Origin of the sequence: Endozoicomonas sp. ALB115, assembly GCF_049310245.1 — a bacterium.
Lineage (GTDB): Bacteria > Pseudomonadota > Gammaproteobacteria > Pseudomonadales > Endozoicomonadaceae > Endozoicomonas.
Genome location: NZ_JBLYZG010000034.1, coordinates 1 through 57671 on the forward strand (window position 1 = coordinate 1; position 57671 = coordinate 57671).

56 protein-coding genes and 3 pseudogenes (1 of these 59 running past the window's edge) are annotated in these 57671 nt (G+C 49.2%); 30 read left to right on the forward strand and 29 right to left on the reverse strand.

All coding sequences use genetic code 11. From position 1 onward, the window contains the following. Window positions 1-79: 79 nt before the first annotated feature. Entirely contained in the window at window positions 80-343 is a 264-nt protein-coding gene (locus tag ACO6VE_RS15100) for a LysE family translocator (protein WP_422462107.1), read from the reverse strand. Window positions 344-508: 165 nt separating this feature from the next. Between ACO6VE_RS15100 and ACO6VE_RS15105 the strand changes: the two genes are divergently transcribed. Genes ACO6VE_RS15105 through ACO6VE_RS15115 form a run of 3 tightly spaced genes read left to right on the forward strand, consistent with a single transcriptional unit; the run spans window position 509 to window position 2114 of the window. Beyond that, window positions 509-1393, forward strand: a complete 885-nt coding sequence (locus ACO6VE_RS15105; protein ID WP_422462109.1) for a PLP-dependent aminotransferase family protein — start codon at window positions 509-511, stop codon at window positions 1391-1393. Window positions 1394-1410: 17 nt separating this feature from the next. Continuing rightward, entirely contained in the window at window positions 1411-1578 is a 168-nt protein-coding gene (locus ACO6VE_RS15110; protein ID WP_422446712.1) for a hypothetical protein, read from the forward strand. Window positions 1579-1580: 2 nt separating this feature from the next. Then, complete coding sequence (locus tag ACO6VE_RS15115) at window positions 1581-2114, forward strand: DUF2878 domain-containing protein (protein WP_422446714.1); 534 nt, start codon at window positions 1581-1583, stop codon at window positions 2112-2114. A 70-nt stretch (window positions 2115-2184) separates the two neighbouring features. Here the strand turns inward: ACO6VE_RS15115 and ACO6VE_RS15120 are convergent, their stop codons facing one another. Beyond that, the gene (locus ACO6VE_RS15120) at window positions 2185-2670 is read right to left on the reverse strand and encodes a hypothetical protein (RefSeq protein ID WP_422462111.1); all 486 of its coding nucleotides are present in this window, start codon (window positions 2668-2670) and stop codon (window positions 2185-2187) included. A 284-nt stretch (window positions 2671-2954) separates the two neighbouring features. On the opposite strand from ACO6VE_RS15120, the gene selD reads away from it, so the two are divergent. After that, window positions 2955-3989: a selenide, water dikinase SelD gene (gene selD, locus ACO6VE_RS15125; RefSeq protein ID WP_422462113.1), complete on the forward strand. Its 1035-nt coding sequence runs from the start codon at window positions 2955-2957 to the stop codon at window positions 3987-3989. Window positions 3990-4113: 124 nt separating this feature from the next. Here the strand turns inward: selD and ACO6VE_RS15130 are convergent, their stop codons facing one another. Further along, complete coding sequence (locus ACO6VE_RS15130) at window positions 4114-4359, reverse strand: hypothetical protein (RefSeq protein WP_209203471.1); 246 nt, start codon at window positions 4357-4359, stop codon at window positions 4114-4116. Between the two features lie 160 nt (window positions 4360-4519). Continuing rightward, window positions 4520-4948 (reverse strand): secondary thiamine-phosphate synthase enzyme YjbQ, encoded by a 429-nt coding sequence (locus ACO6VE_RS15135; RefSeq protein WP_422446720.1) that lies wholly within the window; start codon window positions 4946-4948, stop codon window positions 4520-4522. Window positions 4949-5372: 424 nt separating this feature from the next. Between ACO6VE_RS15135 and ACO6VE_RS15140 the strand changes: the two genes are divergently transcribed. Continuing rightward, window positions 5373-5750 carry a RidA family protein gene (locus ACO6VE_RS15140; RefSeq protein WP_422462116.1) on the forward strand — a complete coding sequence of 126 codons (378 nt, stop codon included), beginning with the start codon at window positions 5373-5375 and terminating at the stop codon, window positions 5748-5750. 250 nt (window positions 5751-6000) lie between these two features. Here the strand turns inward: ACO6VE_RS15140 and ACO6VE_RS15145 are convergent, their stop codons facing one another. The 7 genes from ACO6VE_RS15145 to ACO6VE_RS15175 form a co-directional block, all read right to left on the reverse strand. Further along, window positions 6001-6549, reverse strand: a complete 549-nt coding sequence (locus ACO6VE_RS15145) for a DUF2058 domain-containing protein (protein WP_422446724.1) — start codon at window positions 6547-6549, stop codon at window positions 6001-6003. Window positions 6550-6730: 181 nt separating this feature from the next. After that, entirely contained in the window at window positions 6731-7501 is a 771-nt protein-coding gene (locus tag ACO6VE_RS15150; protein WP_422462118.1) for a cytochrome c1, read from the reverse strand. Then, a complete protein-coding gene (locus tag ACO6VE_RS15155; protein WP_422446728.1) occupies window positions 7501-8736 on the reverse strand; it encodes a cytochrome b in 1236 nt (411 codons plus the stop codon). Before ACO6VE_RS15155 ends, ACO6VE_RS15150 begins: the two co-directional genes overlap by 1 nt. Next, window positions 8736-9329, reverse strand: a complete 594-nt coding sequence (petA, locus tag ACO6VE_RS15160) for a ubiquinol-cytochrome c reductase iron-sulfur subunit (RefSeq protein ID WP_101745149.1) — start codon at window positions 9327-9329, stop codon at window positions 8736-8738. Before petA ends, ACO6VE_RS15155 begins: the two co-directional genes overlap by 1 nt. Window positions 9330-9733: 404 nt before the next feature. Continuing rightward, window positions 9734-10126 carry a 30S ribosomal protein S9 gene (gene rpsI / locus ACO6VE_RS15165; protein ID WP_101745147.1) on the reverse strand — a complete coding sequence of 131 codons (393 nt, stop codon included), beginning with the start codon at window positions 10124-10126 and terminating at the stop codon, window positions 9734-9736. Window positions 10127-10138: 12 nt separating this feature from the next. Further along, entirely contained in the window at window positions 10139-10567 is a 429-nt protein-coding gene (gene rplM, locus ACO6VE_RS15170) for a 50S ribosomal protein L13 (RefSeq protein WP_101745146.1), read from the reverse strand. 250 nt (window positions 10568-10817) lie between these two features. After that, window positions 10818-11846: a hypothetical protein gene (locus ACO6VE_RS15175; protein ID WP_422462120.1), complete on the reverse strand. Its 1029-nt coding sequence runs from the start codon at window positions 11844-11846 to the stop codon at window positions 10818-10820. A gap of 344 nt (window positions 11847-12190) precedes the next feature. On the opposite strand from ACO6VE_RS15175, the gene rpe reads away from it, so the two are divergent. Next, a complete protein-coding gene (gene rpe / locus ACO6VE_RS15180) occupies window positions 12191-12868 on the forward strand; it encodes a ribulose-phosphate 3-epimerase (protein WP_422446733.1) in 678 nt (225 codons plus the stop codon). A 106-nt stretch (window positions 12869-12974) separates the two neighbouring features. On the opposite strand, the gene ACO6VE_RS15185 is transcribed toward rpe, so the two are convergent. After that, complete coding sequence (locus ACO6VE_RS15185; RefSeq protein ID WP_422446735.1) at window positions 12975-14348, reverse strand: hypothetical protein; 1374 nt, start codon at window positions 14346-14348, stop codon at window positions 12975-12977. A gap of 181 nt (window positions 14349-14529) precedes the next feature. On the opposite strand from ACO6VE_RS15185, the gene ACO6VE_RS15190 reads away from it, so the two are divergent. From ACO6VE_RS15190 to trpC, 6 genes are all read left to right on the forward strand, one after another. Continuing rightward, window positions 14530-14841, forward strand: a complete 312-nt coding sequence (locus tag ACO6VE_RS15190; RefSeq protein WP_422446737.1) for a hypothetical protein — start codon at window positions 14530-14532, stop codon at window positions 14839-14841. A gap of 28 nt (window positions 14842-14869) precedes the next feature. Further along, window positions 14870-15094 carry an AAA family ATPase gene (locus tag ACO6VE_RS15195; protein ID WP_422446739.1) on the forward strand — a complete coding sequence of 75 codons (225 nt, stop codon included), beginning with the start codon at window positions 14870-14872 and terminating at the stop codon, window positions 15092-15094. Between the two features lie 653 nt (window positions 15095-15747). After that, window positions 15748-17238: an anthranilate synthase component I gene (trpE, locus tag ACO6VE_RS15200; protein ID WP_422446741.1), complete on the forward strand. Its 1491-nt coding sequence runs from the start codon at window positions 15748-15750 to the stop codon at window positions 17236-17238. Next, entirely contained in the window at window positions 17238-17822 is a 585-nt protein-coding gene (locus ACO6VE_RS15205; RefSeq protein ID WP_422446743.1) for an anthranilate synthase component II, read from the forward strand. Before trpE ends, ACO6VE_RS15205 begins: the two co-directional genes overlap by 1 nt. 24 nt (window positions 17823-17846) lie before the next feature. Further along, window positions 17847-18902 carry an anthranilate phosphoribosyltransferase gene (gene trpD, locus ACO6VE_RS15210; protein WP_422446745.1) on the forward strand — a complete coding sequence of 352 codons (1056 nt, stop codon included), beginning with the start codon at window positions 17847-17849 and terminating at the stop codon, window positions 18900-18902. Window positions 18903-18913: 11 nt separating this feature from the next. After that, window positions 18914-19717: an indole-3-glycerol phosphate synthase TrpC gene (gene trpC / locus ACO6VE_RS15215; protein ID WP_422462122.1), complete on the forward strand. Its 804-nt coding sequence runs from the start codon at window positions 18914-18916 to the stop codon at window positions 19715-19717. Window positions 19718-19761: 44 nt separating this feature from the next. On the opposite strand, the gene sodC is transcribed toward trpC, so the two are convergent. Both sodC and crp read right to left on the reverse strand, forming a co-directional pair. Next, window positions 19762-20337 carry a superoxide dismutase [Cu-Zn] SodC gene (gene sodC, locus ACO6VE_RS15220; protein WP_422446749.1) on the reverse strand — a complete coding sequence of 192 codons (576 nt, stop codon included), beginning with the start codon at window positions 20335-20337 and terminating at the stop codon, window positions 19762-19764. Between the two features lie 81 nt (window positions 20338-20418). After that, the gene (crp, locus tag ACO6VE_RS15225) at window positions 20419-21072 is read right to left on the reverse strand and encodes a cAMP-activated global transcriptional regulator CRP (RefSeq protein WP_422462124.1); all 654 of its coding nucleotides are present in this window, start codon (window positions 21070-21072) and stop codon (window positions 20419-20421) included. Window positions 21073-21257: 185 nt separating this feature from the next. Between crp and ACO6VE_RS15230 the strand changes: the two genes are divergently transcribed. Beyond that, a complete protein-coding gene (locus ACO6VE_RS15230) occupies window positions 21258-21671 on the forward strand; it encodes an OsmC family protein (RefSeq protein WP_422462126.1) in 414 nt (137 codons plus the stop codon). A 90-nt stretch (window positions 21672-21761) separates the two neighbouring features. Here the strand turns inward: ACO6VE_RS15230 and ACO6VE_RS15235 are convergent, their stop codons facing one another. Both ACO6VE_RS15235 and cysZ read right to left on the reverse strand, forming a co-directional pair. Continuing rightward, window positions 21762-22103, reverse strand: a complete 342-nt coding sequence (locus ACO6VE_RS15235) for a histidine triad nucleotide-binding protein (RefSeq protein WP_422446755.1) — start codon at window positions 22101-22103, stop codon at window positions 21762-21764. 33 nt (window positions 22104-22136) lie between these two features. Continuing rightward, window positions 22137-22871 (reverse strand): sulfate transporter CysZ, encoded by a 735-nt coding sequence (cysZ, locus tag ACO6VE_RS15240; RefSeq protein ID WP_422462152.1) that lies wholly within the window; start codon window positions 22869-22871, stop codon window positions 22137-22139. 198 nt (window positions 22872-23069) lie between these two features. On the opposite strand from cysZ, the gene trxB reads away from it, so the two are divergent. Continuing rightward, window positions 23070-24023 carry a thioredoxin-disulfide reductase gene (gene trxB, locus ACO6VE_RS15245; RefSeq protein WP_422446759.1) on the forward strand — a complete coding sequence of 318 codons (954 nt, stop codon included), beginning with the start codon at window positions 23070-23072 and terminating at the stop codon, window positions 24021-24023. A 47-nt stretch (window positions 24024-24070) separates the two neighbouring features. On the opposite strand, the gene ACO6VE_RS15250 is transcribed toward trxB, so the two are convergent. Further along, window positions 24071-24547, reverse strand: a complete 477-nt coding sequence (locus ACO6VE_RS15250) for a YhcB family protein (protein ID WP_101745134.1) — start codon at window positions 24545-24547, stop codon at window positions 24071-24073. A gap of 362 nt (window positions 24548-24909) precedes the next feature. Here ACO6VE_RS15250 and zapE point away from each other — a divergent pair, with 362 nt between their 5' ends. Together zapE and ACO6VE_RS15260 are read left to right on the forward strand one after the other, a co-directional pair. Beyond that, complete coding sequence (zapE, locus tag ACO6VE_RS15255; RefSeq protein ID WP_422446761.1) at window positions 24910-26004, forward strand: cell division protein ZapE; 1095 nt, start codon at window positions 24910-24912, stop codon at window positions 26002-26004. An 11-nt stretch (window positions 26005-26015) separates the two neighbouring features. Then, entirely contained in the window at window positions 26016-26438 is a 423-nt protein-coding gene (locus tag ACO6VE_RS15260) for an SDR family NAD(P)-dependent oxidoreductase (RefSeq protein WP_422447917.1), read from the forward strand. Here ACO6VE_RS15260 and ACO6VE_RS15265 read toward each other — a convergent pair. The 4 genes from ACO6VE_RS15265 to ACO6VE_RS15280 all read right to left on the reverse strand — a co-directional run bounded on the left by ACO6VE_RS15265 (window position 26423) and on the right by ACO6VE_RS15280 (window position 31272). After that, window positions 26423-28102 (reverse strand): hypothetical protein, encoded by a 1680-nt coding sequence (locus ACO6VE_RS15265; protein WP_422462128.1) that lies wholly within the window; start codon window positions 28100-28102, stop codon window positions 26423-26425. The two genes, ACO6VE_RS15260 and ACO6VE_RS15265, sit on opposite strands and share 16 nt — an antisense overlap. A gap of 511 nt (window positions 28103-28613) precedes the next feature. Continuing rightward, window positions 28614-29435 carry a co-chaperone DjlA gene (djlA, locus tag ACO6VE_RS15270; RefSeq protein ID WP_422446765.1) on the reverse strand — a complete coding sequence of 274 codons (822 nt, stop codon included), beginning with the start codon at window positions 29433-29435 and terminating at the stop codon, window positions 28614-28616. After that, a complete protein-coding gene (murU, locus tag ACO6VE_RS15275; protein ID WP_422462130.1) occupies window positions 29432-30184 on the reverse strand; it encodes an N-acetylmuramate alpha-1-phosphate uridylyltransferase MurU in 753 nt (250 codons plus the stop codon). Before murU ends, djlA begins: the two co-directional genes overlap by 4 nt. Continuing rightward, complete coding sequence (locus ACO6VE_RS15280) at window positions 30181-31272, reverse strand: aminoglycoside phosphotransferase family protein (RefSeq protein ID WP_422462131.1); 1092 nt, start codon at window positions 31270-31272, stop codon at window positions 30181-30183. Before ACO6VE_RS15280 ends, murU begins: the two co-directional genes overlap by 4 nt. A gap of 257 nt (window positions 31273-31529) precedes the next feature. On the opposite strand from ACO6VE_RS15280, the gene ACO6VE_RS15285 reads away from it, so the two are divergent. From ACO6VE_RS15285 to pdxA, 3 genes are read left to right on the forward strand one after another with little or no spacing between them, the layout of a single operon-like run. Then, window positions 31530-34310 carry an LPS-assembly protein LptD gene (locus ACO6VE_RS15285; protein WP_422462133.1) on the forward strand — a complete coding sequence of 927 codons (2781 nt, stop codon included), beginning with the start codon at window positions 31530-31532 and terminating at the stop codon, window positions 34308-34310. Beyond that, window positions 34311-35648 (forward strand): peptidylprolyl isomerase, encoded by a 1338-nt coding sequence (locus ACO6VE_RS15290; RefSeq protein WP_422462135.1) that lies wholly within the window; start codon window positions 34311-34313, stop codon window positions 35646-35648. A 1-nt stretch (window position 35649) separates the two neighbouring features. Beyond that, window positions 35650-36663, forward strand: coding sequence for a 4-hydroxythreonine-4-phosphate dehydrogenase PdxA (pdxA, locus tag ACO6VE_RS15295; protein WP_422462154.1), 1014 nt, complete (start codon window positions 35650-35652; stop codon window positions 36661-36663). A gap of 79 nt (window positions 36664-36742) precedes the next feature. Here pdxA and gcvA read toward each other — a convergent pair whose 3' ends face one another. The 4 genes from gcvA to ACO6VE_RS15315 all read right to left on the reverse strand — a co-directional run bounded on the left by gcvA (window position 36743) and on the right by ACO6VE_RS15315 (window position 42178). Continuing rightward, on the reverse strand, window positions 36743-37690 hold the full coding sequence (gcvA, locus tag ACO6VE_RS15300) for a transcriptional regulator GcvA (RefSeq protein WP_422446775.1): 948 nt from the start codon (window positions 37688-37690) through the stop codon (window positions 36743-36745). A 119-nt stretch (window positions 37691-37809) separates the two neighbouring features. Further along, entirely contained in the window at window positions 37810-39306 is a 1497-nt protein-coding gene (locus tag ACO6VE_RS15305) for a CoA-acylating methylmalonate-semialdehyde dehydrogenase (protein WP_422462137.1), read from the reverse strand. Between the two features lie 61 nt (window positions 39307-39367). Then, window positions 39368-40528: an iron-containing alcohol dehydrogenase gene (locus ACO6VE_RS15310; RefSeq protein ID WP_422446779.1), complete on the reverse strand. Its 1161-nt coding sequence runs from the start codon at window positions 40526-40528 to the stop codon at window positions 39368-39370. 60 nt (window positions 40529-40588) lie between these two features. Next, window positions 40589-42178 (reverse strand): BCCT family transporter, encoded by a 1590-nt coding sequence (locus ACO6VE_RS15315; protein WP_422462138.1) that lies wholly within the window; start codon window positions 42176-42178, stop codon window positions 40589-40591. A 302-nt stretch (window positions 42179-42480) separates the two neighbouring features. On the opposite strand from ACO6VE_RS15315, the gene ACO6VE_RS15320 reads away from it, so the two are divergent. From ACO6VE_RS15320 to ACO6VE_RS15345, 6 genes are all read left to right on the forward strand, one after another. Continuing rightward, a complete protein-coding gene (locus ACO6VE_RS15320; protein WP_422462140.1) occupies window positions 42481-44991 on the forward strand; it encodes a CoA transferase in 2511 nt (836 codons plus the stop codon). A 129-nt stretch (window positions 44992-45120) separates the two neighbouring features. Further along, entirely contained in the window at window positions 45121-45246 is a 126-nt protein-coding gene (locus tag ACO6VE_RS15325; protein WP_422462142.1) for a hypothetical protein, read from the forward strand. Window positions 45247-45319: 73 nt separating this feature from the next. Beyond that, window positions 45320-46126 (forward strand): 16S rRNA (adenine(1518)-N(6)/adenine(1519)-N(6))-dimethyltransferase RsmA, encoded by an 807-nt coding sequence (gene rsmA, locus ACO6VE_RS15330; protein WP_422446785.1) that lies wholly within the window; start codon window positions 45320-45322, stop codon window positions 46124-46126. A gap of 17 nt (window positions 46127-46143) precedes the next feature. Further along, window positions 46144-46947: a symmetrical bis(5'-nucleosyl)-tetraphosphatase gene (locus tag ACO6VE_RS15335; protein WP_422446787.1), complete on the forward strand. Its 804-nt coding sequence runs from the start codon at window positions 46144-46146 to the stop codon at window positions 46945-46947. Window positions 46948-47272: 325 nt separating this feature from the next. After that, complete coding sequence (locus tag ACO6VE_RS15340) at window positions 47273-48493, forward strand: type II secretion system F family protein (protein WP_269673042.1); 1221 nt, start codon at window positions 47273-47275, stop codon at window positions 48491-48493. Window positions 48494-48677: 184 nt separating this feature from the next. Further along, the gene (locus ACO6VE_RS15345; RefSeq protein WP_422446789.1) at window positions 48678-48977 is read left to right on the forward strand and encodes a hypothetical protein; all 300 of its coding nucleotides are present in this window, start codon (window positions 48678-48680) and stop codon (window positions 48975-48977) included. 160 nt (window positions 48978-49137) lie between these two features. On the opposite strand, the pseudogene ACO6VE_RS15350 reads toward ACO6VE_RS15345, so the two are convergent. From ACO6VE_RS15350 to tnpA, 3 genes and pseudogenes are all read right to left on the reverse strand, one after another. Further along, window positions 49138-50416, reverse strand: a pseudogene (locus ACO6VE_RS15350) (IS66 family transposase). A 33-nt stretch (window positions 50417-50449) separates the two neighbouring features. Further along, window positions 50450-50500: pseudogene (locus ACO6VE_RS15355) on the reverse strand (hypothetical protein); the annotation flags it as partial. Window positions 50501-50586: 86 nt separating this feature from the next. Beyond that, window positions 50587-50928, reverse strand: a complete 342-nt coding sequence (gene tnpA, locus ACO6VE_RS15360; protein ID WP_422446791.1) for an IS66 family insertion sequence element accessory protein TnpA — start codon at window positions 50926-50928, stop codon at window positions 50587-50589. 205 nt (window positions 50929-51133) lie between these two features. Between tnpA and ACO6VE_RS15365 the strand changes: the two genes are divergently transcribed. Next, a complete protein-coding gene (locus ACO6VE_RS15365; RefSeq protein ID WP_422462144.1) occupies window positions 51134-51964 on the forward strand; it encodes an ion transporter in 831 nt (276 codons plus the stop codon). A 215-nt stretch (window positions 51965-52179) separates the two neighbouring features. Here the strand turns inward: ACO6VE_RS15365 and ACO6VE_RS15370 are convergent. Next, a pseudogene (locus ACO6VE_RS15370) lies at window positions 52180-53885 on the reverse strand (IS3 family transposase). Window positions 53886-54021: 136 nt separating this feature from the next. Between ACO6VE_RS15370 and ACO6VE_RS15375 the strand changes: the two are divergent. The 4 genes in view from ACO6VE_RS15375 to ACO6VE_RS15390 are tightly spaced (at most 50 nt apart) and all read left to right on the forward strand, a layout consistent with a single transcriptional unit that may run on beyond the window. After that, complete coding sequence (locus tag ACO6VE_RS15375; protein WP_422462146.1) at window positions 54022-55878, forward strand: hypothetical protein; 1857 nt, start codon at window positions 54022-54024, stop codon at window positions 55876-55878. Between the two features lie 50 nt (window positions 55879-55928). Then, window positions 55929-56333, forward strand: coding sequence for a TerB family tellurite resistance protein (locus ACO6VE_RS15380; protein ID WP_422446805.1), 405 nt, complete (start codon window positions 55929-55931; stop codon window positions 56331-56333). Window positions 56334-56335: 2 nt separating this feature from the next. Continuing rightward, window positions 56336-57250 (forward strand): hypothetical protein, encoded by a 915-nt coding sequence (locus ACO6VE_RS15385; protein ID WP_422462148.1) that lies wholly within the window; start codon window positions 56336-56338, stop codon window positions 57248-57250. Between the two features lie 18 nt (window positions 57251-57268). Further along, a protein-coding gene (locus ACO6VE_RS15390) for a hypothetical protein (RefSeq protein ID WP_422446809.1) crosses the window boundary here: on the forward strand, window positions 57269-57671 show its 5' portion. Its footprint extends 1406 nt past the window's final position; the window shows 403 of its 1809 coding nt (coding positions 1-403); its start codon is at window positions 57269-57271; the stop codon falls past the right edge of the window.

Sequence of the window (57671 nt, forward strand, 5' to 3'; positions counted from 1 at the left end):
GGAAATATTGATGATGATGACTTTTTATAGTCGCTTCTTTCCGAGTAAGCCTTGAATTATCAAGGGATTAGGCATTAAGTCAGTGCCATTGATACATGGACCCAATATATTTCAACCCCGTTTTCAGCTGTGGATACCTCTCAAAGACACTCCCCAGTCCAAATGCAACCCCAAGAAACAGAATAAAGAACCCAATAGACACACCCAGCATGTGGGGAATACTTCTGGCAAAGCCATAATTGACCCCGCTGGCTGCCAGCATAATATTATTGGGCCCCGGTGTAATACTGGAACTCAAGGCAAAGGCTACCAATGGTAACCAGAGTATCTCTATCTCATTCATTTTTCCCTCTGTAAATTTTAATAATGCCCTTGAAAATTGCCCCCATACAATCAAACAAACGACGATATAAAGGTTCCAATGCAGTATGATGCATGGACAAAAAAGCGTGCAATTAATAAATTGTCACCATGACAAAGATATCATTTCAAACATAATAAAAAGACAATGGATAAAGAAATAAGCTTCCCGGGCTGGCTGAAAAGCCTTTCCTTCAATTCCGGCCCCAAATATATGGCTCTCGCCGATGCCATCGAGCAGGCCGTTAAAAATGGATCATTACACTCAGGCGATAAACTGCCTACTCATCGCTGGCTTGCCGATGTTCTTAACGTAACCATTGGTACTATTACCCGGGGCTATGCTGAAGCAGAAAGACGACGGTTGATTACCGCCAGAGTGGGCAGTGGAACTTTTGTCACCGGTAAGGTCTGGCAGCAGGCCCAATTCAATGTACCTCAAAAACCAGAGTCTACGGTTATTGATATGAGCCTGCCCCTTCAGGTTCCGGCACCGAGAGAAGAGATACTGGCCGAGACGCTGCAAATGATTGCATCAGACCCTCTGCGCATGACTTCTCTGCTGGACTATCTACCTGAAACCGGACTTGAAAGGCATCGCAGTATCATTGCCGGATGGCTTGCAACGCTGTCGATCCATGTAAATCCAGACAATATTCTTATCACCAATGGGGGCCAGCATGGCAATATGATGGCTCTTCAGGCAGCCACCCGGCCAGGGGACACCATCGTTTCCGAGTCCCTTACCTATCCGGGGTTCATCAATGCGGCAAGGCAATGGCAAACTCACCATATAGGTTTGCCGATGGATGAGCATGGCCTGATTCCAGAAGCACTGGAACAGTGCTGCCTGCAACACCGCCCGAAACTGCTGTATCTAATGCCATCCCTGCAAAATCCGACAGCGCTTATTATGCCAATACAACGGCGAGAGCGAATCATTGAGATAGCACGCAGGCACAAACTTATAGTTTTCATGGCTGGATCAAGCTACCCGAACCCTGGCGGGCCGAGACTTTTGTACGACATCTGAACAATAAAGGAGTAAAAGTGCTCCAGTCAGAACTGTTTGCCGTTGGCAGCTACTCAGTTCCCCAGGCCGTTCGCCTTTGTATAAGCAGCCCTGATAGTGACAATAAAGTTCAGTTCGCTTTGGAAACCATTCGGGACATCCTGACCGTAGAACTGGACCCTATCTATCGACCACTGGTGTTCTAATAATGATGACAAACGACAAAATAAAACTGATTGCTAATTATCTGCTTTTCCAGCTTGGCTGGCTTGCCTGTGTTCTTGGGGGGGATCAAATTGCCCTGGCTGCAGCCGTAATAGTCCTTTTTATCCACTTGCTATGGATAGGTAACTGGCATAAGGAAAAACAAATACTGGCTCTTACCTTTTTACTGGGGTGCGCTATCGATAGCTTTCTTGGAAATCTGGAAATCCTGCAGTTTAGCTCTCAACTGGATGACGCTGGACGTATTTTACCACTCTGGCTGGCCTGTCTGTGGCTGATATTCGCCACCACTCTAAGGCACAGCCTTGACTGGTCCCGAACCCACAAACTCTACGGAGCCATACTGGGCTTCCTTGGGGGACCATTAAGCTATTTGGCCGGGTCAAAAATAAGTGATGTAACCCTAGCCCAGCCTTTATGGCAGACGCTGTTGATCCTGGCCATTATCTGGGCAGTTGTTATCCCAATGCTTCAGTCCTTTTCCCAGGCATGGCTGGATAAAGCAAAAAGTGGATAACGCCTTATGCTACTCAGCAGCTTTTTCAGTTTAAAAAGCTGCTGTCAGCTATAAAACCACCGGTAAACAGTCAATCAATTTCTGCCTCGTACTCTTTATAAGCGAAAATCCGATTAATGTGATGACTCCTGGTCAGCTTCTTAAACCAGTACGTACACCAATGCTCCGGCGTTATTGAATCCGCCGGGGCAGGAACACCTGCCTCAAAATAATCAATCAGAACACTCTGATCTTCATCATCCAGCACATTAAATAATATTCCGGGACCGGCGGTAGAGCCGTCATCCAACAGCCGCACCCTGGGATGAAAGATCATATCTATATTAACTCGCCAGATATCATATTTATTACACATCATCAGGCGAAAACGCGCAGTATCAAACTGGGCACCTGAACCTGCTTTAATAAATTGATAAGACTCCAGCCAGGCGGGAAATTTACGAACAACCAGACCTTCGATCTTGCGATCACCGCTGGAAAGCCACTGCTGCAACGCTGCCGACTGTTGCTGCAGCAAATCATCGATAGAAGAACAAGGCAAAGTTAGTGCTCCCATCCGATTCTCCTGATTCATCAATTATCGCTATTCTTCTTTCGCTTTGGATCAACCTGATCCAGGGGAGTAGCAATATGTAATCCAAAATGTATAGTTTTATACAGCTAGCTACTTACACTGACGTCTAAAATTACCTTTTATCACAGAGAAATGACATTAGAAACCTCTGTTTTCTATGGGTGCCCCGCAAATGTGTGCAACCTTCTCGCCCTTAAGGCATTTAATAAAAGGGTTCGCGGTGCTAAAGTACGCGCATTTCAAGCGTTAGCTCAGAGGCAGTATTAATGAAGGATCTGAAGCTCACAGAATACAGTCATGGTGCGGGATGTGGATGTAAAATTTCACCACAGATTCTTGACGGTATTTTGCAAACCAACCTTACTCTTCCAGAGTTTCCTAACCTGGTTGTAGGTAATGCCAGCAAAGATGATGCAGCCGTTGTTGACCTGGGCAATGGTGAAGGGATCATCAGCACGACTGATTTCTTTATGCCTATTGTTGATGATCCATTTGACTTTGGTCGCATCGCTGCGACAAATGCCATCAGCGATATTTACGCCATGGGTGGCACGCCCTTAATGGCCATAGCCATTCTTGGCTGGCCCGTTAACAAGCTACCGCCGGAAGTCGCAGCCCAGGTAGTAGACGGTGGTCGTCAGGCCTGTGCCGATGCAGGTATACCTCTGGCCGGAGGCCACAGTATCGACGCCCCTGAACCCATCTTCGGACTTGCCGTCACTGGTCGTGTATCCCTTGAGCATCTGAAAAGAAATGATCAGGCTCAGGCCGGTCACAAGCTTTATCTGACCAAGCCGCTTGGCGTTGGTATTCTCACAACAGCACAAAAGAAAAAGCTGTTGCAGGAGGAGCACCAGCATATTGCCCGTGACTCCATGTGCGTAATGAACACCATGGGGGCTGACCTGTCTCTGCTGAATGGCATCAGTGCCATCACCGATGTTACTGGCTTTGGTCTTCTTGGCCATCTTCTCGAGGTTTGTGAAGGCAGCAAGGTAAAAGCCAGGCTGTATAACGACAAGCTGCCACTTCTTCCTCATGTGGAAACCTATCGTCAACAGGGCTGCATTCCCGGCGGAACGGAAAGAAACTATGCCAGCTATGGCCACAAAGCCGCCAATATTACCGAGCAACAGAAACACATTCTCTGTGATCCCCAAACCAGTGGTGGACTGTTGGTCGCGGTAGATCCGGCGGCCGAAGAAGCTTTCCATAACGTCGCGGCAAGATTTGAATTGTCTCTGGAGCCAATTGGAAAACTATCGCCTTACGACGGTGGTAATTGGGTAGAAGTCGTTTGAATCTTCTGGAAGCGCTCACTGATCATTTTTCATGGGCAGTCTTGCATCCATGCTGTCGTGCGCTTCTGGTATAAAATATATATGCAAAAAAAAACCCGGCGAATACCGGGCTTTAACGGTTAAACTATATTGGTCTGTTACCATATTCACCGGAGGGCTTTTTCGGTGGGTCTGCGGTAATGTTCGATGGAACCTCCTCAATCTGGCCTCCTTTCTTCAAAAACTCTTCTACCTGGGCATCCAGACTTGCCCTGAGTTTTTTACGAGACTCAACGGTCCTCTCTTCAGCAGGTTCGTCGCGGCTCCCCAGAAACCCTATATCAGCGCCATCAAAACCAGCAGCAGCTTTAGTCGGCTTTTTCCGTGCCATAGCTATGTCCTCTAGGTACTGGTTTTCGGAATATCCATTCCGAAATATTGAGATTGACTTCTTGTACAATTTTTATAGTTATAGTCCAGCATTGTTAAAATGCCAGTTTGGTCTCACCCTCCTGTATAAAAAATACATTGTTGCTGCTTGTTTTTTATCATTACGTATAACTTTCACCGTGTAAAGTGATGATTAACTTACGACTTCCGCCACTGTCTCTGTGTTCCCCCAGCCATATCCCCTGCCAATTACCCAAAGCCAGCGAACCGTCCGTGATTGGAATGATTACATCGGCACCAAACAGGCTGGATTTAATGTGGGCCGGCATATCATCACTGCCTTCTATCACATGGAGAAAATACTCTTCATTTTCAGGGATATAATGATTACTGAAGGCTTCCATATCATGACGGACATTGGGGTCGGCATTCTCATTGAGTGTCAGTGAAGCAGAAGTATGCTGTAAAAAGATATGACAAATCCCTGTCTTATAATTCTCCAGCTCCGGTAACTGACCAATAATTTCGGCCGTAACCACATGAAACCCCCTCCGATAGGGACGCAGCTGAACCTGTTTCTGGAACCACATAATTTAACCCTCACTCAAAGGTGCCGATAACAATCCGTCAGTCATAAAAGATCCGTATCCATGATGTCACTTTACGATAAAAATGTGACAGTTTTGAAATCTGTCGTGATGTTCATAATCCGGAAACCGGGCTATCTACCCATGACAGTTTATATAAGTCCAGATTAAGCTTTCAGAATTCAAAAAACACTATATGGAGAGGAGTTTTGAGGACGAGGCTTTTCGGCTGAGTTTTCTCCTTGCCATCAAGTTCTACACAAAGCATACCTGCCAAAAAACGACACCTGAAGAATAAACATAACAGTCATGACCTTTGAGAAACCGGTCAAAAATAAACCCCTAAATTCACTTTGAACCGATGACAAACACACGCGACATCTCTAAAATCTCGCCCCTTTCCCTTAAACAAAGCGGCTTAATCATCATGGACAAAGTGATCGAAACCCCTGACGCTCCTCCGGCTATCGGCCCATATTCTCAGGGTATGCGCTTTGATAACCTGGTTTTCACATCTGGCCAGCTGCCAATCGATCCGGAAACCGGAGAAGTATCTGAAGACACCAAACAGCAGGCTCATCAGTGCCTGAAAAACCTGAAAGCGGTATTGGAAGCGGCCGGCAGCGGCATGAACCGGGTGAAAAAAGTCACCGTATTCGTTCGCGATATGGATGAGTTCAGCAATATAAACGAAGTCTACAAGCAGTACTTCAAAGTACCTTTCCCTGCCCGCAGCCTGGTTGAAGTTGCCCGTCTGCCAAAAGATGTGAAGGTAGAAATTGAAGCCCTGGCAACGGTTGACTAACCCGTTGGCAGAGCAGCCAACAATGGTTCTCATTCATTAAGTAACATTTCGAGAACCCATTAATTGAACGGGGGGGTTAAGTAGTTAACCAAATGAAATCATATATTTCTGACTAAGTTGTCAGTCACTCTGCGGCGTTGCAACTCCGGTCACATAGCTACGGCTATGCTCCCTACGTTGCGCCTTGCATAGCAACTGCCCACTTAGCCAGAAATATACGATTCCATTTGGCCAACTACTTAAGCCCCCGTTACCACATCAGGTCATCCGGAATCTGATAATCCGCATACCAGTCTTCTTCTTCCTCGGTCAGATCGCCAGACTTATCATTCTGTATGACAATCGCTTCTGGCTTACGCTCGGCAATCTTACTGGCCACCGGCGCAGGGATGACCAGAAAATCGTCGCCCAGTATCGCCAAGGCCAGCAACCCCCTTTCCAACTTGGTTAACTGTTCATCAGTCACATAAATTTTCTTGATTTTGTTTTCATAAACAAACTTATATTCTGCATCGCCCCCATTACGGGACAATGCATTAGTCTCAATCAGTTGACGAACCTGTGCGTCCAACGCCTTACGCTGACGTTCATCTTCAAGCTGTCGATTCAGCTCACGATCTTTCTCAGCCTGAGCCTGCCTCTCTTTCTCCAGCTCAATACGGCGTTTTTCCTGATCGGTCATATCACCAGAGCGGGCAGCCTGCTGTTTCTTTTTCTTATTACTGGTCTTGGCCTGTAATGCCTGTTGTTTTGTCGCAAGGCCAGCTTTCATCAGCTGGTCACGAAGTGATTTACTCATCGTCTTAAATACCAGAGGGGGATTCAAAAAACTGGAATCTTAGCAAGCCCTTCTACTGACAGCCAGAGATGAAATCCACCATTGTCTGCTTTTTGATAATCACAAAAAGCACAAAGCCCACAAAGAAGAGCCTTCCTTTGTGGGCTTGTTGGTTCAGAGAGCCGATAACGGCGACTAATGCCTAGTGGACATCCTTCCAGAATTCCCGTTTGAGCAGATAGGCAAACACGAAGAGCAGCGCCAGGAACAGGTATACATAAATACCCAGCTGCTTACGCTGTTCTTGCATTGGCTCCGCAGAGTAAGCCAGGAAGTTGGTCAAATCATAGGCCATTTGATCGTATTCGGTGGGCGTCATACTCCCCTTACGCTCCGGATCAACCGTCAGGCCACAGATCTTGTCTCCGGTCAGCGGGTCACGGGCCGTTGGGTCTGTATCACCGCAATTGTCGATCTGTACTCCCTGAAGCCCCAGAAGCACATGGGGCATACCAACATCCGGGAAGACCTTGTTATTTACCCCATAAGGACGGCTTGGGTCTTCGTAGAAGGTCCGAAGGTAGGTATATAGCCAGTCAGGCCCACCTTTAACGCGGGACACCAGTGTCAGGTCCGGAGGTGTAGCACCAAACCAGACCTTCGCTTCGTCCGGGTCCATGCTGTTATGCATCAGATCACCGATCTTGGCAGACTTATCGAACACCAGGTGCTCCATCATCAGGTCATGGGGAATGCCAAGGTCATCCGCTACCCGCTCATAGCGCTGATACTGGGTCGCATGACAACCTGCACAGTAGTTCTGGTAATACTTCGCCCCCCGCTGCAGCGAAGCTTTGTCAGAAGGGTCCACATTGGCCTCATCAAGCGGGTATCCCCCACCGGCTGCTGCCGCCAACGATGAAAACAGCACCGAAACCAGAAACAACTTAATGGTCAGTATTATTCTTTTCATTAGCCGGTCACCCTCTCAGGTACAGGTTTGGTCTTCTCCCATCGTGTGTAGAAAGGCATCAACAGGAAGAACGCAAAGTAAATCAGCGTACAGATCTGGGCAATGAGTGTATAAGTCTCAGTAGCCGGTTGCGTTCCGAGCCAGGTCAGCAAAATAAAGACAAAGGCAAAAACCACAATGCTGGTTCTGCTGATCATGCCCTTGTAACGCCATGACCTGACCGGGCTGCGATCCAGCCAGGGCAGAACAAAGAGAATGGCAATGGCACCACCCATGGCGACAACCCCACCCAGCTTGGAGTCGATTGGCCCGATATCAAAGGTAATCGCCCTGAGAATGGAGTAGAACGCCCCAAAGTACCAGACTGGTGCAATATGCTCGGGCGTCTTCAGGCCGTTGGCCGGTTCAAAGTTGGCATGCTCAAGGAAGAACCCGCCCATCTCCGGGAAGAAGAAAATAATGCCACAGAACACGAACAGGAAGACCACAACACCGACAATATCCTTAACGGTGTAATAGGGGTGAAAAGCGATACCATCCAGAGGCACACCATCCGGCCCTTTGTTCTTCTTGATATCTATACCGTCCGGATTGTTTGAGCCCACTTCATGCAATGCCAGGATGTGCAAAACCACCAGACCAAGAATAACGATCGGCAGCGCAATGACATGCAGTGCAAAGAAGCGGTTCAGGGTAATACCGGAAATCAGGAAGTCACCACGAATCCACTGCTGAAGATCCGGACCAATTACCGGAATAGCGCCAAACAGGGAAATAATTACCTGCGCCCCCCAATAGGACATCTGCCCCCAGGGCAACAGGTACCCCATAAAGGCCTCACCCATCAGCGCCAGGTATATGGCCATACCAAAGATCCAGATCAACTCCCGTGGTGCCTTGTAGGACCCGTAGAGAAGACCACGAAACATGTGGCAGTAAATCACCACAAAGAACATGGATGCGCCGGTAGAGTGCATGTAGCGGATCAACCAGCCATATTCCACATCCCGCATAATGTACTCAACAGAAGCAAAAGCAGCTTCAGCGCTGGGAACATAGCTCATGGTCAGCCAGATGCCCGTCAGGAGCTGGTTAACCAGAACCAGCAGGGCCAGAGAACCAAAGAAATACCAGAAGTTGAAGTTTTTGGGCGCATAATATTTGCTGAGATGCTTCTCCCACGCCTGGGTGACGGGAAGTCGGGCATCAACCCAGGCCATTATTTTATTTCCCATCACGCATTCTCCTCATCTTTACCGATAATCAGAATATCATCGCCTTCAAAGGAGTAAGGTGGCACGACCAGATTCGTTGGGGCAGGAACTCCTTTATACACCCGACCGGCCAGATCGAACCGCGAACCATGACAGGGGCAGAAATACCCCCCCTTCCAGTTGGCATCAAACTCCATGGGTTTGACTTCCGGCAGATATTTTGGAGAACACCCGAGGTGGGTACACAAACCGACCAGAACAAGAACATCTTCCGTCCGTGAACGGTACGGATTGGTGGCATACTCAGGCTGCTCTGAGCTTTCTGATTTCGGGTCGCGCAAACGCCCATCCTGTGATGGCAGTTCATTAAGCATATCTTTGGTACGTCGCAGCACAAAGACTGGTTTACCCCGCCATTCATAGACAACCTGTTGCCCGGGTTCCAGTTTGCTTAAATTGACTTTTACCGGTGCACCGGCAGCCTTAGCTTTTGCACTCGGGTTCCACGACTTCAGAAAAGGCGTAGCAACCCCTACAGCACCGGCAGCCCCCACCACCGAAGTCGCTGCCACGAGAAAGCGGCGCCGGCCTTTGTTTATGCCGTTGTCACTCATTAACCTACTCTCCCCATCCGGGCTGAACGCCCAATGACTTCTTTTTGTTCATGGGTGTGATAACAGATTTACTTCTGAAACAGGGCTTTTGTTAACCCGGAAAGGACAAAGACTCAAAAGCTCTCTCGCAGAACCACCCGCACCTCAAATAACAACCTGACAGCTGCAATCAACTCCCAACAATAAAGCCGCCTCGCATTATACTTACCCACATAAGCGGCAGTGCGTAATGATACTGGTTTTAACGCATAAAAAAAATGCCCAAAACAAGGCACAGGTTTTTTAATAAAAGTTTCAGGCATAAAAAAACTTCCCGATACGCTCTCCCGAAAGAGGCACAAAGGGAAGCTTTCCAGTAATCCAGGCAACCAGCCGGAAAACCGGCCGGTGGTCTGAGCACAATATCAGCGCTTGGAGAACTGTGGACGCTTACGGGCTTTACGCAGACCCACTTTCTTACGCTCAACTTCACGAGCGTCACGGGTAACGTAGCCAGCTTTACGCAGAGGAGAGCGCAGAGTCTCATCGTACTGCATCAGCGCGCGGGTGATACCATGACGGATAGCACCAGCCTGACCAGAACCGCCGCCACCAGATACAGTGATCTTGATGTCGAACTTTTCAGTCAGCTCAGTCAGTTCCAGAGGCTGACGAACTACCATTCGAGCAGTTTCACGGCCGAAGTATTCGTCCAGGGAACGGCCATTGACAGTGATACTGCCAGAACCAGCTCTCAGGAAAACACGTGCGGTTGAGGACTTACGACGTCCAGTTCCGTAGTATTGAGTTACAGACATAACCACCCCTGATTAAATTTCCAGTTGCTGAGGCTGCTGAGCAGCATGCGGATGCTCGCTTCCGGCATAAACCTTCAGCTTGCTGTACATGGCACGACCCAGAGAATTCTTGGGCAGCATCCCCTTAACAGCCGTCTCGATTACCAGCTCAGGCTTGTGGTCGATCAGCTTGTCAAAGCTGATGGACTTAAGGCCGCCGATGTAACCGGTGTGGCGGTGGTACATCTTGTCAGTAGACTTACGTCCGGTAACACGTACTTTCTCAGCGTTTACTACAACGATGTAGTCGCCAGTGTCCACATGAGGAGTGTACTCTGGCTTATGCTTGCCGCGCAGACGCAGAGCGATTTCTGTTGCCAGACGACCCAGGGTTTTGCCTTCGGCATCAACTACGAACCAGTCACGTTTTACGGTTTCTGGCTTAGCACTAAAAGTTTTCATTAAATTCGCCTCTATGATACCGCTGACGCGATACCTGTTCCTACATGGCCGTTCCCTGCTGGGCAAGAGCCAGGCTAATAGCCCCAGATCAGCAATACCGGCCTGTTCAAAACATTGGGCGCTCAATCGGGAAACGGGAGCGGTATTATACCGTTTGGCAAGAGGAAATAAAGCCCCCTGCGAACCGGATCTCTGTTAAAAACCCGGAACCACACTTTGCATCATTAATTTACATAGCACGGCGACATGACTAACGAGCAACCCGCAAATCGCTGTCAGAAGCCCTGAGGACTTTTAAAATATGCCGCCCCTGAAAGTCCGGGTTAAACTGAAGACCTTCCGGAAGCACCCTTCTGCCAAACCTCTCAAGCTCTGAGGAAGCAGCACTGGTTCGGACTTCAACGGCCAGTAACAGGGAGTTCAGCAGGAAGCCAATAATGCTTCGACTCCATAAACTCACACCAAAACCACCGGCAAGGGCAGCGTAAGTGACGATAAAAGAGACCCTGTTAACAAAACCGTTTTTCTGATCCCCGTGATACCCGGTCACCATTCTCACAGGAGGCTGCGTTCTGTCATTATCGGCAAAACTGAACCCGACACCTTCTGAGAGGCCGTTAATACTTAAAGGCCCGCCAAGATCGAGAAAAAGCTCATTATCCCTGGGAAATTTGTAATATCGATAACCATAAATACCTCCCCGCCCCGCGCTACTAATGTACAGTGACTTAAGATCCATCCACTCAAGGCTCATAATGTAAAGCGTTCTTTCCGGGGACAGCATCAAATCAAGGGCTGACTGATGGGTTGCCAGAATTAAAAAAAGTAATAACGGGTTTTTCTGCAAAGGGGCAGGCATTGTCCTTGAATCAATTTTTTTTACCAACCGCCTGACCTTACTTTCCGTGGTAAATCGCACCTTGTAACCCGAAACCTCTGATGCGGATTCAGTCAATATTGCCTCATAGTCCACCAACAACAATTGCCCGGTTCGTTTAAGGTAAGAGAGGTAATTGACATAACCAAAAACTCCATCCTCCACTTCCTCCATTTGATCAATCTCTTCCGCCTCTGACGGGACTGAAATCATTATTCGACAGGACTCGGCAACCCCCTGCTGGCACCCCCCGGTATATTTCAAATCCCCCTTAACACCGAAGATATCCCTCAATTCCACGGAGCCCACATAGTCTGAAGCCACAACGTCGTCAGACTGGCCCTGATAATTCGCCATTGCCTGGCCGGTGATAATCAGTGCGATACAACAATATCGCCTCATTCCCCACACCAAAGCGCTTGAAAAAATCGTCTTAATTTTTACCACAAGCCTCACCAACAATGCTGCCAACCAAATGAACTTTACCCTTTTTTCGAGGCGGTCCCTCCTCCAGTCGATAGACCGTTGACCAGAAGATAACGAGATGCTCAGTCAGCACAGTGCGTGACGTAAAAGCATAGACGATGTCAACCATTGTGACTAATTGTGCTGGCATTACGCTGCGGTCTCAGCCTGAAATGGTGGCCGGTCTATCCCTGCGATGTGTCAGAGCCGGTTGTACCTGACAGGGCCCTGACAACCCGCTACAATCGCCGGAAATCATACACAGGCAGATCAGGAAAACCATGCGCGACTATATTATTGCCCCGAGTATTCTTTCCGCAGATTTTGCCCGCCTGGGCGAAGAGGTCGATCATGTTCTGGTCGCCGGAGCGGACTGGATTCACTTTGATGTTATGGACAACCACTACGTCCCGAACCTCACCCTGGGCCCGATGGTCTGCAAGGCACTGAGAAAGCATGGCGTCACTGCCCCCATCGATGTTCACCTGATGGTGAGCCCTGTCGATCGTATCATCGGTGATTTTATTGAAGCCGGTGCCAGTATGATCACTTTCCATCCGGAAGCATCTGAACATATTGATCGTAGCTTACAACTGATTCGCGAAGGTGGCTGCCAGGCTGGGCTGGTACTCAATCCGACAACATCCCCCGATGCGCTTGAGTATGTGATGGACAAGCTGGATATGGTCCTGTTGATGTCGGTCAATCCCGGCTTTGGCGGTCAGAAGTTTATCCCCTCAACCCTGAAAAAACTGTGCAGGGTGCGCAAGCTGATTGATAATAGCGGGCTGAATATCCGTCTTCAGGTAGATGGTGGTGTGTCGGCCAGTAATATCCGCCAGATTGCCGAGGCCGGTGCGGATACCTTTGTTGCCGGCTCCGCCATTTTTGGTGCTGACAACTATCAGGATGTCGTGACGCAAATGCGCTCCGAGCTGGCTGAAGTCGTGGCTTTATAAACCATGACAACATCCAGCGGCCATCCATTTCTGAACAACCTGACCCTGGTCATGTACGACCTGGATGGCACGCTGGTAGAAAGCGTGCCTGAGTGCGGGAATGGTGTCATGCAGTCACTGCTATTCCATTTCCCCAAACAGTGGCCTTTGAAGTTACCTTAACCTTACGCTGGTAAAGACGTGAACAAACCCGATTGCTGTGCCCCCATGCCTGCCGGGCAACCCTTGGCAGGCTGGGTACCGGATTCGACTTCTCAGCTCTGAAAAACAGATAGTTAAGCGCTGTATATAACGCGTATGCCCTTCGCGATATATAGGCCCTGGGCTTATCCTGATAACCACTCACCGCCGGTATCAACAACTTACTCAGCAGTTCGGGTCGCTCATTGCTGGTAGCGCAAAACTGCATATTCCAGGTTGTATAGAGATCACTCCAATGCTTCGGCAGCGGATAATTAAACAGAGGTTCCTGCCCCTGCTCATCCAACTCAGAAGCACATTGGGTGTATTTACCCGGATAATGCTGGGCCAGGGTCAAGCCTGCACAGGCATTTTCGTGACGGCCACTGACTGCCTCCACGGCGGTCGCTTCAATAATATTAAAGGGCAAAATACAACGCCCCTGCGAATGGGGATAATTTCGTTGCTTTCGACCTTTCAACATCTTCACAATAGGCTGCTCAACGGAGATGAGCTTAATCGCTTTTATGAAACCCAGCCCTCTGATAGCTCCCCCCATTTCATTTCGCTTTTTTTTCCACAAATGAACACACGCTTCCAGCACTTCGGCATTTTGAATCTGGGCTTTGGTCAGTAAATTGAGCGCCAGAGCAAATGGCAATACCGATTCCAGTTCATGAATAATTTCATTTTTACCCTTTTCGAGCATGCCTTCGTTCGTTTCACTGACATTAATAATGTTATGAATAGCACGCATCAAATAATCATTGTCCTTGATATTCCTGAAAACCTCACTGACTGCCTTTTCTATTGCTTCCTGCGAAGTATCATCGGATAAGTTACCACTGATTATTTCGAATATTTCCTGAGTCCACTCACCTCTGCAATCCATCAGCTCAAGATCTATGAAAGACTGCTTAACCTTTTCCCTCACTTCGTTAACATCAAGCTTCTGTATCAGCTTGCTGGCACGAGTATGCAAGTCACTCAGGAAACCATTGACCTTTTCTGTCTCTGCCGAACTCAGTGATGTTTCTGAGCGATCAACTGCTCCTTTCATACATAGTGCAATTTTCAAATAGATTGACAATGCTTTATTGCAGATATAAACCAAAGGCCTGCTAATAAGGTAATCGGTGATCTTTTTCCTGATCGTTGACGACCCGTAACCTTTATGTGAACGCTGGCCAGATGTCGCTTTTGGATTATTGAAATTGCTCGGCATCAAGCCTTGAGTCTGCACCAGTCCCTGAACTTCAGCCTGCAACAGACCCTGAGTATCCCTGGAATTTCCTATCATGTGAATCACCCTGCATAGTTTTAGCCATATCAAGAACCTACCCTATTGATTAACCGGATAAACTGACAAATTGATCAGAATGGCTAACAAACAATAGCAGCCCTGCATCAATAAGATTCAGGAACCTTTTCAGAAACGGGGAGTCGAACGGCATGCACATTATCAATATGACGGTCATACCATGAATGCAAATTCGACGACATATGACGGATCACTCAGCGCTAAAACTCTCTGGTATTTGAACAAGATAAGATCTTCGCAAGAATCTTTATCTTCTTCAGTATCCGCCTTAAAAAGGCATGCTGAGCAATTAACTGATGAACAACGCCTTAATCTTGTCAAAAAGATCAAGTCAGATAAGCGTCCCGGCTGGTCGGTTGACTTAAAACTCAGTGAAAGACAGTTACAATTTCAGTCAATACTTTTGAAACCATTCATATTGAGTCTTAGTAAAATAGGCAAAGTTACCATTGCAGATATTGGTCAATATTAATCAGTAAGTGTGTAGGCACAATCATTCCGTGAAGAACAATGTTGACTGGCAAAAGGTTGCCGATATGTTTGAAAAAGCCTGTAAGGTAAAAGGGGCCATTATTATGATTGATGAAATTGACAGTATGCTTCCGAAACGAAACGATGCTTCGCAGTTCAATGTTAAACGGACTAACGAATTGTTAAGACATATAGAAGCAGCGAATGAGAATCGCATCATCGTGGCGGGAACCACTAAAACAGTTTATCAGTGAAAAAACGGATAAAATCATGTGTAGTACTCAAGAAAATCCTGACACCTCCCCACTCCCATCGAAGCCGGGAAAATATAATCTGAGGTCAAAAAAGAGTTTTCTTTCTATCTTAAGCACTGAAGGAGCGGCCTTTGGATAGATATCAAGCCTGGGGAAAACATCATCGGCTGTAGATTCATATCAAGCAGCCCTTTGACCACTGATTTCAGGAAAAGATCAATATCAAAGCCATACGCAACCCATGCTCAAATCCAGATACACTGATTGCCCCGCCCGATGCACTTTCATCTTCGGGCCCCCAACCGGGGCAGCATACTCGCTGATTTGCAATAGCCCCTGTAGTCATATACCCTTAGCGCAGATCATAATGACATAAAGCAGTACTAAAGAGTCTGGATAAATCCTGCCCTGGTACGGAGTTTGCTGTGAAGCCCTGTCAAAGCCAAGACCATTTTCACCAACATCGCTTTCGACTCAGATACAACGACCATAACGGCTGTTCCGATACTTCCTTGTCTTCAACTTCCCTCCACACTGCCTCCTGGCGCTGGCCATAGGCCTGCCAATTTCACTTAGCCCAACGGCAACATGGTTGTTGCCAAACATAGATAATTTCAATCAATAATCCTGTTAGCTTATTCGAGAGAGCTGCTATGACGCCTGAAGCGTTTACGCGTCTGACCAGAGAAGGATACAACCGCATCCCCGTTGTACGTGAGATTCTGGCAGACCTGGACACACCATTAACCACCTATCTCAAGCTCGCCAATGGCCGCTACTCCTACCTGCTGGAGTCCGTGGAGGGCGGTGAAAAGTGGGGCCGCTACTCGATGATTGGCCTGCCCTGTCGCACCTTGCTCCGGGTCAATGGCGATCGTATTCAGATCGAAACCGATGGCCAGATTGTCGAAGAACACACCACCAGCGACCCACTGGCGTTTATCAAGGCATTCCAGCAACGTTATCAAGTGCCGGAGTTGCCGGAACTGCCCAGATTCACCGGCGGCCTGGTGGGTTATTTTGGTTACGATACGATTCGCTACATTGAGCCCAAACTGGCACAAAGCGCCCCGAAGGACGAACTGCATACACCGGACATCCTGTTAATGGTGTCTGACGAACTGGTGGTATTCGACAACCTCAGTGGCAAACTGATCCTGATTACCCATGCGGACCCTGACCAGCCAGCCGCGCTGGAAAAAGCACAATCCCGCCTGGACAACCTTGTACGCCAGCTGCAAACCAGCCACATTCAACCTCCGGTCCAGGCCTCTCTGAACCCCGCCTGTGAAGGTGATTTTCAATCAGGCTTTGGCGAAGAAGCCTTCAAAGATTCCGTTGGCGCTATTCGGGATTACATTCTGGCAGGCGACGCAATGCAGGTGGTTCTCTCCCAGAGAATGTCGATCCCCTATGACAGTTCACCGCTGAATCTTTACCGGGCTCTGCGAAGCACCAACCCTTCCCCCTACATGTACTACATGGATCTGGGGGATTTTCATGTGGTGGGCTCTTCTCCTGAAATTCTGGCCCGGCTGGAAGATGGTGAGGTGACCGTAAGGCCCATTGCCGGCACCCGAAAACGCGGTGATACCGAAGAGAAAGATAAAGCGCTCGAACAGGAGCTGCTCAATGACCCCAAAGAGCTGGCAGAACACCTGATGCTGATCGACCTGGGAAGAAACGACGTTGGACGTGTAGCAACCACAGGCTCAGTAAAACTGACGGACAAGATGGTCATCGAGCGCTACTCCCACGTTATGCACATTGTCTCCCATGTGACGGGCGAACTGAAAAGTGGACTGGATGCCCTGGATGTACTAAAAGCTACGCTACCCGCAGGGACGTTAAGCGGGGCACCCAAAGTACGGGCCATGGAAATCATCGATGAAATGGAGCCGGTAAAACGGGGGGTCTATGGCGGCGCAGTGGGCTACCTGGCCTGGAACGGCAATATGGACACCGCTATTGCCATCAGAACAGCGGTTATCAAAGACCGGCAGCTCCATATTCAGGCCGGTGCCGGTATTGTTGCTGACTCCAGCCCTGACCTGGAATGGCAAGAAACCATGAATAAAGGGCGTGCAATGTTTCGTGCGGTAGCCATGGCCCAAACCGGATTCATTAAAGGGATGAAACACTGATGCTGTTAATGATCGACAACTACGACTCATTCACCTTTAACCTGGTTCAATACTTCTCGGAACTGGGGGCTACTGTCGATGTCCACAGGAACGATCACATCACCATTGATGACATCGAAACGCTAAAGCCAGACCATATCGTTATTTCTCCGGGCCCGTGCACGCCAAACGAAGCTGGCATATCCATGGATGTTATACGACATTTTCAGGGTAAGGTTCCGATCCTGGGAGTCTGTCTTGGCCATCAGAGCATTGGCCAGGTGTATGGCGGCAGGATTGTTCGTGCCCGACAGGTGATGCACGGGAAAGTTTCCCCGGTCTTCCATCAGGATTTCGGGGTGTTTCAGGGACTGGCCAACCCGGTCACCACAACCCGTTACCACTCACTGGTGATTGATAAAGAGAGTCTTCCTGATTGTCTTGAGGTCACCGCATGGACGCAATTTGCCGACGGCAGCAATGACGAGATCATGGGCGTTCGCCACAAAGAACTGCCCGTTGAGGGCGTGCAGTTTCATCCGGAGTCCATTATGACCGAACAGGGACATGACCTTCTGGCCAATTTTCTCAAACAGTCCATATAACCATTGAGCTAAGGGAATGAAGACATGCAGATAAAAGAAGCCATCAACCGGGTCGTACAACATCTTGACCTGAGCCGGGATGAAATGGTCGAGGTCATGCAACAGATCATGACAGGCCAGTGCAGTGACAGCCAGATTGCGGCTTTTCTGACGGGCATGCGGATGAAAAGTGAGAGCATTGAAGAGATCACCGGGGCGGCCATGGTTATGCGACAGCTGGCTACCCGGGTTGAGGTTAACACTGGGCACCTGGTGGATATTGTCGGTACCGGCGGGGATGGAGCCCACCTGTTCAACGTCTCGACAGCGTCGGCATTTGTCTGTGCGGCTGCCGGTGCCAAAGTGGCAAAACACGGCAACCGTGGGGTTTCCAGCTCAAGCGGTAGTGCCGATCTTCTGGAGCAGGCTGGTGTCAACTTGGATATCAGCCCTGATCAGGTGGCCCGCTGCATTACTGAGGTGGGGGTCGGCTTTATGTTTGCACCAGCCCACCACTCAGCCATGAAAAATGTGGTCGGTGTGCGCCGGGCGCTGGGTATTCGTACTCTGTTTAATATTCTTGGGCCGATGTCCAACCCGGCTAACGTAAAAAATCTGCTGATTGGTGTCTTTAACCGGGAGCTATGCCGCCCTATGGCTGAAGTACTGCGTGAACTGGGCAATGGGCATGTTATGGTGGTGCACTCCGTCGATGGACTGGATGAAATCAGTATTGCCAGTGCCACTCACGTTGCTGAGCTGAAGGATGGCAACATCCGCGAATACACCCTGACACCGGAAGATTTCAATATCAACTCCCAAAGCCTGATCGGGCTGGATGTAAAAGACAGTGATGAATCACTGGCGCTGATCAAAGACGCCCTCGGTAAACAGGAGGGAAAACACGCTGAAAAAGCTGCCAGCATGATCGCCCTGAATGCCGGTACCGCTATCTATCTTTCGGGGGTTGCCGGTGGCCTTGAGGAAGGTATTCTGATGGCCCGGGACGCTATCGATAGCGGCCTGGCGCTGGAGAAAATGAAAGAGCTGGCCAGCTTCACCCGCGTTTTTTCTGCAGAAGCAGCCACCTGGTCAGTGTGAGGATCCAATTCATGTCGCTACCGACGATTCTGAATAAAATCATTGCACGGAAGCATGAAGAAGTTTCTGAGCGCCGCAATATCAGGCCGCTTGATGAAGTGAAAACGCTGGCCGAACAAAACACCCCAACACGGGGCTTCGCCCGCAACCTGCTGTTACGGGTGGAAAAGCAACAGGCCGCCATCATTGCGGAAATCAAAAAAGCCTCTCCCAGTAAAGGTGTTATTCGGGAACACTTTGAGCCTGCTGACATCGCCAGAAGCTACGAACGCTCCGGAGCCTGCTGCCTGTCCGTGTTGACGGACCAGGATTTTTTTCAGGGGAGTGATCGCTTTTTACAGGCTGCTCGAGATGCCTGCTCTCTGCCTGTACTACGTAAAGACTTTATGGTCGACCCGTATCAGATATATGAAGCCCGGATGATTGGTGCTGACTGTATCCTGCTGATTGTCTCCGCACTGTCTGACCAACAGCTCAGAGAGTTTAATGAGCTGGCACAGTCCCTTGGAATGGACGTTCTGGTTGAGGTACACGGGGCCGATGAGCTGGCAAGAGCGTTGCCAATATCAGGCGCTATTCTCGGCATCAACAATCGCAATCTGCATACGTTTGAAGTCAGTCTGAATAACACGTTTGAGTTGCTGAACCGGATTCCTGATGGTCGGCTGGTGGTTACGGAAAGTGGTATACACACAAAGCAGGATGTGGAATCCATGGTCTCGCACAATGTGAAAAGCTTTCTGGTGGGTGAGGCTTTTATGCGCCAGGAAGATCCGGGAGAAGCGCTCAGCGGATTGTTTGGCAGTTACTTATGATTAAAGGCCGCCCTGAGAGGGGTGGCCAATCTTTATCACGTCAACTATTGAATAATCCCACAGGCTATTCTGGCACCACCGCCACCCAGGGGAGGGTTGTCAGAATAGTTATCGGAACCAGCATGAATCACCAGTGAACGCCCCTTCAGTTCAGAGAGTGAAAGTCGAGGTGCTACAACAGGGCTGACCGCGTTTCCATATTCATCAACCATTAATACCGGCAAATCCCCTGAATGCCCGTGACCTTCGGGCCCCTCGTGATGACCGGTGCTGTTTGGGTCATAGTGATCACCTGCGGCCAGGGCAGCAACGCTCTGGCCACCTTTTTCTCCTGGCTCACAGGAGGGGTTTTCATGAACATGAAAGCCATGCTTCCCGGGTGGCAGATCATGCAGTGCCGGCTGCAGTCTAATCCCTTTGGTGACATCATCATCGTCAGCATGATGTATAAATATGTTGCCTATTGTTGGCCCATTACCTGCCGGAGTCACCTGAAACATCGCAACTTCCAGCTTTTCCTCTACCTTGCCTTCACCCTGACCCGTATTATTTGAACACCCAGACAGCAAAGCAGATAGTGCGATCGGCAGAGCCAGGAACCTGATACCTTTATTAACCATGTTATGAAACCCCTGAGAAAACATATAAGCCTCAGTATAGGTTTCAATGACACTCAACAAGGGCTGATTGTTTCGGCTATTCTAACGGGTGCCAAACACAACCATGGTTTTTCCTTTTACCGAAACAAGCCCCTGGGTCTCAAGGCTTTTCAGAACCCGTCCAACCATTTCACGGGAGCAACCGACAATACGACCAATTTCCTGACGGGTTATTTTGATCTGCATCCCATCAGGGTGCGTCATGGCATCGGGTTGACGGCATAAATCCAGCAAGGTTCTGGCCACCCGGCCGGTAACATCGAGAAATGCCAGATCCCCCATCTTCCGGGTGGTATCCTTCAAACGGGCAGCCATCTGGCCAGACAGCATCATCAGAATCTCGGGTTCTTTCTGCACCAGATCCCGGAACTGCCGGTAACTGATTTCCGCTACCTCACAGGCGGTCTTGGCCTTAACCCAGGCGCTGCGTTCCTGCTGATCCTCGTCGAAAAGACCCATTTCTCCAAAAAAGTCCCCCTGATTCAGATAGGCGACGATCATCTCACGACCATCATCGTCTTCGATAACCACGGATACAGCACCCTTGACGATGTAATAAAGGGTCTCTGAAGTGTCACCGGCACAGAGTATGGTACTTCTGGCCGGATAGTTTTTCCGGGAGCACATGTCCAAAAAAACAGACAAAAAGTGTTTTACTCCGGAGGCTGGTCTGACAGGTAAATTCTTTGCCAACATCTTTTCACCACAACTGCCTTGTTTTGGTCACATCATACCGCAAACTTTTCTTGACTGTCTTGGCACTATTCGATGAATGGGTGCTGTTACGAAGAATACAGAATTCTGATTGAATGGCTGTTTTGACGCAAAGGCTTTAGAATTGCCCCCAAATAGAAACAGTCAAACGAGAACAGGAATTTCAAATGAAGGCACAAGTCAAGTGGGTTGATAACCAGCGTTTTCTGGGACTGACCGACAGTGGCAACTCCATCGTTATGGATGCCGATAAACACCATAAGAGCGCACCGAGCCCCATGGAGATGGTGCTGATGGGTTTAGGTGGCTGTTCTTCGGTGGACGTGGTTAATATCCTGGAAAAAGCGCGTCAGAAAGTGACCAGCTGCCATGTGGACATTGAATCCGAACGTGCTGATGCCATTCCCGCCGTATTTACCAGAATACATCTGTCTTTTGTGGTGAAAGGCAGCAAGATCAAAGCATCCCAGGTGGAACGTGCCGTAAACTTATCCGCCGAAAAATACTGCTCGGTTGCCCATATGCTAGGCAAAGGTGGTGTTGAAATCACCCACAGTTACGAGATTATCGAAACCGAGTAGAGGATTTAAACCACAAAGACACGAAGGAAGCCTTTTTTGTTTGCTGAACCTGGATCAAAACAACTTTGTGTCTTTGTGGCCCTCTTCTGTTTAACCCGGCGGCCACTGCATTTGACGTCCCGCCAGCAAATGCAGGTGTATATGGTAGACCGACTGCCCACCTTGGCTGTTGGTATTCACGGCCAGGCGAAAGCCATCCTCACTTACCCCTTCGCTGGCCGCGATGTCTTTTGCCACCAGCATCATCTTGCCCAGCAGTGACTGGTCTTCTGCTACAGCGTCATTCATGGTCGCAATATGCTTTTTGGGAATGACCAGAATATGGGTTGGAGCCGCCGGGTTAATATCCCTGAAGGCCACTACCTGATCATCTTCAAATACTTTATCTGCGGGAATATCGCCCTCAGCAATTTTACAGAAAAGACAACTCATTAAACCCACTCCTTGCCTATATAAAAAATCCAGTCACCCTGCAGTAACAGGCTGCTCTATTTCCCGTTCCCACAACAGCGTTGCACCAACGACCGCAGCAGGAATAATCAGCAAATTGATCAACGGTATCAACATGGCCAGGTTAACAACCGCACCAAAAGGCCACGACGTTGATAGCTTTGGTTTCAATCGTGATAACATGTCGGAAAATGAGACACCCCGGTTATCCGCTGCATAGTCACAGTACTGGATAGCCATCATCCAGCCATTGAATAAAAACCACAACACCAATCCCAGCACCGGAACAAAAGACAGTATCAGCAGCACGATTGCCCGGGGCAGGAAATACAACAGTTTGCGCAACTCCCGGCCAATACTTCTCGGCACAATTGTCAGCCAGTCAGACAATTTAAGATCAGGCAGCTCAGCGCCTTCCATTCGCTGCACTTTTTCCGCCAACAGTGCATTAAACGGGGCCGCAATAAAATTCCCGATAATGGTAAAGGTAAAAAACATCACGGCCGCCAGGGCCAGAAAAAACAGCGGCCATAGCAGATACTCCAGAAACGCCAGCCACTCTGGCATCCAGCCGGTGAGTTGCTCCATCCACAGAGAGAAATGGCCCGATGCCCAATAAATAATCCCGGAAAACACCAGGATATTAATGACCAGCGGAATCAAAACAAACCATCGCAATTGTGGCAGTAAAATCATTTTCAGTCCCTGGATAAAGTAACCGGGGCCTGATGCAGGGGTATTATGTATCATCACTTTATTGTTAATGCTTGCCAGAAACCGAAATATTACACCAGCATCAGCTATTTCTCTTGTTTTCTTCTCTTGTGCTTTTCTCTTGAGCAATAGGGACAGACAATAAGACCCATAATTTTTGCCAATTGCCATGGCTCAAAGGCTATAGCTATTATAAGGCCATTTAATCATTACCCCTTATTAATGGAGTACATAATGAGCATAACCAGACACTCCCGCCTGTTAATTCTTGGTTCCGGGCCTGCGGGCTATACCGCCGCTGTCTATGCCGCCAGGGCCAATCTCAATCCGGTCATGATTACCGGCATGCAACAGGGGGGCCAGCTGACCACCACAACGGATGTCGATAACTGGCCAGGTGGACAGGAAGGGCTTCAGGGCCCCGGCCTGATGATGGAGATGGAAGCCCACGCCAAACGCTTTGGTACTGAAATTATTTTTGATCATATCGAAGAAGTGGATTTCAGCCAAAAGCCCTACACCCTGAAAGGCAGCCACACGTATACCTGCGACGCCCTGATTATCGCCACCGGAGCCAGCGCACGCTATCTGGGCCTGGACAGTGAAGAAGCCTTCAAGGGTAAAGGGGTGTCTGCCTGCGCAACCTGTGATGGATTCTTTTATAAAAATAAAGATGTGGTCGTGGTCGGTGGCGGCAACACGGCGGTGGAAGAAGCACTCTATCTCTCTAACATTGCCAGAACCGTTACCGTGATTCATCGACGCCAGCAATTTCGCTCAGAAAAGATCCTTCAGGACAAATTGATGGATCGCGTGCAGAACGGCAATATCAAACTGGTTCTTGACTCTGTTCTGGATGAAGTTCTGGGCGACGACATGGGGGTCACCGGCGTCCGGGTTAAAAATGTGCTAAGTGGTGAATCTGAAGAAATATCCGCAATGGGCTGCTTTATCGCCATTGGCCATACGCCAAATACCGGTATTTTTGCCGGTCAGCTGGACATGAAAGATGGCTATATACGGGTGAATAGCGGTCTGGCAGGCAATGCCACACTGACGTCAAAAGAGGGAGTTTTTGCCGCCGGGGATGTTATGGATCATATCTATCGCCAGGCGATTACCTCTGCCGGTACTGGCTGCATGGCAGCATTGGATGCCGAGAAGTATCTGGATGCCCTGGAAGCTTAAATAGAGTGGCTACAGGCTTCTTCGCCAGGAAGCCTGTAAGTCACCGTTTATTTATCGGTGGTGGTTCCTTCTTTCGCTGACTCACCGTAACCGTACTCTTCAGCCAACGCTCCCTGTTCATCAGGGCTGGATTTAGGCGCATAGTCCTTGGGCTGCTCCAGGGGGGGCGTGCGTTCATTACGACGCTTATGAATCTTCCCGGACAGCAGTGCGTTACTGCTTAACAGGGAGTCGCCAAGCCGGTTGCGGACTTCTTCATCCTTACAGAGCGCTTCCGCACCATTGGCCAGATGCTCATGGACATCCCGGTAGGTATCGGTCAGTTTATTGATCAGGTGGGCTGATGTGGTGAAGTGATCTCCCACACGCTCCTGGTACTCTTTGAATTCCTGCTGAAGTTCATCCAGCTGACTCTCCAGCCTGCCGTTACGGGATTTTGCACCGGACAGTAAATGGTAAACGAGCGCACCACACAGAATCCCCGTCAGAAACGCCAGACTACCGATAAACCAAAGTACGTTCATGTTTTCCACAGTATCGCCTCACTCAGTGGGGCCCGCGCCCTTGTCATTAAATCACAACGCCATGTGCTTTAGCGCCTGCCTATAAACAGATTGTATAGATTCCATTGAAGTTGGCCTAGCCCATACCGGCAAAAGCCAGATTCGATCAAAACTCGCAGACTTTGTCCACCACTTACTTTGTATAGTTGCTTTCGTCAAAGAGTGATAAAAGAACATCAAAGCCTATAATGACCGAACCCGGCCTGAAAAGGTTCAGTTCAGCAAGCCTTGCCACCTGACCGGAGTCCAGTTACATTGACAGCTTTTGCCCCGTTGGCAAATATGAAAACAATAAGCAGCGCTCCTTTATCCAGTATTTGATTATGACCCCGCAAGCTTGTTATCACAGGGATATCACCCAAAAAGGTTTTAGCAGGGACCCGGCCCAGGCTGAGGCGGTAAAACACTTGCAAAACCTCTATGAACAGCTGATCCAACCACCCGGGGGATCACTCCTCAAGAAGATCAAAGGTGCCCTCGGCAAGCCCCGTGAGCCATTACGTGGCCTCTATTTCTGGGGGGGCGTTGGCCGGGGTAAAACCTGGCTTATGGACACCTTTTATCACTGCCTGCCCTTTCAGGATAAGCTGCGCATGCACTTCCACCACTTTATGCGCCGGGTGCATGCCGAGCTTAAGACACTGGAGGGGCAGAAAAACCCGCTATCAAGCGTCGCTGAACGTCTTTCCAAAGAAGCAAGGATCATCTGCTTTGATGAGTTCTTTGTTTCCGACATCACGGACGCCATGATTCTGGCCGGTTTGATGGATCAGCTGTTTCAGCGGGGCGTCACCCTGGTCGCCACATCGAATGTGGACCCCGACCTTCTCTACAGCGATGGACTGCAAAGGGCCCGCTTCCTTCCGGCCATCGACCTGATTAAAAAGCACACCCTGGTGGTGAATGTTGATGGCAATATTGACTATCGCCTGCGTCTTCTGGAAAAAGCTGAAACCTACTATTGCCCCCTCAATAAAGCCAACCATGAAAAGCTGGAGCGGATATTTTCAGAGCTGGCTGCTGACCCGGAACATATTGAGTCGGGCCAGAGCATCGAAATATCAGGACGCCCGATTAACACCGTAAAGTCAGGCAGAGATGTGGCCTGGTTTACCTTTACGGATCTGTGCGATGGCCCCCGCAGCCAGAATGACTATATCGAGCTTGCCTGCCTGTACCATTCAGTCATTGTTCAGGATGTCCCTCAGTTTGATGCCAACCGGAATGATCAGGCCCGTCGTTTCATCAATCTGATTGACGAGTTCTATGACCGTGGCGTAAAACTTATTTTATCCTGTGAAGTTCATCTTGAAGCACTCTATGCCAGTGGTACTCTGTCGTTTGAGTTCAAGAGAACGCGCAGTCGTCTGCAGGAGATGCAGTCTACAGAGTATCTTGCCCGGCCTCATAAGCCATAAGTGCGTCGAAAATAAATACAGGAGTTTCATCGTATGGATCTTGGTATTCAAAACAAAGTTTTCATATCGATGGGCTGGTCATCAATGCCGGAGGCCCGGCACCGGGATTCTTTGAAGAGTTTGATGATCAAGCCTGGCAGGCTGCTTTTGAATTGACGCTGATGAGCGCCATACGACTGATCAGGGCAACGCTGCCTGCGCTTAAAGTAAACGGCGGCAGCATTCTTACCCTGACCTCCTCCGCCGTAAAGGAACCCATCGATATTCTGGTGATGAGTAATGTCATGCGTTCAGGCGTCAACAGCCTGGTAAAAACACTCGCAACCGATCTGGCGCAATACAATATCCTTATTCAAAGCAATACTTCTCTGCAAGCCCTCAACAGCTTGATATTTTCACTGTGCAGAGTGACCAGAAATCAGGGTGGTAAATGACGGTGAAGGACGTGGTTCGCATCAGTCAACCAGCCGGTTATGCAGCAGTTGGGCAGTCGAAAAGCATTTTTTGTTTTTCCCCGGGCAATAGATGTTTGACCACTAGCAAGGGATGCCGGTTTGAGCCAATCGGGTACAATCTCACCTAACAGGGGGCTTTGCAAAGTTTGAGCAGGATTGCCTGAATCAACAGAAACATTGCTTTTACAGGCCTCCAGGTAGATTGTTAACAGCTCTTCGACCTTTTCGTGAACCGCATTTATGCTTTTCAAAAGTTCACTTCGGGAAGCCGTTATATCAACAATTAATTTATTGTCGTCTGATCTGTTCCAGAAAAGGTGCTGAAATTTAGCAAATAAATCGTCAAAATCCGAAGTGTTGATAACCCTGTTAAAAAAACCATCCTGAAAAAAATGTTCGGAATAAGTTTCGCTCAATTTAACCAGCTCTTGCTCGACAATATCGAGACCAGGCATACCATCAATATTACCCACACGCTTTAGATATGCAGGGTATTTAGTCATAACTGACAAAAAGTTTGCCTTTTCATAATCAGTGATTGCCTCAATAATTTTGCCCATTTCTTTTTTAATGCCATCCACTTTCAGAGCTTCAGCAATCTCATCTGTTTTTTTTCTGATCGTATCCTTGTCATCTTTATCTGCCAACTGCAATTGAACCCGATTCATCAGCATGATCAATCGCTCTGTAGCCAGCTGAAGTTTCCCGAATAAGGGGATAAAATGTTCAAGGTATATCAACTGCTGAGCCTGTTGGGTGAAGTCCGGAATACCGATATTACTTTTCTCAACCCTGTTCCTGATCTTTTTCTTCAGTGTGTCAATGATTACCAGCAACACTTCGTGCTGTGCGGTTTCTCTATCCATTACCGGTAACTCATGATTTTTGTTAGTCACCAGCATTGCTGCGTTACAACCGACTTTTGGGTGCCCGCCAACACCACCAGGAATAAGCATCCGGTAAGTTGCTCCAGTGGCATCTTCACCAGACTCAGTGGTCAAAATCGGAAACTGGCATTTTTTAAGCTCGATACAAGGTGGGCTATTAAACAACTCTTGATGCCTGAGCGTTGGTGAAGTCTGACAGCCATGCCACTCTGAAGAAATATTCGTATAGTGTTTATGACGTCCAATGTAGCCATGATAGCAACATACGACCCCATCCCTGACGAATACGAATCCCGCTTCAGCCATGTTTTCCGGAGACAGATTATCTGTAAATGTAGTGTCCTCTAACTCACCGTCATCGGTGTAATAACTTTTTTCAATCATTAGTTTTACGGCATTAACATCATGTCGTTGAACTTCAGTCAAGGCGTAAATACTTTTCTCACTTAATCTCCTGACAATCCCTTGAAAATCAGTGCCACGCCAGGCATCGCCAACCACCATATAACGGCTGGATAAATCCATTTCTACAAGGCAACTGCCTACCCTGCACGGATCGACCAGGATAGGATGATCGCAGGATACCGCCCTTACAATCCGGCCACTGTAGACACGGTGGGATTTCTTTTTTTCGTCCTTTTTTTCGTCTGAATATATATTTAGCTTTGTTACATCCCCAAACCCATCGTAAGGTTTATCTACACGATAAAAATCTCTTAGGTCCCAATGATATTTGACTTTAAGTGTTACATTCATCGAACTTTCACCACCCCGTGATTTCACCCATTTGAGATGACTTGCTGACAATGAAAGATCAGACCTTCATTAACCGATTTAGTTCTATCGAGTCATTTCAGGAATTATGATTATTTCCACAAAATGACAGAACACCCAAAGAATCTATAGAAAGAATTAAACAGAAGGTTGAACTTCCCTCTCAACGATAGAGGTGGAGAATTCATTAATTTCTTTGAAAATGAGATACTTCTTTTTTCTTCTCAGTGCTGATCTCACCTTTCGCGGCAACTCTGAAAAGCAATAGATCACTGAACGATTGGAATCAAGGTCAATCCTTGTAGTGGCTGGAACATACCAGTACATATACTGCTTACGTTTTGAATAAATCACAGCCCCGGCCTCCAGATGATTAAGTTAAAGAATTTGCCTGTTGATCATTTAGTCAACTTAACCCTGAAAAAGTTCCCCTGAAGGCTGTATAAAAGTAGCAACCATCCAAAATCTTCATAAAGACAGCTGCTTATTCTAACTATCCTGCGGCCTTCCTGGCTGCCCGAACCTGATCATAAGCGCCCTGAATTTCCTGGGTTTTTTCTTTGGCAACCGCCATCATTTCCTCAGGCAACCCCTTTGCCACCAGTTTATCCGGATGGTGTTCGCTCATCAGCTTACGATAAGCCTTCTTGACTTCAGCATCTGAGGCACTGTCTGACACGCCCAGAACATCATAGGCCCGCTTCAGATCCATTCCTGAAGATGATCGGTTGCCACCGGCTCCGGAATGATAGCCACCTTGCTGGTAATACTCTCTCTGGGCAATAAACCGTTTGTGAATTTGCTCAAAAGCAAAGTTGCCCACCCCCAGAATACTGCAAACCTGCTTGAATACCGCTTTTTCTGAAGGGCTCAACCCACCGTCGGCATAGGCTGCCGACAGCTGAATCTCCAGAAACATGGGAATCAGTGTGCTGGCACCGGCCACCTCACGAAATGACCGAAGCGCACCTTCAATATCGGAAGACGGCTTCTTGCCCTCATTAAACAGCTCTATTGCCATCCTGCGCTGCTCTTCTGAGAGGCGCATGTTGTCCATAATGGCTCGTGCTGTCTCTATTTCGTACTCACTTACCCGGCCGTCCGCTTTTGCCACACGGCCCATCACCAGAAACGTTGCCCTGAAAAAGGCGGTCTGGGCTTTTTGACGATAAGCGGCAGAAGTCCCGAAGCCAGCAGCTCCCTGCCCACCTAAATAGGTCCGGTTAATCCAGGAACCCACAAATGCGCCCAAAATAGCGCCAAAGGGTCCACCGGTCATGAATCCAACCAACGCGCCAATTACTATTGCGGTCATGAAGTCCTGCTCTGATCTTGAAGATTGTTTTGGCTTTGCGGCCGGTCCTGCTGCTGTTTTTGAAGATAGCCTTCCAGTGCCTGTAGCCGTTCAACAGAACCCACATCCGTCCAGAAACCATGGTGGTACTGGCCACTGACCCGGCCCTGTTGCATGGCCTCAATCAATAACGGAGCCAGGGCAAAGGCTGTGCCACGCTGACAGCCGTCAAATAATCGCGGGGATAGTATGCTGACGCCACTGAATGTCAGTCCGGCTTTTTCCGGCATTGCTGCTTTCTCAAAAAGAATCCCATCGTCGAGACAAAAATCCCCTGCAGGATGGAAGTCCGGATTATCGACCATCACCAGATGCGCCAGCATGCCTTGCGGGAGCTGCAGATTTTTCAGGCAGATATCCGTATATACATCCCCATTCACCACCACAAACGGTGCATCACTTTCGCCCGCCTGACCTTGAGCCAGCAGCGGCAGGGCTCGACAAATCCCACCGCCGGTTTCCAGAGGCTCACCTTCAGGAGAATACTGAATAGTTACCCCCCAGCCGGAACCTGAGCCAAGTGCCTCCTCAATCTTTTCTCCCAACCAGCCATGATTAATGACCAGCTCCCTGAAACCAGCCTGCGCCAGCCGCTCGATATGATAGGTAATCAGGGGTTTTCCTGCCACTGGTACCAGCGGTTTGGGAATGGACAGGGTAATGGGTCTGAGTCTTTTGCCATAACCAGCAGCAAGTATCATGGCCTTCATACGCCAGCTTCCTCCATTACCTGTTTGAGCCGCCCTTTAACCAGAGGTTCAACGCCCTTTTGCAGCCACTCAGCATGGGCTTTGAATTGAGGGTATCGCTGGCAGATGGACACCACATACCCCAGGGTTCTTGGAATATCGTTCAGGTAGCCGGATTTGCTATCACGCAGCCATAACCTGGAAAAGATCCCCAGACATTTCAGATGACGCTGTAAACCCGTGAGATCAAACCAGATTTTCAGCTGTTCCCGGTCATAATCTGCCAGCACCGGATGACGGGCAATAAAGGAGGATAACCAGCAGTCTATCTTTTCTTCAGGCCAGGCTATGTAGCAGTCCCTCAATAAAGACACGACGTCATAAAGCAATGGCCCATGCAGCGCTCCCTGAAAATCAATAACCCCGACAGTGCCATCCGGTGCCAGCATCAGGTTTCGGGAATGGTAATCACGATGAACCGTTCCCTTTGGCTGCTCAAGAAACGTTGTTACCAGCGAGGAGAACAGCCCCGTCAGCGGCTGCATAATGTGAGGATCTTCAGCATCAAATCCCATAAGTGCCCCAAGAAACCACTGGGGATAAAGAGACAGCTCAAGGCGGATCAGCTTTTCATCGTAGGGAGGCAGGTTATCAGGCAACTGTTGCTGCACGGTGAGTAAGGTGTCCAGAAGCTGCGGATAGTGCTGGTTGGCGGCAGAACCTTGCAGTAAAACCTGCATTGGCGTATCCCCCAGATCCTCCTGAAGCATAAAGCCATGCTCATAATCAACCGCAAACACCTCAGGAACGTGAACCCCGCCTGCCCGCCAGTGAGTGGCTATCTCAACAAAGGTGCGGGTATCTTCCGTTGCCGGAGGAGCATCTACGGCAACCAGCGTCCGCTGAGGGGTTTTAACCCGATAATATTTTCGAAAACCGGCGTCACTGCCAATGGCCTGTAAAGGCATTGAAGCACCTGCATCAAGGTCCCCATGATCAAAGGCAGGGCTTTGTCCGCCAGATAACACTGTGACAACCCATTGTGCCAGTTGTTCCCGACGACAAGATGCTTCAGAAACGTTCTGAAGCTCTGAAATTGTTGTGGCCAACGCTTTTGCTTCCCATTAGCAATGTCAGATCAATACCCAAGACTATCACAGAGAGCTATTCTGGCCTATTGGCGCTTAGGCTCTATTGACATAAGGTTCCCGGCCCGGGAGAAAATGAAAAGCCTGTGGCCATTTGACATTTCAGGCTCTCGTGTCCAAAGTTCCCAATGGATTTAACACTGCATTTCCTGTGCAAATGCATATAGAATATTGCGACTCAAATGCAGTAAGAATGTTGCCCCAGGATTGCTGAGCTTATGGATATGCACCCATTACCCTTTACCCCAAAAGCACTGACACTGGTCATTGCAACCAGCATTATTGCCAGCCAGCCAGCAGCCAGAGTTATTGCCGCTGAACCCTCGGGTGGTCAACAGAGCGAATGGCACTGCCAGACACTGGCTAATGGTCATTGGAGTTGTCATCCTGCCACCGGCAAATCCAAACCGGTGCAACCGAAGCCCGGGGCCAAACAGCAGGTCAGAAACCCGAAAAAACCGGCGACGCCGATAAAGCCTGCCACCAACGGTCAAAACGCCGCCCTCAAACAACAACTGGACTGGCAACCTATCCGGAACCTCTCTGCACAGAGAAGATCAACTGAGCCTTTCTATAGCTGCGGCGCTTATATCGAGCCGCCCAGACCTGGCAAAGACTATAGCGGGGACAGCAATAATGCACCCATTGTCGCCGAGTCCAATGAGTCAAGTTATGACAAAGACTCAGTTGCCACCTTCAAGGGTGATGTTACGGTCCGTCAGGGCAGTCGGCAGTTTGAAAGTGACCACGCCACGCTGGACAAAAGTCGGAACCATGGCCAGTTCGAAGGCAACGTTCGCTTTCGGGACAGTGGCGTCCTGCTGGTCGGTGACAAAGGTGATCTAAAGCTCGACAGTGGCCGTGCAACCCTTGAGAATACCGCTTATGTGATGCATGAGCAGAAAGCCCGCGGCAGCGCTAAACGCATCGTCCGCAATGAAGACACTACACTTGAGTTGTCTGACGCCACCTACACCACCTGCCCTCCGGGTGACAAAGGCTGGCAGCTGTCCGGGCAACAGGTAACCCTTGATATGGGTAGTGGTCAGGGTCTGGCCAAAAATGCCGTCGTTCGTGTGCAAGGGCTGCCAATCCTCTACACGCCATATTTGTCTTTCCCTATTGATGACCGCAGAAAGTCCGGTTTCCTTTACCCTACGCTATCCCAAAGCAGTGATAACGGTTTGGACTTTGCCATTCCTTATTACCTGAATATTGCACCCAACTATGATGCCACCCTGACACCCAGATATATGAGCAAACGGGGATTAATGCTGGAGAACGAATTCCGCTATCTGGTGGGTAACACCCGGGGTGAACTGGGGCTTTCCGGATTGCTGGACAAAGATCAGCTGAAAAAAGAGAACCCTTATTACAATGACCACCGCTGGTTGCTCAACTATCGTCAGCAGACCAACCTGACCAGCCGCTGGACGGCAGAAGTCGACTACGCCAAAGCCAGTGATAAAAACTATCTGGATGATTTCAGCACCAGCCTTAACCTGTCTGCCAACGCACCGCTGAACCAGCGGATAGGTACCCGCTACCTGGGAGGGGATACCAACCACAGCTGGCAGTTTAGTGTGGATGCTCACCAATACCAGAATATGAACCAGACGGCCGATGACCCTTATAACAAACTGCCGCAAATCAAACTGTCTGGTAACTGGCTGGCCAGTAGCCGCCTGAACCTGAATTATGTGGCCGACTACACGAAGTTCTCCCGTGATGATAATTGGCATTATGTTAAGGCAGAATCGAAAACAACACCGAATAACGAATACTTCGAGAGCGTATACGACGAAGGTTATGGTATTAAAAGCGCCAATGGTGAACGGCTCTACCTGGAAACCGGGGCAGGTTACTCTTTTGACTGGAGCTATGCATTTATCCGCCCGGCGGTGAAGGTGCAACATGTTGAATACCGGCTGACGGACCTGAGTGCAACTGAGGTAGAGACTGACCTGAATAGGGCCTACGGCAACTTCGCCGCTGCTGACTACACCGAGTCACCCAAGACAACAGTACCCACATTCAGCATTGACAGCGGCCTTTACTTTGACCGATTCACCAATATCGGTGGCACCGAATTCACCCACACTCTTGAGCCCAGGATGAAGTATCTCTACTCCCCTCATAAAGAAGGGCAGGAGATGAACCCGGTGTTTGATACCGCACTGATGAACTTCAACTACAACTCACTCTGGCGTGACAGCCGCTTCTCCGGCCACGACCGGTTAGGTGATGCCAACCACCTCTCCCTGGGCCTGACAACCCGGCTGATAGAAGATGATGGCTTTGAGCGGGTGCGCTTTGGCATTGGTCAGATCATCTATTTTGAAGATCGTCAACTCTGGATCAGCCCTATCGCCGGTATTGACCAGGGTGTTACTGACCAGGACCTGGATACCAACCCGGGCGATGAGACCAAGCGTCTGCTGGAAGAAATGCAGGATTCAGTGTCACCACTGGCATCGGAACTGGTCTATAACATTAATCGCAGTATGAACATCCATCAGGATCTGATGTGGGATACCAGTAACAACAAACTGGACAGCTACGGTCTTTACTACCAGTACAAGCCGGATGATCGCCGTGTCATGAACGCTGGCTATCGTTTCCTGCGTCAGGCTGATCGTTTTGTTAAAAACGAGCTGGATCAAAATACCGGCCTGACCACCGACAACAACCTGAGCCAGACCGACCTCTCTATCGCATGGCCTGTGACCAACAACTGGTCAGCCATGGGCCGCTGGCAGTACGATTTAACCAACAGGCGGAACCTTGAGATATTATCCGGAGTCGAATATAACAGTTGCTGTTATCAGGTACGTGTACTGTGGCGCAAGTGGGTTGAGGATGATGACAACATTGATCACCCTGACAGCAAAAACGGCGTATTTCTCCAGTTTGTCCTGAGAGGACTTGGCGATCTGACCGGTGGCACCACAAAACAGTACATCAAAGGTATTAAAGGTTACGCAGGGGATGAGAAGTAAATGATGAAGGGATTAAAAAGCATGGCACTGGCTTCCCTGTGCCTGCTGTCTTTCAGCAGTGGTGGCGTTTACGCACAGTCAAATGACGCGGCGCAAACCCCACAGAAAGGCACCATCCGAAACCAGCTGGCACTGGATCGAATCGTTGCCAAAATTGATCAGGACGTGATCATGCAGAGTGAGCTGGATGCCCGTGTTGAGGCTGTGCATCGCCAGCTGGCATCCAGAAATATCGACCTGCCGCCGGAAGATGTGCTTAAAAACCAGGTACTGGAACAGCTGATACTGGAAAACATTCAGATCCAGATGGGCAAGCGCGGAGGCATCCGCATTGATGACTGGGCTCTTAATGACGCCATTGCCCGAATCGCCCAGCGCAACCAGATGACCCTGGAAGCGTTCCGGCAAAACCTGGAAGCGGATGGCCTGTCGTTCAGCCAGGCCCGTGAAGAAATCCGCCGGGAAATGATTCTAAACCGTGTTCGCCAGCGCCAGGTTGCCCAGCGGGTCCAGGTCAGCGAACAGGAAATTGATAACTTCCTGAGCTCTCCTGAAGGGCTGGCGCAAGTGCAGACGGAATATCGTCTGGGTCATATTCTGATTGCCACACCGGACAATGCCACGCCCGACCAGGTCCAGAGTGCAGAGCGCCTTGCTGATGACCTGTCCGGACAACTGCGCCAGGGGGCAGACTTTCAGGCCCTGGCCATTGCCAACTCCAGGGGGCAGAATGCCCTGGAAGGTGGCGACCTCGGCTGGCGAAAAGCCGACCAGCTCCCCACACTTTTTGCGGAACAGGCCATTAACATGACCCCGGGGCAGACCTCCGACGCTATCCGCAGCCCTGCCGGTTTCCATATCATCAAACTTATGGATACCAGGGGGAATAAAAAAGTGGTTCAGAGTCAGGTTCATGTTCGCCATATCCTGATCAAGCCCAATGAAATTCGCAGTAACCTTGAGTCCCAGATGCAGGCGAAGAAACTGTATCAGCGGGTTCAGGCAGGGGAAGCGTTCAGCGAGCTTGCCAAAGCGTATTCTGACGATACCGCTTCCGCGCTCAATGGTGGTGATATGGGATGGATCTCTCCAGAAACACTGGTTCCGGAATTCCAGACCGTGATGAACATCATTCCGGAAAAAGTAGTCAGCGAGCCATTTCGCACCACCTACGGCTGGCATATTCTTGAAGTGCTGGGCAAACGGCAGTCTGACATCAGCACCCAGGTTCGCCGCAACCAGGTAAGAGAACTGCTCAGTAATCGCAAGTTTGAAGAAGAACTGCAAGTCTGGCTGCGGGAAATCCGCGATCAGGCCTACGTTGAGATCCAGCTCTGATATGACCGGTTTCACCACCCAACCCATTCCCCGGCTGGTGGTTACCGCCGGGGAGCCTGCAGGCATCGGTCCCGACCTTTGCCTGATGCTGGCAACCCAGGGCCACGAGCTTTCCAAACCGGTGCAACTGGTGATCGCAGCTGATCCGGAGCTATTGGCACAACGGGCAATACAGCTGGGCCTTTCCGTTGACCTGCAACTCTTTAGCCCGGATATCAGAGAACCTTCCCGGGCAAACACCCTGGTGGTTGCCCCGGTCTCCATGGCCACCCCGGCAACAGCGGGTGCCGTTAACCCCGCTAACGGTCAATATGTTCTCGATACCCTGAAGTTAGCCCTGGATGGGTGCATGAACGGCCTTTTTGATGGAATGGTGACCGGCCCTGTTCATAAAGAAGTGATCAATAACGCTGGTATTCCCTTTAGTGGCCACACTGAGTTTCTTGCAGATCAGACCCACACCGGGAAAGTTGTGATGATGCTGGCGACAGAGGGCTTAAGAGTCGCCCTGGCCACCACCCATTTGCCGCTTTCAGAAGTTTCTTCAGCGATTACCCATGACTCCCTGACCCAGGTTATTCACATTCTTCATCGGGAGTTACAGGACAAGTTTGCGATCCGAACGCCTCATATTCTTGTCTGTGGACTGAACCCCCATGCCGGCGAGGGTGGCCACCTGGGAATGGAAGAGATTGAAACCATTATTCCCGTTCTGCAGAATTGCAGGGCTCAGGGGATGAACCTGACCGGCCCCTTACCCGCTGACACCCTGTTTAACCCAAAACTGCTGCAACAGGCTGATGCCGTACTGGCCATGTACCATGACCAGGGATTACCGGTACTCAAATACAAAGGCTTTGGGCAAGCCGTCAATATCACCCTGGGGCTGCCGATTGTCCGCACCTCGGTGGATCATGGCACCGCCCTGGATCTTGCTGGCACCGGGAACATTGACTCAGGCAGTTTATACACCGCCATCGAAACGGCACTGGAGATGCTTTCCTTCCCTGATTGACATCCTCCCCATTGATTCTGAGAAATCAGTGTGGGGTCTATAGGATTAGTCCTTTAATAAAATAAGTTTCCTGTATCAATCAGTATGCAATATCCGCTACTTTTATATCTTCACTAAGCTGACTTTTTGATGACGAGGCTTTGCTTTTCCGGCTCTCTTCCAGAATCCAGCTTCTGAATACTTTCGCCTTGGGATGCAAGTACTGACGGGCAGGAGAAGTAAGATAGAATCCCTCAGAAGCCCTGACTCTTTGCCGCAATGGTGCCACCAGCTCACCACTGGTCAACATTCCTGCGACAAGGGATGTCCGGCCCAGCGCAAAACCCTGACCATACTTCGCCATTTCCAGTGCTGTAATCAGGGTATCAAACTGCAGGCCTGGAGAGTTTTCGCGGAATTCACAATCCAGCTGATTGAACCAGTACCCCCAGCCTTCTTCATAGCCAATAACATGCAACAGGGTATGTTCTGATAGCTGTTCGGGACACTCGGGCAGTGGCAGACCATTGGCCAGCTCTGGACTGCAAACGGGGAAGAGCTCGTCCTCAGTGAGACAATCAGCCTTCAGATCTGGCCAGTCACCCCGGCCATAACGTATTTCAAGGTCTGCTTCCCTGTCCTTGTCCTCTGCCCAGATATTACTGGTAAAACGTATGCCGATCTCAGGAAACTCTTCCCTGAAACGGCCCATTCTGGGAGTCAGCCAGGTCGTGAAGAATACCAGATTCACCCTGACAGTTAACAATCTGTCCCTGCCCTGACCAAACAGCTCTTCCGTCGCCACAACCAGCGAGCTGACTGCTTCATGAACAGCAGGAAGATAAGCCATGCCGGCTTCCGTCATTTCCAGCCCACGGGGAAGCCTCTTGAACAGGGCTACTCCAAGCTGAGACTCAAGACCTTTAACCTGTTGGCTGACCGCAGCCTGGGTAAGATTCAATTCATTGGCTGCATGGGTAAAGCTGAGCAGGCGGGCAGATGCCTCAAAGGAGCGCAGCCAGTTCAGAGGAGGTAGTCGCTTTTTCATTATAATAATCACTACATGGCTAGACCATGCAGTATTAACCCCAGACAACCGAAAGACTGTTCATTTTTTGTAACAAAACGACAATCAAACTGTTTCCGGGGCTATTACCTGGGCTCCGCTTACTTCATGGTGGGCATGGAAAACTGGACATTTTCCCGGACGCCCGCAGAGGGCCAGCGCTGAGTAATGGTCTTGCGACGTGTATAAAAACGAACCGCATCCGGACCATAAGCATGGAGATCACCAAACAGTGAGCGCTTCCAGCCACCAAAGCTATGATAAGCCACTGGCACTGGCAAAGGCACATTGATGCCAACCATTCCTACCCGGATGTGTGCGGAGAAATAGCGAGCGGCTTCCCCATCCCGGGTAAAGATGCAGGTACCATTACCGTATTCATGACGATCAATCAGGTCCATGGCTTCCTGCATACTGTTGACTCGGACAACCTGCAGAACGGGGCCAAAGATTTCGTTCTGATAGCTGGTCATTTCTGGCGTTACTCTGTCAATAAGGGTACCACCGACAAAGTAACCTTCCTGATAACCGGCGACCTCGGGCTGGCGACCATCAACCACGATCTCGGCTCCCTGCTCTTCGGCACTGTCAATAAAACCGACCACTTTTTCCTGGTGCTGTCGGGTAATGACCGGTCCAAAATCATTGGAGCTGTCGCTGTAAGCACCCACTTTCAGGGACTGCATGGCTTCTTTCAGCTTGCCTACCAACTGGTCGGCCGCTGCATCACCCACGGCAACGGCTACAGACAATGCCATACAACGCTCGCCGGAGGAACCAAAAGCTGCGCCCAGCAGCTGATTAACAGCATTATCCATCTCGGCATCAGGCATTACGATCGCGTGGTTCTTAGCACCACCCAATGCCTGGCATCTTTTGCCATTGGCTGTCGCTGTCGTGTAGATATACTCAGCGATGGGGGTAGATCCAACAAAGCTGATAGCCTCGACTCTTTTATCATGGAGTAGAGCATCCACAGCTTCCTTGTCACCATTGACAACATTCATGACACCTGCTGGCAGACCGGCTTCGTGCAGCAGTTGAGCCACGAACAGTGTTGAACTTGGCACCCGCTCGGAAGGCTTCAGAACAAAGGTATTGCCACAGACAATGGCCATCGGGTACATCCAGAGTGGCACCATGACCGGGAAGTTAAAGGGAGTGATCCCGGCAACAACCCCCACAGACTGGAACTCGCTCCAGGAATCAATGCCTGGTCCGGCATTACTGCTGTGTTCTCCCTTTAACAGCTCTGGCGCACCGCAGGCATATTCAACGTTTTCAATACCACGCTGCAGCTCCCCCATGGCATCGTGGGAAATCTTGCCATGCTCCTGGCCAATCAATTCGCAGATACGCTCAGCATTCTGCTCAAGCAGCTCCTTGAATCGGAACATGATACGGGCACGTTTGATGGAAGGCGTGTTTCTCCACGCAGGGAAAGCTGCTTCTGCAGCAGCAACAGCTTCCTCTACTGTAGCTTTGGAAGCCAAAGCAACCTGCTTTTCAGCCTGACCGGTTGCCGGGTTATAAACCGCCTGATGACGTATATCATCATTGACTGCTCTACCATTGATCAGATGGCCAATTGTGTTCATGATTCACTCTATGGTTTTGTTAGAAATGTTTTTCTTAACTCTCTGACTGACTTGTGTTGAATTAGTCCCAGAGCTGCTGGTAAATGGCTTTAATTTCTTCTGCGTCAGGCACCCTGGGATTATTAGCAGGTGACCCGGATGCCAGAGCCTGCAATGCCATGGTGTCCAGCACTTCAAAAAATGCAACTTTATCAATGCCAAATTCCTGTGGACCCGGAACTGAAAGCTCATCATTCAGAGCTTTCAGTTCGGTCAGCAGCTTATGGTTTGCCACTTCATCACTGTCTCTCTGTTCGGCAACACCCATAGCCCGCGCACAGTCGGCATAACGATCAGGCGCAGCGGGAATTGAATACTCAGTAACAGCCGGCAACAGCATGGCATTAGACAAGCCATGGGGAACATGGAAAAAAGCTCCAATAGGTCTGCTCATACCATGGACCAGAGCTACCGAGGCATTGGAAAAGGCGACACCCGCGAGGGTTGAGCCCAGCATCATGGCTTCACGGGCTTTTTCATCCTTGCCATTGTGATAGGCGGTACGCAGATTCGGTGCAATCAGGCGCATGGCTTCCAGAGCCTGACTGTCACTGTACAAGCTGGCTTTTTTACTGACATATGCCTCCATAGCATGGGTCAGTGCATCAATACCTGTGTCTGCTGTCGTACGGGGAGGCACACTCAATGTCAGGTTATAGTCCACCAGAGCTGCTGACGGCATATAAGCAGCCCCGACACAGAGCATTTTTTCGTCACAGGATTCATCTGTGATAATGGTGACTCGAGTGGCCTCAGAACCCGTACCGGCCGTAGTGGGTATAGCAATCACCGGCAGTCCGGGCTGATCCATGATCCTTGGGAACTTATAATCCCGCATTTCACCACCAAGGCATGAGAGAACAGCTATTGCCTTTGCACTGTCGATAGGGCTGCCTCCACCGAGAGCAACAACACAGTCGTAGCTTCCCTGCCTGGCCATTTCAACACCCGCCTGAATGGAGCCGACGGTGGGTTCCGGAACGGTATCTGCAAAAACACTGGAATCAATGTCGTTTTTTGTCAGACAGTCCTGCAGTGCCTGGACATAACCTAGCTGAACCATCATGGCATCAGTAATAATGAGAGGCTTCGCACAGCTCAGACTAGTCAGAACATCAGGAAGAGCCAGGCTGGCCCCCGCCCCCACCTGCATGATGCGGGGCAAAATCACTCGCGTAGACATAACAAACCTCGTCTAATCTACTGAAATGGCTGTGTACCTCTTGCGCACAGCCAATATCTATCAGGAACGTCCATTTCTTGCCATGGACACCTTGTAAGCCTCTTCACCTGGTAAAGCCTCCTCGCGCAGGGCCTTGATAAGACCATAAGTGGCAAGAAACAGAATGATCGAGAATGGCAGGGCCGCGACAATAGAAGCTGTTTGCAGAGCCTTAAGACCACCGGCATACAGCAAAACGGCTGCCGAGGCACCAATCACCAGTCCCCAAAACACTCTGTACCGGGCAGGCGGATTATCACTCCCCATGGACACCAGGGTACAGATCACCAGGGTCGCCGAGTCCCCGGAGGTAACAAAATAAGTCACCAGCAAAATGGTGCAGATGCCCGCCATCAGCGCGGACATCAACTCACTCTCAATCAGCAGCTGCACAGTGGTAAACAGAGCAGTAGTGATATCCTTGTTCACAGCCTCTGTAACACCGCCGTCACCGTAAAGTTCCAGATAGAAGGCACTGTTACCAAATATAGTGATCCAGAAAGCTGCCAGTGTCGTAGGTGCAACGAGAACACCAAGGACAAATTCACGAATGGTCCGGCCCTTGGAGATACGGGCAATGAACATGCTGACAAAAGGAGCCCAGGCAATCCACCAGCCCCAATAGAAGATAGTCCACCATCCCTGCCATTGAGCGCCTGGCTCTGGATCAACCCATAACCCCAGGGAAACGGCATTCAACAGATAGTCACCGGTATTGGTAAAGAATGCACCCAGCAGATAGGCAGTAGGCCCAAAGATGACGAACAGACCCAGAATGACTATGGTCAGATGCATATTGAAAACACTAAGGATACGAATGCCTTTGTTCAAACCGGTCAGTACCGAAAGCGTTGCCACAACCGAAATAACTGCGATCAGGATCACTTGATTGGTGGTCGACACTTCTATGCCCAATAGATAGCCCAGCCCGGCATTCATCTGTTGTGCACCCAGTCCCAGCGAAGTAGCTATGCCGAATACGGTTCCGAATACTGCCAGCAAGTCAGCTGCATGGCCGATAGGCCCATAAATCCTGTCACCGAAGATGGGGTAGAGGCTTGAGCGGATAGTGATGGGAAGCCCTTTGCGATAGGCAAAATAGGCCAGAATCAGACCAGTAACAGAAAACAACCCCCAACCATGCAAACCCCAGTGAAAAATCGAGATTCTCATGGCAACCTGGGCCGCTTCTGCCGTCATGGCCTCGTCATCACTGATGAACGGATTGCTTTGAAAGTGGTAAATCGGTTCGGCAATACTCCAGAACAGGATTCCAATTCCGATGCCAGCACCAAACAACATGGAAAACCAGGCGAAATTACTGAACTCCGGTCTGTCATCATCACTGCCCAGACGAATATCACCGTAGCGGCTGAACACCAGCCAGACAGAAAAAAACAGGAAAAACGACATTATCCCTATGTAATACCAGCCCAGATCCGTAGCAATAAAGTTTTTTGCCGCCGTATAAACGCTATCGGCGTATTCAGGATCGGCAACGGTAAAAACAATAAATGCCAGAACCAGTAAAGCGGAACCAACGACCATCGCTGGGTTGGCTCCCGCAAGCAAGCCAGCATACGGCGACGTATTATTTTTATTATTATTCATTTTTAACCCTTCTTTTTGAGGTATTGATCCTCAGGGACATCATCAAATGCGATTTGCACATCAGAGCACGCCATCATTATCAGTGGCTGGAAAAAAAATGAGAAACAATAAAATAGACACCTGAGACCAAATTATTTTTATAACAAACCCTTTTCCAGCAATAAAAAAAATCAGGTCTCAGGGGTATTTTTTTTTGCTGGTCGATCGGGCAATCCATTCATAACATTTTCCTTGCATAAACGCGTGCAATGAACGCACCGTATTTTAATAAAGCTCTGCCTCTTTATTAGCAGGATTACCAGATGCACAATAAGAATAAATTGCCATTGAATGGTGTCAGGGTTGTTGATTTTGGCCAGCAGATTGCCGGTCCGGCTGTTGCCATGGCGCTGGCCGATCTGGGAGCAACCGTTGTCCATATTGATCCACCCGAAGGTCCTCAATGGGACCATCCCGCCAATGCCGTTCTAAATAGAAACAAACTCTGCCTGAAGCTTGATCTTAAAACTGAGTCTGGCTTGCTCCAGGCACTGTCATTGATTGAAAAAGCCGATATCGTCATCGAGAGCTTCAGACCCGACGTAATGAAACGTCTGGGCATCGATTTTCAGCAATTGAGAGAATCACGCCCCGACCTTATCTCATTGTCGATTCCCGGCTTTGCCAGTAATGACCAGTTGAGAAGGGAGTGGAAAGCCACTGAAGCGGTTGTTGCTGCTACTGCTGGTGCCTTCACGGACATGGGATTCAACCGAATTTTGATGGGTTTGAACCCAAGTTTTTCCCCTCTGCCTCTGGCCTCTTCCTACGCCACATCCCTGGCAGCCAGCTCAGTGGTTCTGGCGCTCACCGCACGTGAGAAAACCGGTAGAGGTGATCACATTGAAGTCCCTATTGTTGCCGCAATGATGGAGGGCCTCTCCTATAATTCTTACGTTGTCGAAGGATTGCCAGAGCGCTACAAAACCATGCGTGAGCATGAGATCGAGCATCGCAAGAGCAACAACATTCCCATGGCTCTCAGCTATGATGCGCTTCAGGAGTACCTGGACCCCTTCTACCGAACCTATGAATGCGCCGATGGCCGTATGTTCTACTGCGTATGCCCATCCCACCGTAATCATGCCCGCCGCTGCCTGGAGGCTCTGGGTATTTATGACGAGCTGCTGGCTGAGGGACTGCCAGACGTTAAAGATCTGCACCAGCCCATTAAGGAGTGGGATGGTGAAACGTCCATAGGCGTCTATCCATTACCGAAGAAATGGGCTGACATCATTGCAGCCAAAATGAAGAAAGTATTCCTGACCAAAACCTCACAAGAATGGGGAGAGATTTTCGGTGAAGGACAGATTCCAGGCGCTCCTCACAGAACAACCCGGGAGTGGGTGAATGATGAGCACACCAACCAGTCTGGCCTGATCGTTGAGGTTAATGACCCCGTTTATGGTCTGATGAAACAACCTGGCCCCATTGCCTGGCTGGAAGAGTTTGCCGGACAAATGATTACTCCCGCTCCGCGCAAGAATGTCAGCTATGAAGAGGCCCTCTTTGCGCTGAATACAGTCACGGACGAAGATGACCAGAACCGGTTTGCCGCTCGCCGCCAGCAGAAAGCCCCCGCGCACTGGCTGGACGGACTGCGAATTCTTGATCTGACCAATGTTATTGCCGGCCCACACTCTACCGCCTTTATGGCACGCTTTGGTGCCGAAGTGATTAAGCTGGATCCGGTCACCCCTCTTTATGATCCTCTGATTGGTACCCTGTTTACCTTCCAGACCGGCGTTGGTAAACGCAGCGCGCTGGTCAACATCCTGTCTGAAGAAGGACGAGAGGTATTCAACAGATTGGTCAAGTCAGTGGATATAGTGGTTATCAATGCGCCTGAACGCCAGATGAAGCCTCTGGGTCTGGACCACGAATCACTGCAAGCCATTAACCCGGGCGTTCTCTTCTGCCGCCTGGATTGCCTGGGCGGTCCTTTGCCCGGTCCAAAAACCAATTACATTGGTTATGACGACATCATTCAGGCCAACAGTGGCATCATGAGTCGCTTTGGTGGCTCACAGACACCGGAAGAACACGCCCACCTCGGCACACTGGACGTCAACTGCGGTTTCTCCGGCGGACTGGCTATGGCGGTTGCTCTCTACCACCGCCAGAAAACAGGTCAGCCTACCCGGGCAAGAACGTCATTGTCTGCGGTAACCAATCTGGCACAGATTCCCTTTGCCTTTGACTACCAGGGAAGAGTTCCGTTTAATGAGCCTTCAGGTCGACAGGCTCTGGGTTATAACGCGCTGTCTCACTTCTATGAAACACAGGAGGGATGGATTTATCTGGACAGCAATGACTCCGAGCTGGGCAGACTGGGTCAGGTAGAAGGTCTCGGAGGTATAGTGACTGCTGACAATCTCTCAGACTACCTGACAGAAGCCTTTAAAAGGGCTCCAGCCGTTTACTGGAAGTCCGCGTTGGACAAGGTAGATGTCGCTTCGGCCATTCCACAGGCTATTGAACATCTCAGAGAGCAATACAGCCGTGTTGCCGATGGTAAAGCAGGTACCGGCCTGGGCAGCTTTGCCTTCTCGATCTATCCTGAGCATCCCAGCGGCCACCAGATCACACAGATCGACCATTATTCCATTCGACCCACAGAGTCAACTATCGTAGCCGCCACGCCTACTGAAAGGTTTGGTCATTCAACCAGGGAAGTGTTAGCTGAAATGGGTTATGACAGTGAGTCTATTCAATCAATGATTGAGCGTGGAATTGCAGGTACTGGCTGGGGCAAGGAGTTCCTTCCCAGCTGATAATCAGGTGGCAGCCATAACCTGCCACCTTCTTCCATAAGGGTACTACATTTGGTGATAGCGCTTCGGCAAGTAAAGGTTCTGTATAATGCGAGTTCCCTGAGGATTACTTGATGATCTGAAGTGAGCATGGCAACCATCTCGAATTTCGCCGTTGGGGATGAGGCATTCTTCGGGGAACTACTGGCTGCCGGTGAATCTATTGTCGGAAAGTCTCGCGAAAACAGCAGTCGGGCGTTATTATTGCCAGTTTGACCGATATCCATGCAATCTATTTTTCATGGCTGATGGTCATCGACTGTTTCTCCCCAGATGAGCAATACTCCTCATGCCCCAGACAGACGTTCCTTACCATAAGGCCCGCAAACGTTTCGGCCAGAACTTTCTTCACGATCATGGCGTTATCGGTGAGATCGTTGCGTCGATCAACCCGAAACATGGCGAGCATCTGGTTGAGATTGGTCCCGGCCAGGGAGCCCTGACCGCCGACGTGCTTGAGCGTGCCGGTGGACTGGACGTGGTAGAGCTGGACAGGGACCTGATTCCTACTCTGCTCCTGCGCTTTGGCCTGAACCCGAACTTTCATATTCACGAAGCCGATGCTCTGAAGTTCGATTTTGCCAGCCTGACAACCGATGACCGGCCACTGCGCATCATCGGTAACCTGCCCTATAACATTTCAACCCCGTTAATCTTTCACCTGTTAAGCTTTGCAAGCATGATTCAGGATATGCACTTCATGCTGCAAAAAGAAGTGGTTCAGCGCCTGGCTGCCGCACCGGGGGAAAAACACTATGGCCGCCTGGGTATCATGGCGCAGTATTACTGCAAGGTCGATTACCTGTTTACGGTAGGGCCCGGAGCATTCAAGCCTGCGCCCAAAGTCGACTCAGCCATCGTGCGAATGACTCCGTATCATGAGCTACCTCATCCCTGTAAAGACATTCTGAAACTGGAACAGGTTGTTCGGGATGCTTTCAGCCAGCGGCGTAAAACCATCCGTAATACACTCAAGCAGCATCTCAAGGCAGAAGAGCTTGAAACACTGGCCATGGATCCTGCCGCCCGGCCAGAAGTACTGAGCCTTGCCGATTTTGTTCGAATAGCCGACTACTTGACTGATAGACAACATTAACAGCCCGGGAACAGCCAATGACCACCTACGCAGTCGGGGACATCCAGGGTTGTTATGACCCTCTGCGACAACTGTTGGATAAACTCAAGTTTGACCCTGACCACGATGTCCTCTGGGTTGCTGGTGATATGGTCAATCGCGGCCCAGAATCTCTGGCAACACTGCGCTACCTGAAAAGTCTTGGCAATAGCTGTATCGCCGTTCTCGGGAATCACGATCTGCACCTTCTGGCCGTGGCCTGTGGCATTCGCAAGCAGAAAAGCAAAGACACCCTGACTGAAGTGCTGGAAGCCCCTGATGCTGATGAGTTGCTCCAGTGGCTACGCTTTCGCCCAATGCTGCACCATGACGACCAGAGAAAGATCACCATGGTGCATGCCGGTATTCCTCCTGTCTGGACTATTGACCAGGCTATCGAACAAGCCCGGGAACTGGAGCAGGCTCTACGCTCTGAAGACCATGTCAAATGGCTTAAAAAGATCTTCAAAAACACCAAACCTCAGCCATGGGATGATGAGCTTAAGCTGAAGAAAAGGCTACGGCTTACCGCAGCCTACTTTACCCAGATGCGTTTCTGCAATGACCATGGCGTGCTGGACCTGGAAAGCAAAGGGTCTGTCCCGAAAAACGGTTATGCGCCCTGGTTCAGCTTTTCCGGGAGCCCCTGCTTTCGAGAGCAGATCATTTTTGGTCACTGGGCAGCGCTGGAAGGGGTCAGTGGTCATGATAATATCCACGCCCTGGACACTGGCTGCGTCTGGGGTAAAAGCCTGACTGCGATCAATGTGGACGGTTTCCAGCGAACCGAAGTTTTCAATTAAAAACACACGACAGATCAGGCTCTGTTGACCAAGGGTAACAGGTCCGTTGGCTCCTGCAGCCTACTTCCACAAGGTGGACCGGGGATCTAATCAAACCGGCTCACCGCAGCCTGAAGGCGGCTATAAAAGCCAGACTGCACATCCCGCTGAACGTGCAGTGAAACCTCAGCAGGCCCTAATGACCCACTGTATTTGACCGAAACAAACAGTAATCAGCTCTCAATTTCAGAGGATTATCTGTTTTTATGAACGCCCTGATATAAACTGGGCGAAAGTAAACTTATAATCTGCTCATCAAGAAGAACAGCTATGGATCGCGCATACAATGGCCGCAAAACCAACCAAAACAGCCACCTTTGTCTGGCAGGGCAAAGATAAAGCCGGCAAAAAGATCAAAGGGGAAATGCAAAGTGCCAGTGCTGCGCTGGTCAAGGCTGAGCTTAGAAAACAGGGCATCCTGGCGACCAAAGTCTCTAAAAAAAGCCTCTCCCTGAGCCTTGGCGGTGGGGGCAAAGTCAAGCCCATGGACATAGCCCTGTTCACCCGCCAGATGGCAACCATGATGAAGGCAGGGGTACCACTGCTTCAGGCCTTTGACATTACCTCTGGCGGTATCGAGAAAGAGGCCATGAGAAATCTGGTTGGCAAGATCAAGAATGAAGTAGCCTCTGGCAGTACTTTTGCCGACTCCCTCAGACAACACCCGGATTATTTTGACGACCTGTACTGCAATCTCGTTGCCTCTGGTGAACAGTCCGGAGCACTTGAGACATTGCTGGATCGAATCGCTACCTACAAAGAAAAAACCGAAGCCCTCAAGGCAAAAATCAAGAAAGCGATGAACTATCCAATTGCCGTAGTGCTTATTGCTATGATCGTTACCGTCATCCTTCTGGTGAAGGTAGTCCCTCAATTTGAAGAGGTTTTTCAGGGCTTCGGTGCTGAGCTACCCGCCTTTACCCAGGTTGTCATCAACATATCAGAGGTTGTCCAGGAATATTGGCATATCGTCCTCGGCGCTTTGGTCGCTGGCGGCTTCCTGATATCACGGACACTGAAGTCATCCAAGGCAGCCAGAGACGGTCTGGATCGCCTGATGCTGAAGCTGCCGATTATTGGTGAAATTCTGGATAAATCCGCCGTTGCCCGTTTTGGCCGAACCCTGTCAACCACCTTTGCCGCCGGGGTTCCCCTGGTCGATGCGCTCGACTCGGTCGCCGGTGCTGCTGGCAATGTCGTTTATGCCAATGCGGCAAGAAAAATTAAAGAAGATGTATCCACCGGTCAGCAGCTACAGTTTGCCATGAAAAGCACCGGAATATTCCCGCCTATGGCGATACAAATGGTCTCTATCGGTGAGGAGTCAGGCTCTCTGGATGAGATGCTTGATAAAGTCGCCACCTTCTATGAAGAAGAAGTGGATAATATGGTTGATGGCATGACCAGCCTTATGGAACCCATCATCATGTCGGTGCTGGGTGTACTGGTCGGTGGCTTGATTGTGGCAATGTATCTGCCAATCTTCCAGTTGGGGTCTGTTGTTTAACGAACCTCCTGTAGAAATGTATTAAAAGTGTCGACACAGGTGCAAAAATGTCGACACCAAATTTAAATTGTCGACAAACCTTAGATCTAAACTATATTTCTCACTGTCCAATCAAGCCTGTGGTTGACAGTGAGGTAGTGATGCAAACTAAGAGAAGTAAGGTTACAGAGAAAGACGTTGAGAGGTGGACAAACAAGTGGTTGAAACTTCAGAAGAGGGAGTCTGTAAACCTTGGCTTGAAGTAAGAGAAGTACCCTCCAAAGGAAGGTCCAGAAAGGTCAAAGGCATTAAAATGGCTCACACTCACCACTTTTTATCTGATCTTGAGTACCATACCTACCTCCTGCTGGAATTTGAACCTGCTGTAATTAGAATCTACGATCAGTTCCCTTTATTGCCTCGAGAGGATTCAATCATAATTGCCAATGAAATGGGCATAATAAATCCTGTCTACCGTGATTCGCTCCTTACAGCTTTTGGCTGATATTAGAGATTTTTGGTCAAATCTACTCAAGATACCTGATTTTCAAAACCTTCACCTGAATGGACGAACACATAATTTCGTTCGCGATGTTTGAGAGGGACATCGAAAAGAACGTAAGCGCCAATAAAACCATCGTCATAGCCAGCCCAAACTTTACGACTTATCCTTTAGATGCTTTCACTGCCCAAGGCAGAAGCTGCTCCAGTTTCTCAACCGTGTCGGCATAAGGCAGTTCTTTCAAAATGTGACTCAGGTATTCGAACGGTTCCAGTCCATTGGCCTTCGCCTTTCAATCAGGCTGTAGTAGGTTGCACTCGCTTTGGCACCTTTCGGGGTATCAGCAAAGAGCCAGTTACGCCTACCCACAGTGAAGGGGCGGATAGCGTTCTCAGCTGCCGCGTTGCTAATGTTGAGGTGTCCGTCTTCACAGTAAACCACCAGTTTTGACCACTGGTTCAGGGCATAGCTCATGGCCTTATGGGTAAGACTATCCGGTATCAGCCGGGTGACGTTTTTCTGTAGCCACTGAACCCTTCAAACAGGCGCAGGGGAACCTCCTTGCTTCGGGAAGGATCATATTCAAACAACACGGCGGTTTGTCCCGGTGGCCCACCCAGTGTGACCCACATGTATTTGTCCGATGTTATTGCCTTGCTGGGTTCTTTAAGCACCTGTATCCGGGTTTCGTCAGCATTAATCACTCGTCCTGTTCGCTGATGGTCGTACATCAGGTTGATCAGTCCCTGAAGTTGCCGGGACAGACGCATCAACCAGTTAGCCATAGTCGTGCGGGTGACCGAACCACCGTAGCGGGCGAGGATTTTTTCCTGCCGGTACAGAGGCAGGGCATCACAGAACTTGGCAACAATGATGTAGGCCAGCATGCAGGTTGTCACTGCTGACTTGGGAATAGGATGCCTGGGCAACTCAGCGGCTTTGATGATTCGTCTTTCTGGTTGATTGTCGTCTTGCGACTCCAAAAATACCGCCTTCTCCTGAAGGATCTCTTTTACTCTCACCTTGGCAGGGATGATATCCAGCTCTTCCCGGACTTTGCTGAAGAAGGTGTCGATAGCCCCTTCTTTCTCTTCAGGACTCAGTTCTATTTTTTCCTGGAAGCGAGGCAGGGAAGGCGACAGTGGTCTACGGCCTTGAGACTTTTTATGTTTCTTTTCTGTCTCCGAAGCCTCATTCTGGACCTCTTCACCACAATCAACCAACTCTGCTTCATCAAAGATTTCCCCCTGCAGGCTGCTCTTTTCAGAGCTACGACCATAAAGGCGGGCTCGCTCAAGTCGTAAATACTCTTCCAACAGGGCGATACGCTTTTTTTGCTCAGCGATGACACAGGATTTTTTCTCAATGACATCCGCCTGCTGATCAATGACCTTTATCAAGGCTTCAAGATCAGTAGTATTTTCCCAGAATAAGCATTTGATTTTATTTCGCTGCCGGTTTGTGAAAACATACAGCTCGCTGCTGAAAGGGTTATGGCCAAGCTCCTGCTCAATCAGAACGGCCAGCCCCTTGGAAGATTTCCGGAAATCGACCGGGTCTCAATGCAGGTAGACTCTGGGAAGGGTCACTGGAGGACGCATAACCGGCAGACTCATTGGAGCAGCCCTATGAGTTGTTGTGCTAACTTCAGATTGGTCTGGTCAAAGCCTGTGACCGTTAACCCACTGGGCAGTGTGACGCTGAGCGATGAAAGAGCGGTGCCTGCGACTTCAGCCTGGGAGACAGGAATGACTTGTACAAAGGCAGAAGGCTTATCCTCTTTATGTGTTGTGGTGGTAACGGGCAAAGAAGCTTCATCCAGTTTTTTTCTCCAGTACCAAAACTGGTTTGGTCTGAGGTTGTGCTGCTTACACCAGGTGCTCTGGCTTAATCCGGAATCACGCAAGGATTGAACGCGTTGTTGCCACTTCTCTCTGAGGGAGTGTGTAGACATGCTTGCCTCCTTGTAGACTGGAGGCTTATGATTTCGTAGTGGAGATTAAAGTGGTAGGGCGTGGGTTTTGAATGCACTTACGCCATATCAGTTGTGATGTCATCACGACTGTTTGGTGTCGGCAAAGGGTGATATCCTCCTCAAAAGTCCAGAATTGTTAATGGCTACACCTGACTTAAGTTTGTAATTCCCAAGCCGAGACAACATGCCGAGTAGTACCAACATCAAGTCACAACCCAAGGGTTTCATTGAATCCTTCCTGGAAAGGCTCTTTCTGAACGAGAAGGTCACCGCCCTGGTCATCTTTTTGGCTGTCATAATGGCGTTTACTAATGATGCCCTAAGCCATCATAGTATTTATACTTTCAACTGGGTTTTAACTCTCTACTTCCTAATTGAAGCATTCGTGAAAATTAACGCTTATTCATGGCGTGGTTACATCCATTCGAGAAAAAACCGGTTTGACTTCTCAATCCTCACAGGAAGTTTATTCCTACTGCTTTTTCCGGCTTTGCAAACGTCTGGCGTGGCCTTTCTTCGGATATTCCGGATTCTTGCTCTACTACGAATACTGCGTCTGCTGCCAAATACAGAGCATATCCTTCGCGGGTTAGCAAGAGCCATAGTTGCGTCCAAAGCTATCCTGATCCTACTGGCTATCATGCTGGTTTTTTTCTCAATGCTTGGATATGCACTATTTTCAAACTATCTGCCTGAGTTCTTTGGCAACCCCCTAACCGCGATGAATACAATCTTCCAAATATTCACCATTGAGAACTGGGGCGCTGCGCCAGAAGCAGCCAAATCATTGGGGAGCGATAGTCTTTATTATGCGATTAACATGTTTGTCATCAGCGTTCTGATTCTAGGTGGATTTGTTGCTCTCTCTCTTGCCAATGCTGTTTTTGTAGATGAAATGGTCAGCGACAATAATAACGACATCAAAAAAGAGTTAATGGAACTTAGAGCTGAAAACAGGGAAATAAAGAGACTTCTGCATCAAATTGTAAGTAATAACAATAAAAAATCTCGGTGAGTCGCAAGCCTAATACATGTTTTTGTCAGCTGACTTTCATTACTTGCCATAGTTATTATTAATCCTGCTCAGTGCTAAATCCGGGCAGGATGCGCTTGTTGTGCATTATTGTCCATGGGACTAACTGCTAACAACTTACAGACTATCAAGTTCTCGACTTAGGTCACCCCTGCCTGGAACGCTGCGGTGTTTGTCAACATAGTTGTTGCCTTAACTCACGCAGCCTGACTTAGCTGCCCGACAGCAGATCGGTCAGTATTCAGCCAGACTTCATCAGTCAGGTTCCAGTTCCGGGTTGCTCTTTTGCCCCATCTCTCAGGATGACGCAGCTTAGCCAACTGATATACCTTTTTCCGGTTATCCATCAGCTCTTTGGTTTCCCCTCGATGCCTTTGAGCCTGCGTAAGGAATTTGATTCCGCTGTGCCTGTGCTCTTCGTTATACCACTGGGCAAAGCCATGCACTCAGTTGCGAGCCGCCTCAAGCTCAGCAAACGATTTGCATGGATAACCTGGCCTATACTTCAGAGTTCTGAAAATGGCTTCAGCAAACGGATTGTCATCACTAACCCTTGGACTCCTGAATGAGCTGACCACGCCCAGCCTCTGCAGTGTGGACAACATAGTGCCACCTTTCATAGCGCTGCCATTGTCTGAATGTAAGACCAATGTCCTCTCCAAAGCTGCTATTCCGTGGCGAATACAGGCTTTGGTAATCATCTGCGAGGCATGTTCAGCAGACTCATTCTCATGGATTTCCCAAGCCACTATCATACGGCTGTATATGTCTATCACCAGATAGAGATAGTAAAACTGGCCACGCACAGGAGAGCGCAAGAAAGGTAATGTCCCACGACCAGACCTGATTTGGCCCGGTAGCACAATACGACGTTGGCTTTCTGTGACTGGGCTTGGCTGCGCGCCCACGGTGGTGTTGTTGACCGTAACTGTTCGCTGAAACCTTATTGACCCTTGATTACCAAGGGCTACAAGCACCTGTACTTAAGTTCAATATGGCTGCAGCCCCTGGTAATCGCGAACATTGGATGGGATCACCAAACAGTTACTGTTGACCTTTCTCGTGCAATACCCGGTAAAACGTCCTTTCAGATCCGATATATTGGTTCTCATCGGCTAATACCGGGACGATCTGACTGGGGTGCCAGGCTTTTAAAGCGATCACTATTACAGGTATCAATAATCGCCTGTCGCTCCTCCACCGACAGTTTGTTAGCGGGAGCAGGCCGGTTGGCATTTTTGCAGTTATCTGCCTGAACAGCATCCTCCCGGGTCCAACGTTGTACGGTTCTTTCTGAAAGGCCAAGAGCCTCGCAAGCTTTCGACTGGCGTGCACCAGCTTTCACGGCCTGTGTGATCAGGTTGAATGCAATTTGGCGATCCGGGAGAGGGGTTAATCGTCCTCTGGTTCCCCCCAGATCTCTCGGGCCTTTTTTGTGAGTACCAGCAAGGCAGCAGTTTCTGCTAATGCCTTGTTCTTGCGCTTGAGTTCGGGTTCGAGTTTCCTCATGGTTTGCTTGTCTTTTTTCTGCTCAACCGTCAAGGCCTTACGTTGTTCTGATGGTCTGACAGATTTGGGCGACACACCGCTAATAAAGGCTCGTTTCCACTGTTCAATTTGTTCAGCAAAAAGGCCTTTTCTTACAACAATATTCAGCCATTTCTGCTTCATTTAAGGCCGCTGTTTCAATGATTACGGCTAATTGGTTTTCAGGTGTCCACTGATCTGGATTTTTTCCATCGCCTGGCACAGGTATTCCTTGAGATAAAGCTTTCTTTCACCAAGTGTAAAGAGTCACATCAGAGATACCAGTATCACGTACCAACTGAGAAACAGGCACATTATTTGGTGGCATCATCTTCTGAATGATGGACTCTTTGAGCTCTTCTGAATAGCGGGCCATTGATCACTCATTGGCCGCCCCCTGTTTAGGTTTCTAAATTCAGGAGAGGCGACAACTATGCTGACACAGGGGGGCTGGTGTATTACCATGCATTACATTTTTATTGGCATACATTGCCGCACAAAAAGTACACGATATGGAACAGATATTTTTTCAACTCCCCGCTGCCACCCTGTCTTTTTGCTTTCTTAATTTGTGCATTTGTATCTATCTCATTGTACAAAGCAGAGGCCTAAGGGCTCAGCAACTACTACAAAAAGATGAGATTAGTTCACATATATCCTCGTCTATAAGCAGTCTGGCTCTACAAACCACTGAAGCAAATGCATCTCTTAAGAATGCTATTTCTTGTAGTGGGAATGTTGTGGTCGATACCCTCACCCAATTGAATCATGACGCTGACAACCGATTACAGACCATACGGCAATTAATAGAGTCGAAGGGCGAGAAGGTAGAGCGGCAAGTTCAAGCCTTTGAAGAAGCAGTTACATCTCTTGTTTTCAAAGCCCATGAAGATCAGACCCAATTACATAAAAAGCTTGTGAATAGCCTTACTGGTGACATAAGGAACCAATTCACTTCAGTGCATGACGTCATATCCAAGACTGAAGCAAATATTCTGGACTTGGTAAACAAAGCAAATCACTCACAATTGCAGCAATTAGGTATTGTGCAGAAAGCACTTGGTAATGCCCTTGATGTGACCAGTACCAAGATTGGCGAATATCACGCCCAGCTTATTGGTAAGTTTAGGCTTTTGAATGATGCTCAGACTACCAATACTGCGTCCCTGCAGGCAACTTTTAACAAACACTATATCTCACTTGCCCAAACCGTAAACCAGGCTCAAAAACAGCTTACTGAAAAACTGGAGGCTCTGGATGAGAAACAGGCGTGTAATACTGACTCCCTCCAGAGTACCCTTACCGAGCATCGTAATTGTCTCGACAGTATTGTGACTCTGGTACAGGAGAGGATTACAGATCAGCTTGGTAAGCTGGCTGAAAAACAATCCCTTGATGCTGACTCCCTGAAAACAGCTCTGGCCGAATACCATGAATCCATTGATAACACCGTTAACCAGTCACAAACGCAACTGGCCGAACAGCTGGGTCACCTTGCCGATGAAAATCGTAGCCATACGGAATCTTTACAAGAATTCCTTTCCGAACAACAGGCTGCCCTTCATAATGAAGTAAAAGATGTAAGAGTTCGAATTTCAGCGCAACTGGATCAACAGGGCAAAGCTCAAATCAACAAGGCAGAGAGCTTGCATAGCGCTCTGACTGAACACCACACTTCCCTTGATAACGCTGTAAGTCATGCACATACACAACTTGCTGCACATTTAAACAGCTTGGGTAAAGATCAAGCCAGCAGCACTGAATACTTGCAGGATGTATTCGTTGAGAATCAGATTACCCTCAACAATACCGTAACTCAGGCTCATGCCAAAATTACAGATCACTTGGATCATCTGGGTGAGCAGCAGACTGGAGCTACATCATCCCTTCAGACAGTCCTGACTCAATCTCAGAAAACCCTAGAGAACACTGTCAAACTTGCACAAACGCAAATTGAAGAACATCTGGATTCCATGTCCAGTCATCAGGCGGAGAACAATAGCATCTTGTTTGGACAGATTGGCGGGCTGATCCAGAACCTGAAGATAGATAATGCCGTCGAATTAACCAACTCCCTTGCCAACGGGAAAGAATTGACAATTGAAAACGATGATTTTGTTAAGCATCTTGGTGAGTGTAAGGTGTCCAAAATTGAGGACAAGTCTTCCGGTCAGACTACAGAAATCATCTACGAGGACAATAAAAAGGTAGCTTCCCAAACCTTTGCTGACGGAGCCCTGAAGTACAGGATGACATTTGATGACCGTGGCAGAATGGTTAAGGGCGAAGAGTTTGATGATCACGAAAATCTGATTTTCGAGTACCAATACAACAGTGCGGGTGAAGTCGTCAACCGCGTTGAGTTTTGATTTTTACCAAGATACAGAGTCTGTAATAGACAGTTAACAAGGATTTTCGGATGTTTTTGAATATTTTATCCAAAGAAGAGCGCAAGCATTTCCTCAACCTGGCTTTCCACCTCATGCAACTGGATGGGGAGAGCAAACAGGAAGAGCTGTCTATCTATGACGCTTTTGTCCATGAATGTGAACTCACTGGATATCAACCCCTGACCAGTGAAAAGCATATTACCCAATCCATTACCAGGCTTGCAGCTAAAGAGCCTTCTGCAAGAAGGGCTGTCCTTATTGAGCTTTTCGGGATTATGTTCGCCGACCACGAAGCTTGTGACGCCGAGCGTGATTTTATGAACCGGGTAGTTGAAAACTTTGATATGGAAAGCTTTGAAGTTAGTAAAATAGAGCGCTGGGTGTTGGCAATGAACGATATGGTCTCTGAAGGCTATAGAATGGTAGGGGCGTAAGCATGTTTGGGAGAATGTGGAGTAGCATCAAGAGTGCTGCATCAACGGTTGTTAATACTGTAAAAAGTGCTTGCACCAAGGTAAAAGAAACTGCTTCCAAAGTGTGGAATGCGGTTACTGGTAAAGACAAATTCGAAGAAGCTGAACGGCTGCACCAGCAGACAGTTCAACGCTTTGAGGATAAACAACGTCAATACGAAGATGCGGTCGCCCTAAAAAGCCAGGAAATTGAGCGGCAAATCATGGCGATCAATGGTTACAAAAAAGCCATATATAATGAGCAATTCCCACGTTTTATGCGCCTTGGAAATCGTTTGCATAATGTCAGGGTTGCTGGCACTGCTTTTGAAGAGTACTTCGATAACCAGATTCTGGAAATTTCCACACAAACCGGGGTTCGGACAAAGCAGGATCTGTTCAAAATCGACTTCAATAACCTTTCTTTCAAAGAAGTGGCCCTCTCTGTACTGACTTTGGGTTTTTTCTCCCGTAAGAAGGCTAAAGAATCCCTCCAGCAGGTTAAGGATGAAGCGAAACGTATTGACGAAGAAATTGCCAAAATGGATGCCCATTTGGTAAAAATTGACCAAATAATCAGCTCAATCAATAATGTTGCAGAATATTTCGATGGCTTGATTATCAGTTACGCCAGACTGTTGGACCGCTTCGAATACGGTATCAATACGCAGCGCATTGCCCAGCTGAGTGCCTCTCCGGAACTGTTCAGTAGCAAGTTAGATTTTCGCCTGCTACCTGTTACTCACATTGAAGAGTTTCAAGCGCTCTTTAACCTCTCCATTGTTTTGAAGCAGATGTCCAGAATGGGATATCTCTCTCAGACTGGTGAGGTTATTGAACAGGAAACAAGGTCCGCTCAAAAGCTCTACCAAATGACCCAGACCCTCAAGGCTGCTTAAGGAAGGCACGAACTGATTATGTCGAATTATCAACAACCGCAGTTCGATGTTTCAGCCATGACTCGTGCGCTTGCAGAGGCATCCCCTCTGCAGGCAAGCCGGGTGCTGATAGACATGGAACTCTTTGAACAGCGGGACTCATTGACTGTTCTCAATGATATCTATGAAGAGTTTGAGTCAGGCCAGAACATGGTGAATGAACTGGTTCAACCAATTGCTTTTAATCTACTGGATGGAATTATCAGCCACAGGTCTCTCAAACTGGACAGAACAGGACTTTCCGCAAGCCGACTCTGGGAAGAGATACAAACATTCGATTATGACCATCACAGCCGTTCTGTTGCAGAAACTCCGGTCAGTCAGAAGCAGCAGCTAGAGGCTATGCGCACACCAAGAGATTATGATGAAAAAGTACGCAAAA

Bases quoted from the DNA above. Each gene is read 5' to 3' on its own strand.
- ACO6VE_RS15100 (WP_422462107.1), bottom strand. From the start codon at position 343: ATGAATGAGATAGAGATACTCTGGTTACCATTGGTAGCCTTTGCCTTG.
- ACO6VE_RS15105 (WP_422462109.1), top strand. From the start codon at position 509: ATGGATAAAGAAATAAGCTTCCCGGGCTGGCTGAAAAGCCTTTCCTTC.
- ACO6VE_RS15115 (WP_422446714.1), top strand. From the start codon at position 1,581: ATGATGACAAACGACAAAATAAAACTGATTGCTAATTATCTGCTTTTC.
- ACO6VE_RS15120 (WP_422462111.1), bottom strand. From the start codon at position 2,670: ATGGGAGCACTAACTTTGCCTTGTTCTTCTATCGATGATTTGCTGCAG.
- selD (WP_422462113.1), top strand. From the start codon at position 2,955: ATGAAGGATCTGAAGCTCACAGAATACAGTCATGGTGCGGGATGTGGA.
- ACO6VE_RS15130 (WP_209203471.1), bottom strand. From the start codon at position 4,359: ATGGCACGGAAAAAGCCGACTAAAGCTGCTGCTGGTTTTGATGGCGCT.
- ACO6VE_RS15135 (WP_422446720.1), bottom strand. From the start codon at position 4,948: ATGTGGTTCCAGAAACAGGTTCAGCTGCGTCCCTATCGGAGGGGGTTT.
- ACO6VE_RS15140 (WP_422462116.1), top strand. From the start codon at position 5,373: ATGGACAAAGTGATCGAAACCCCTGACGCTCCTCCGGCTATCGGCCCA.
- ACO6VE_RS15145 (WP_422446724.1), bottom strand. From the start codon at position 6,549: ATGAGTAAATCACTTCGTGACCAGCTGATGAAAGCTGGCCTTGCGACA.
- ACO6VE_RS15150 (WP_422462118.1), bottom strand. From the start codon at position 7,501: ATGAAAAGAATAATACTGACCATTAAGTTGTTTCTGGTTTCGGTGCTG.
- ACO6VE_RS15155 (WP_422446728.1), bottom strand. From the start codon at position 8,736: ATGGGAAATAAAATAATGGCCTGGGTTGATGCCCGACTTCCCGTCACC.
- petA (WP_101745149.1), bottom strand. From the start codon at position 9,329: ATGAGTGACAACGGCATAAACAAAGGCCGGCGCCGCTTTCTCGTGGCA.
- rpsI (WP_101745147.1), bottom strand. From the start codon at position 10,126: ATGTCTGTAACTCAATACTACGGAACTGGACGTCGTAAGTCCTCAACC.
- rplM (WP_101745146.1), bottom strand. From the start codon at position 10,567: ATGAAAACTTTTAGTGCTAAGCCAGAAACCGTAAAACGTGACTGGTTC.
- ACO6VE_RS15175 (WP_422462120.1), bottom strand. From the start codon at position 11,846: ATGAGGCGATATTGTTGTATCGCACTGATTATCACCGGCCAGGCAATG.
- rpe (WP_422446733.1), top strand. From the start codon at position 12,191: ATGCGCGACTATATTATTGCCCCGAGTATTCTTTCCGCAGATTTTGCC.
- ACO6VE_RS15185 (WP_422446735.1), bottom strand. From the start codon at position 14,348: ATGATAGGAAATTCCAGGGATACTCAGGGTCTGTTGCAGGCTGAAGTT.
- ACO6VE_RS15190 (WP_422446737.1), top strand. From the start codon at position 14,530: ATGAATGCAAATTCGACGACATATGACGGATCACTCAGCGCTAAAACT.
- trpE (WP_422446741.1), top strand. From the start codon at position 15,748: ATGACGCCTGAAGCGTTTACGCGTCTGACCAGAGAAGGATACAACCGC.
- ACO6VE_RS15205 (WP_422446743.1), top strand. From the start codon at position 17,238: ATGCTGTTAATGATCGACAACTACGACTCATTCACCTTTAACCTGGTT.
- trpD (WP_422446745.1), top strand. From the start codon at position 17,847: ATGCAGATAAAAGAAGCCATCAACCGGGTCGTACAACATCTTGACCTG.
- trpC (WP_422462122.1), top strand. From the start codon at position 18,914: ATGTCGCTACCGACGATTCTGAATAAAATCATTGCACGGAAGCATGAA.
- sodC (WP_422446749.1), bottom strand. From the start codon at position 20,337: ATGGTTAATAAAGGTATCAGGTTCCTGGCTCTGCCGATCGCACTATCT.
- crp (WP_422462124.1), bottom strand. From the start codon at position 21,072: ATGTTGGCAAAGAATTTACCTGTCAGACCAGCCTCCGGAGTAAAACAC.
- ACO6VE_RS15230 (WP_422462126.1), top strand. From the start codon at position 21,258: ATGAAGGCACAAGTCAAGTGGGTTGATAACCAGCGTTTTCTGGGACTG.
- ACO6VE_RS15235 (WP_422446755.1), bottom strand. From the start codon at position 22,103: ATGAGTTGTCTTTTCTGTAAAATTGCTGAGGGCGATATTCCCGCAGAT.
- cysZ (WP_422462152.1), bottom strand. From the start codon at position 22,871: ATGATACATAATACCCCTGCATCAGGCCCCGGTTACTTTATCCAGGGA.
- trxB (WP_422446759.1), top strand. From the start codon at position 23,070: ATGAGCATAACCAGACACTCCCGCCTGTTAATTCTTGGTTCCGGGCCT.
- ACO6VE_RS15250 (WP_101745134.1), bottom strand. From the start codon at position 24,547: ATGAACGTACTTTGGTTTATCGGTAGTCTGGCGTTTCTGACGGGGATT.
- zapE (WP_422446761.1), top strand. From the start codon at position 24,910: ATGACCCCGCAAGCTTGTTATCACAGGGATATCACCCAAAAAGGTTTT.
- ACO6VE_RS15265 (WP_422462128.1), bottom strand. From the start codon at position 28,102: ATGAATGTAACACTTAAAGTCAAATATCATTGGGACCTAAGAGATTTT.
- djlA (WP_422446765.1), bottom strand. From the start codon at position 29,435: ATGACCGCAATAGTAATTGGCGCGTTGGTTGGATTCATGACCGGTGGA.
- murU (WP_422462130.1), bottom strand. From the start codon at position 30,184: ATGAAGGCCATGATACTTGCTGCTGGTTATGGCAAAAGACTCAGACCC.
- ACO6VE_RS15285 (WP_422462133.1), top strand. From the start codon at position 31,530: ATGGATATGCACCCATTACCCTTTACCCCAAAAGCACTGACACTGGTC.
- ACO6VE_RS15290 (WP_422462135.1), top strand. From the start codon at position 34,311: ATGATGAAGGGATTAAAAAGCATGGCACTGGCTTCCCTGTGCCTGCTG.
- pdxA (WP_422462154.1), top strand. From the start codon at position 35,650: ATGACCGGTTTCACCACCCAACCCATTCCCCGGCTGGTGGTTACCGCC.
- gcvA (WP_422446775.1), bottom strand. From the start codon at position 37,690: ATGAAAAAGCGACTACCTCCTCTGAACTGGCTGCGCTCCTTTGAGGCA.
- ACO6VE_RS15305 (WP_422462137.1), bottom strand. From the start codon at position 39,306: ATGAACACAATTGGCCATCTGATCAATGGTAGAGCAGTCAATGATGAT.
- ACO6VE_RS15310 (WP_422446779.1), bottom strand. From the start codon at position 40,528: ATGTCTACGCGAGTGATTTTGCCCCGCATCATGCAGGTGGGGGCGGGG.
- ACO6VE_RS15315 (WP_422462138.1), bottom strand. From the start codon at position 42,178: ATGAATAATAATAAAAATAATACGTCGCCGTATGCTGGCTTGCTTGCG.
- ACO6VE_RS15320 (WP_422462140.1), top strand. From the start codon at position 42,481: ATGCACAATAAGAATAAATTGCCATTGAATGGTGTCAGGGTTGTTGAT.
- ACO6VE_RS15325 (WP_422462142.1), top strand. From the start codon at position 45,121: ATGGCAACCATCTCGAATTTCGCCGTTGGGGATGAGGCATTCTTCGGG.
- rsmA (WP_422446785.1), top strand. From the start codon at position 45,320: ATGCCCCAGACAGACGTTCCTTACCATAAGGCCCGCAAACGTTTCGGC.
- ACO6VE_RS15335 (WP_422446787.1), top strand. From the start codon at position 46,144: ATGACCACCTACGCAGTCGGGGACATCCAGGGTTGTTATGACCCTCTG.
- ACO6VE_RS15340 (WP_269673042.1), top strand. From the start codon at position 47,273: ATGGCCGCAAAACCAACCAAAACAGCCACCTTTGTCTGGCAGGGCAAA.
- tnpA (WP_422446791.1), bottom strand. From the start codon at position 50,928: ATGTCTACACACTCCCTCAGAGAGAAGTGGCAACAACGCGTTCAATCC.
- ACO6VE_RS15365 (WP_422462144.1), top strand. From the start codon at position 51,134: ATGCCGAGTAGTACCAACATCAAGTCACAACCCAAGGGTTTCATTGAA.
- ACO6VE_RS15375 (WP_422462146.1), top strand. From the start codon at position 54,022: ATGGAACAGATATTTTTTCAACTCCCCGCTGCCACCCTGTCTTTTTGC.
- ACO6VE_RS15380 (WP_422446805.1), top strand. From the start codon at position 55,929: ATGTTTTTGAATATTTTATCCAAAGAAGAGCGCAAGCATTTCCTCAAC.
- ACO6VE_RS15385 (WP_422462148.1), top strand. From the start codon at position 56,336: ATGTTTGGGAGAATGTGGAGTAGCATCAAGAGTGCTGCATCAACGGTT.